Origin of the sequence: Alteromonas sp. CI.11.F.A3 (assembly GCF_032925565.1) — a bacterium.
GTDB lineage: Bacteria > Pseudomonadota > Gammaproteobacteria > Enterobacterales > Alteromonadaceae > Alteromonas.
Map to the genome: position 1 here is coordinate 2,593,145 of NZ_CP136708.1, position 57,671 is coordinate 2,650,815.

54 protein-coding genes (2 of these 54 running past the window's edge) are annotated in these 57,671 nt (G+C 42.6%); 17 read left to right on the plus strand and 37 right to left on the minus strand.

Features of this window, described 5'->3' with window-relative positions:
* The 9 genes from lapB to gyrA form a co-directional block, all read right to left on the minus strand.
* A protein-coding gene (gene lapB, locus R1T43_RS11180) for a lipopolysaccharide assembly protein LapB (protein ID WP_211072148.1) crosses the window boundary here: on the minus strand, window positions 1–261 show its 5' end (the start). The gene continues 909 nt to the left of window position 1, outside the view; the window shows 261 of its 1,170 coding nt (coding positions 1–261); the start codon lies at window positions 259–261; its stop codon lies off the left edge, out of view.
* Window position 262: 1 nt separating this feature from the next.
* A complete protein-coding gene (locus R1T43_RS11185; protein ID WP_057791948.1) occupies window positions 263–520 on the minus strand; it encodes a LapA family protein in 258 nt (85 codons plus the stop codon).
* Window positions 521–615: 95 nt separating this feature from the next.
* The gene (locus R1T43_RS11190; protein WP_317348888.1) at window positions 616–2,955 is read right to left on the minus strand and encodes a PilZ domain-containing protein; all 2,340 of its coding nucleotides are present in this window, start codon (window positions 2,953–2,955) and stop codon (window positions 616–618) included.
* A gap of 153 nt (window positions 2,956–3,108) precedes the next feature.
* Complete coding sequence (ihfB, locus tag R1T43_RS11195) at window positions 3,109–3,396, minus strand: integration host factor subunit beta (RefSeq protein WP_013784167.1); 288 nt, start codon at window positions 3,394–3,396, stop codon at window positions 3,109–3,111.
* 76 nt (window positions 3,397–3,472) lie between these two features.
* Window positions 3,473–5,143: a 30S ribosomal protein S1 gene (rpsA, locus tag R1T43_RS11200; RefSeq protein WP_013784168.1), complete on the minus strand. Its 1,671-nt coding sequence runs from the start codon at window positions 5,141–5,143 to the stop codon at window positions 3,473–3,475.
* Window positions 5,144–5,264: 121 nt separating this feature from the next.
* Window positions 5,265–5,936 carry a (d)CMP kinase gene (cmk, locus tag R1T43_RS11205; RefSeq protein WP_057791952.1) on the minus strand — a complete coding sequence of 224 codons (672 nt, stop codon included), beginning with the start codon at window positions 5,934–5,936 and terminating at the stop codon, window positions 5,265–5,267.
* Between the two features lie 157 nt (window positions 5,937–6,093).
* Window positions 6,094–7,374, minus strand: a complete 1,281-nt coding sequence (gene aroA / locus R1T43_RS11210; RefSeq protein WP_317348891.1) for a 3-phosphoshikimate 1-carboxyvinyltransferase — start codon at window positions 7,372–7,374, stop codon at window positions 6,094–6,096.
* A gap of 2 nt (window positions 7,375–7,376) precedes the next feature.
* Window positions 7,377–8,462, minus strand: a complete 1,086-nt coding sequence (serC, locus tag R1T43_RS11215) for a 3-phosphoserine/phosphohydroxythreonine transaminase (RefSeq protein ID WP_317348892.1) — start codon at window positions 8,460–8,462, stop codon at window positions 7,377–7,379.
* A gap of 96 nt (window positions 8,463–8,558) precedes the next feature.
* Complete coding sequence (gene gyrA, locus R1T43_RS11220) at window positions 8,559–11,255, minus strand: DNA topoisomerase (ATP-hydrolyzing) subunit A (RefSeq protein WP_317348893.1); 2,697 nt, start codon at window positions 11,253–11,255, stop codon at window positions 8,559–8,561.
* A 424-nt stretch (window positions 11,256–11,679) separates the two neighbouring features.
* Here gyrA and ubiG point away from each other — a divergent pair, with 424 nt between their 5' ends.
* The 4 genes from ubiG (at window position 11,680) to yfaE (ending at window position 16,774) form a co-directional block, all read left to right on the plus strand.
* Entirely contained in the window at window positions 11,680–12,384 is a 705-nt protein-coding gene (ubiG, locus tag R1T43_RS11225) for a bifunctional 2-polyprenyl-6-hydroxyphenol methylase/3-demethylubiquinol 3-O-methyltransferase UbiG (RefSeq protein WP_317348894.1), read from the plus strand.
* Between the two features lie 554 nt (window positions 12,385–12,938).
* On the plus strand, window positions 12,939–15,260 hold the full coding sequence (gene nrdA / locus R1T43_RS11230; RefSeq protein ID WP_211072153.1) for a class 1a ribonucleoside-diphosphate reductase subunit alpha: 2,322 nt from the start codon (window positions 12,939–12,941) through the stop codon (window positions 15,258–15,260).
* Between the two features lie 86 nt (window positions 15,261–15,346).
* Window positions 15,347–16,477, plus strand: a complete 1,131-nt coding sequence (gene nrdB, locus R1T43_RS11235; RefSeq protein WP_317348897.1) for a class Ia ribonucleoside-diphosphate reductase subunit beta — start codon at window positions 15,347–15,349, stop codon at window positions 16,475–16,477.
* Window positions 16,478–16,501: 24 nt separating this feature from the next.
* Window positions 16,502–16,774, plus strand: a complete 273-nt coding sequence (gene yfaE, locus R1T43_RS11240) for a class I ribonucleotide reductase maintenance protein YfaE (RefSeq protein WP_211072154.1) — start codon at window positions 16,502–16,504, stop codon at window positions 16,772–16,774.
* Between the two features lie 117 nt (window positions 16,775–16,891).
* Here yfaE and R1T43_RS11245 read toward each other — a convergent pair whose 3' ends face one another.
* The 4 genes from R1T43_RS11245 to R1T43_RS11260 form a co-directional block, all read right to left on the minus strand.
* Window positions 16,892–18,379 carry a HAMP domain-containing sensor histidine kinase gene (locus R1T43_RS11245; protein WP_317355784.1) on the minus strand — a complete coding sequence of 496 codons (1,488 nt, stop codon included), beginning with the start codon at window positions 18,377–18,379 and terminating at the stop codon, window positions 16,892–16,894.
* A gap of 40 nt (window positions 18,380–18,419) precedes the next feature.
* Complete coding sequence (locus R1T43_RS11250; RefSeq protein WP_256772191.1) at window positions 18,420–19,133, minus strand: response regulator transcription factor; 714 nt, start codon at window positions 19,131–19,133, stop codon at window positions 18,420–18,422.
* Window positions 19,134–19,263: 130 nt separating this feature from the next.
* Window positions 19,264–19,986: a spondin domain-containing protein gene (locus tag R1T43_RS11255; RefSeq protein WP_317348904.1), complete on the minus strand. Its 723-nt coding sequence runs from the start codon at window positions 19,984–19,986 to the stop codon at window positions 19,264–19,266.
* A gap of 10 nt (window positions 19,987–19,996) precedes the next feature.
* Window positions 19,997–20,701 (minus strand): spondin domain-containing protein, encoded by a 705-nt coding sequence (locus R1T43_RS11260; protein ID WP_317348907.1) that lies wholly within the window; start codon window positions 20,699–20,701, stop codon window positions 19,997–19,999.
* Between the two features lie 285 nt (window positions 20,702–20,986).
* Between R1T43_RS11260 and R1T43_RS11265 the strand changes: the two genes are divergently transcribed.
* A complete protein-coding gene (locus R1T43_RS11265; protein WP_317348909.1) occupies window positions 20,987–22,960 on the plus strand; it encodes a hypothetical protein in 1,974 nt (657 codons plus the stop codon).
* A 233-nt stretch (window positions 22,961–23,193) separates the two neighbouring features.
* Here the strand turns inward: R1T43_RS11265 and R1T43_RS11270 are convergent, their stop codons facing one another.
* The 9 genes from R1T43_RS11270 to R1T43_RS20075 form a co-directional block, all read right to left on the minus strand.
* Complete coding sequence (locus R1T43_RS11270; protein WP_317348912.1) at window positions 23,194–23,733, minus strand: hypothetical protein; 540 nt, start codon at window positions 23,731–23,733, stop codon at window positions 23,194–23,196.
* On the minus strand, window positions 23,730–25,484 hold the full coding sequence (locus R1T43_RS11275; protein WP_317348914.1) for a YHYH protein: 1,755 nt from the start codon (window positions 25,482–25,484) through the stop codon (window positions 23,730–23,732). Before R1T43_RS11275 ends, R1T43_RS11270 begins: the two co-directional genes overlap by 4 nt.
* Before the next feature lie 100 nt (window positions 25,485–25,584).
* Entirely contained in the window at window positions 25,585–26,571 is a 987-nt protein-coding gene (locus R1T43_RS11280) for an NAD-dependent epimerase/dehydratase family protein (protein WP_317348916.1), read from the minus strand.
* A gap of 72 nt (window positions 26,572–26,643) precedes the next feature.
* The gene (locus R1T43_RS11285) at window positions 26,644–27,015 is read right to left on the minus strand and encodes a MerR family transcriptional regulator (protein WP_317348918.1); all 372 of its coding nucleotides are present in this window, start codon (window positions 27,013–27,015) and stop codon (window positions 26,644–26,646) included.
* Between the two features lie 115 nt (window positions 27,016–27,130).
* Window positions 27,131–27,820 carry a hypothetical protein gene (locus tag R1T43_RS11290; RefSeq protein ID WP_317348919.1) on the minus strand — a complete coding sequence of 230 codons (690 nt, stop codon included), beginning with the start codon at window positions 27,818–27,820 and terminating at the stop codon, window positions 27,131–27,133.
* Window positions 27,821–27,900: 80 nt separating this feature from the next.
* Complete coding sequence (locus R1T43_RS11295; protein ID WP_317348920.1) at window positions 27,901–28,455, minus strand: GNAT family N-acetyltransferase; 555 nt, start codon at window positions 28,453–28,455, stop codon at window positions 27,901–27,903.
* A gap of 239 nt (window positions 28,456–28,694) precedes the next feature.
* Window positions 28,695–29,186 carry a hypothetical protein gene (locus R1T43_RS11300; protein ID WP_317348921.1) on the minus strand — a complete coding sequence of 164 codons (492 nt, stop codon included), beginning with the start codon at window positions 29,184–29,186 and terminating at the stop codon, window positions 28,695–28,697.
* Between the two features lie 285 nt (window positions 29,187–29,471).
* Window positions 29,472–30,053, minus strand: a complete 582-nt coding sequence (locus R1T43_RS11305; protein ID WP_317348923.1) for a hypothetical protein — start codon at window positions 30,051–30,053, stop codon at window positions 29,472–29,474.
* A gap of 473 nt (window positions 30,054–30,526) precedes the next feature.
* Window positions 30,527–30,694 carry an IS3 family transposase gene (locus R1T43_RS20075; protein ID WP_410548971.1) on the minus strand — a complete coding sequence of 56 codons (168 nt, stop codon included), beginning with the start codon at window positions 30,692–30,694 and terminating at the stop codon, window positions 30,527–30,529.
* Between the two features lie 125 nt (window positions 30,695–30,819).
* Between R1T43_RS20075 and R1T43_RS11310 the strand changes: the two genes are divergently transcribed.
* On the plus strand, window positions 30,820–31,797 hold the full coding sequence (locus R1T43_RS11310; protein WP_317348926.1) for a transposase: 978 nt from the start codon (window positions 30,820–30,822) through the stop codon (window positions 31,795–31,797).
* Between the two features lie 542 nt (window positions 31,798–32,339).
* Entirely contained in the window at window positions 32,340–32,621 is a 282-nt protein-coding gene (locus R1T43_RS11315) for a hypothetical protein (RefSeq protein WP_317348928.1), read from the plus strand.
* Window positions 32,622–33,055: 434 nt separating this feature from the next.
* Here R1T43_RS11315 and R1T43_RS11320 read toward each other — a convergent pair whose 3' ends face one another.
* From R1T43_RS11320 to R1T43_RS11335, 4 genes are all read right to left on the minus strand, one after another.
* Entirely contained in the window at window positions 33,056–34,786 is a 1,731-nt protein-coding gene (locus tag R1T43_RS11320) for an ATP-binding protein (RefSeq protein ID WP_317348930.1), read from the minus strand.
* Window positions 34,787–34,794: 8 nt separating this feature from the next.
* Window positions 34,795–35,814 carry an SIR2 family protein gene (locus R1T43_RS11325; RefSeq protein WP_317348932.1) on the minus strand — a complete coding sequence of 340 codons (1,020 nt, stop codon included), beginning with the start codon at window positions 35,812–35,814 and terminating at the stop codon, window positions 34,795–34,797.
* A gap of 136 nt (window positions 35,815–35,950) precedes the next feature.
* Window positions 35,951–36,442 (minus strand): hypothetical protein, encoded by a 492-nt coding sequence (locus R1T43_RS11330; protein ID WP_317348935.1) that lies wholly within the window; start codon window positions 36,440–36,442, stop codon window positions 35,951–35,953.
* Between the two features lie 114 nt (window positions 36,443–36,556).
* Window positions 36,557–36,832: a putative quinol monooxygenase gene (locus R1T43_RS11335; RefSeq protein ID WP_317348937.1), complete on the minus strand. Its 276-nt coding sequence runs from the start codon at window positions 36,830–36,832 to the stop codon at window positions 36,557–36,559.
* A gap of 142 nt (window positions 36,833–36,974) precedes the next feature.
* On the opposite strand from R1T43_RS11335, the gene R1T43_RS11340 reads away from it, so the two are divergent.
* Complete coding sequence (locus R1T43_RS11340) at window positions 36,975–38,129, plus strand: IS110 family transposase (protein WP_317348940.1); 1,155 nt, start codon at window positions 36,975–36,977, stop codon at window positions 38,127–38,129.
* A gap of 63 nt (window positions 38,130–38,192) precedes the next feature.
* On the opposite strand, the gene R1T43_RS11345 is transcribed toward R1T43_RS11340, so the two are convergent.
* The 4 genes from R1T43_RS11345 to R1T43_RS11360 all read right to left on the minus strand — a co-directional run bounded on the left by R1T43_RS11345 (window position 38,193) and on the right by R1T43_RS11360 (window position 41,234).
* The gene (locus R1T43_RS11345) at window positions 38,193–38,360 is read right to left on the minus strand and encodes a hypothetical protein (protein ID WP_317348697.1); all 168 of its coding nucleotides are present in this window, start codon (window positions 38,358–38,360) and stop codon (window positions 38,193–38,195) included.
* A gap of 217 nt (window positions 38,361–38,577) precedes the next feature.
* Window positions 38,578–38,892, minus strand: a complete 315-nt coding sequence (locus R1T43_RS11350; RefSeq protein ID WP_317348942.1) for a hypothetical protein — start codon at window positions 38,890–38,892, stop codon at window positions 38,578–38,580.
* Window positions 38,893–39,408: 516 nt separating this feature from the next.
* Complete coding sequence (locus R1T43_RS11355) at window positions 39,409–39,801, minus strand: hypothetical protein (protein WP_317348946.1); 393 nt, start codon at window positions 39,799–39,801, stop codon at window positions 39,409–39,411.
* 242 nt (window positions 39,802–40,043) lie between these two features.
* Window positions 40,044–41,234 carry a glutathione S-transferase gene (locus tag R1T43_RS11360; RefSeq protein WP_317348949.1) on the minus strand — a complete coding sequence of 397 codons (1,191 nt, stop codon included), beginning with the start codon at window positions 41,232–41,234 and terminating at the stop codon, window positions 40,044–40,046.
* 305 nt (window positions 41,235–41,539) lie between these two features.
* Here R1T43_RS11360 and R1T43_RS11365 point away from each other — a divergent pair, with 305 nt between their 5' ends.
* From R1T43_RS11365 to R1T43_RS11380, 4 genes are read left to right on the plus strand one after another with little or no spacing between them, the layout of a single operon-like run.
* On the plus strand, window positions 41,540–42,259 hold the full coding sequence (locus R1T43_RS11365) for an ABC transporter ATP-binding protein (RefSeq protein WP_211070873.1): 720 nt from the start codon (window positions 41,540–41,542) through the stop codon (window positions 42,257–42,259).
* The gene (locus R1T43_RS11370) at window positions 42,259–43,701 is read left to right on the plus strand and encodes an ABC transporter permease (RefSeq protein WP_317348951.1); all 1,443 of its coding nucleotides are present in this window, start codon (window positions 42,259–42,261) and stop codon (window positions 43,699–43,701) included. Before R1T43_RS11365 ends, R1T43_RS11370 begins: the two co-directional genes overlap by 1 nt.
* Window positions 43,698–45,026 (plus strand): DUF3526 domain-containing protein, encoded by a 1,329-nt coding sequence (locus R1T43_RS11375; RefSeq protein WP_317348953.1) that lies wholly within the window; start codon window positions 43,698–43,700, stop codon window positions 45,024–45,026. The genes R1T43_RS11370 and R1T43_RS11375 overlap by 4 nt, the downstream gene beginning before the upstream one ends.
* On the plus strand, window positions 45,016–47,226 hold the full coding sequence (locus R1T43_RS11380; protein ID WP_317348954.1) for a TonB-dependent receptor: 2,211 nt from the start codon (window positions 45,016–45,018) through the stop codon (window positions 47,224–47,226). The genes R1T43_RS11375 and R1T43_RS11380 overlap by 11 nt, the downstream gene beginning before the upstream one ends.
* 150 nt (window positions 47,227–47,376) lie before the next feature.
* Here the strand turns inward: R1T43_RS11380 and R1T43_RS11385 are convergent, their stop codons facing one another.
* From R1T43_RS11385 to dapA, 5 genes are all read right to left on the minus strand, one after another.
* Window positions 47,377–47,700: a hypothetical protein gene (locus R1T43_RS11385; RefSeq protein WP_317348955.1), complete on the minus strand. Its 324-nt coding sequence runs from the start codon at window positions 47,698–47,700 to the stop codon at window positions 47,377–47,379.
* Between the two features lie 133 nt (window positions 47,701–47,833).
* Entirely contained in the window at window positions 47,834–48,760 is a 927-nt protein-coding gene (locus R1T43_RS11390) for a DMT family transporter (protein ID WP_317348957.1), read from the minus strand.
* Between the two features lie 197 nt (window positions 48,761–48,957).
* Window positions 48,958–49,671, minus strand: a complete 714-nt coding sequence (purC, locus tag R1T43_RS11395) for a phosphoribosylaminoimidazolesuccinocarboxamide synthase (protein WP_013784230.1) — start codon at window positions 49,669–49,671, stop codon at window positions 48,958–48,960.
* Between the two features lie 12 nt (window positions 49,672–49,683).
* On the minus strand, window positions 49,684–50,787 hold the full coding sequence (gene bamC / locus R1T43_RS11400) for an outer membrane protein assembly factor BamC (protein WP_211070868.1): 1,104 nt from the start codon (window positions 50,785–50,787) through the stop codon (window positions 49,684–49,686).
* A gap of 12 nt (window positions 50,788–50,799) precedes the next feature.
* Entirely contained in the window at window positions 50,800–51,684 is an 885-nt protein-coding gene (dapA, locus tag R1T43_RS11405) for a 4-hydroxy-tetrahydrodipicolinate synthase (protein WP_317348962.1), read from the minus strand.
* A 180-nt stretch (window positions 51,685–51,864) separates the two neighbouring features.
* Between dapA and R1T43_RS11410 the strand changes: the two genes are divergently transcribed.
* Together R1T43_RS11410 and bcp are read left to right on the plus strand one after the other, a co-directional pair.
* Window positions 51,865–52,428 carry a glycine cleavage system protein R gene (locus R1T43_RS11410; RefSeq protein ID WP_317348964.1) on the plus strand — a complete coding sequence of 188 codons (564 nt, stop codon included), beginning with the start codon at window positions 51,865–51,867 and terminating at the stop codon, window positions 52,426–52,428.
* Window positions 52,406–52,876 carry a thioredoxin-dependent thiol peroxidase gene (bcp, locus tag R1T43_RS11415; protein ID WP_211070866.1) on the plus strand — a complete coding sequence of 157 codons (471 nt, stop codon included), beginning with the start codon at window positions 52,406–52,408 and terminating at the stop codon, window positions 52,874–52,876. Before R1T43_RS11410 ends, bcp begins: the two co-directional genes overlap by 23 nt.
* Before the next feature lie 106 nt (window positions 52,877–52,982).
* Here bcp and R1T43_RS11420 read toward each other — a convergent pair whose 3' ends face one another.
* Entirely contained in the window at window positions 52,983–54,059 is a 1,077-nt protein-coding gene (locus R1T43_RS11420; RefSeq protein WP_211070865.1) for an AI-2E family transporter, read from the minus strand.
* A 280-nt stretch (window positions 54,060–54,339) separates the two neighbouring features.
* On the opposite strand from R1T43_RS11420, the gene R1T43_RS11425 reads away from it, so the two are divergent.
* Window positions 54,340–55,809, plus strand: a complete 1,470-nt coding sequence (locus tag R1T43_RS11425) for a M48 family metalloprotease (protein WP_211070864.1) — start codon at window positions 54,340–54,342, stop codon at window positions 55,807–55,809.
* Here R1T43_RS11425 and R1T43_RS11430 read toward each other — a convergent pair.
* Window positions 55,804–56,295 carry a TlpA disulfide reductase family protein gene (locus tag R1T43_RS11430; RefSeq protein WP_317348970.1) on the minus strand — a complete coding sequence of 164 codons (492 nt, stop codon included), beginning with the start codon at window positions 56,293–56,295 and terminating at the stop codon, window positions 55,804–55,806. The genes R1T43_RS11425 and R1T43_RS11430 overlap by 6 nt on opposite strands.
* 383 nt (window positions 56,296–56,678) lie before the next feature.
* On the opposite strand from R1T43_RS11430, the gene arsC reads away from it, so the two are divergent.
* Window positions 56,679–57,032, plus strand: coding sequence for an arsenate reductase (glutaredoxin) (arsC, locus tag R1T43_RS11435; RefSeq protein ID WP_317348973.1), 354 nt, complete (start codon window positions 56,679–56,681; stop codon window positions 57,030–57,032).
* Window positions 57,032–57,671: the 5' portion of an NAD(P)H-dependent oxidoreductase gene (locus R1T43_RS11440; RefSeq protein ID WP_317348975.1), read on the plus strand. Its footprint extends 83 nt past the window's final position; only the first 640 of its 723 coding nucleotides appear in the window; its start codon is at window positions 57,032–57,034; its stop codon lies off the right edge, out of view. The genes arsC and R1T43_RS11440 overlap by 1 nt, the downstream gene beginning before the upstream one ends.

Genomic DNA, 57,671 nt, shown 5'->3' on the forward strand with positions numbered 1-57,671 from the left:
TCTGTCTATTTCGCCCCGGTGACGAAAAAAGCTGCCCATCGCAATATGAGTTTCAACCGTGTCGCTGTTCACATTAATCATTTTAATTAACGTGTCTACCGCTTTATCGGGTTGATCGGAAAGGAGGAAGTTTAAGCCTTTATAGTAATGCTTAGAAAGAATACTAGACTGTTTACGTTGTGCTTGGCGAACACTGTTACGGCCCATAATCCATCCGTAACCTGCTGCAACAGGCAAAAGTAAAAACAGCAGTTCGAGCATATTAGTGTTCTTTTTTCAGGCTATTGATTTTTGAATTCGCCGACAACAACTGAACGCGTAAACGTAACCAGCTTGCTGACATAATAAGTATCCCTACTAACACCCCCAAAGAAAGCGCAATCGCAATAAGGGTGGAAACCCGCATGTTAGCTTGAGCAATAAGATAGTTAACGGTGATATAGGCTTCGTTTTGTGTGCCAATGACAAAAGCAAATGTCAGTAATATCAAAATGGCGAGTATTGTGAGGATCCCTTTCAAGACCAAACCCTTCTTGTACGTAATTAATAAAGAATAGCAAAATGCAGCAAGAGATAACACCAAAACCCAAGGTTTTAGTTGAGCTTACGTTAGCGTTACGCGGTGGCTTCATCTTCAGATAAAGGGCGCTCTTGCTTTGCAATTAATTTGGCCATAACCAAGTCGTGATGCAATGCAGTCATATTAGTCACAAAAATACAGTGTGTATAGCCAGCTTGCATGGTTTCTAATTTATCGTACATTGCCTTATCAAGTTTAGACAGCTGTGCTAAACGTTTCTTCGTCAGCGGTGTGGTGGCGCCATAACAGCGTATAGCTGTGACATTAGTGGCACTCACCTGCACTTTCTCTTCTTCTAACTGATTTTGAATTTGCGTGCGCAATTTCGAATAAAGAAAATCGCTTTCTTTAATGTATACCAAGCGATTGTCGCTTTTACGTACACAATGCACTACAAGGTTGTTTTCAACATCGCCTTTAAACATGGCTTCAAGCATCATCGATTTAGGCTTGGCCACTGCTTTATCGGCAAAAAAACCATGCAATGGAATAATGTTGGCGGTACGAGAAAAAGGGTATAAATCGTCAGATGAATCACTTTGATAAACGGTTTTGAGCCTATCCAGAATATGCCTATTCATTACGCACAGCACAGCAAGCGAAGGCATATGCCGTACGGCTAATTCCCAAATGAATCGGTGAGTTGAGCGTTGAATACGGGCTATGTCTCTAATTTTGAAATACGCGGTATTTTCTTCAACCATGGCATCAACACTTGCCCCTGCCTTAGATTTTTTCACATCTTCTAAGCATAAGCGCACAACGCCCGACGTGGCGTCGTAGTGAACAACTTTGTATTTCTCGTTTTTGATTTTAAGGTCGGGGACCGATACCCGCACTTCGCTTTGCAGTTCAGTGCCTGGGGCAACCATTAACTTCATGCCACTGGCAGACAAATCGGCAACGCGAACATCAATTGAAGATAGCAGCCCTACTTTTATCATCGCTGCCTTATCGATGATATAACGGGTTTCAGAGCGCCTATCAAGGTCATCTTCCATCACGAAATCAATAGACCAATTATCGCCAGAAGCACGTAGTGTTTTCGATAAGGGCTTAAAATCACACTTCTCGCTAAGGGTTAAGTTAGTAAGGTACATAGAAATATCACGGCAGTACATTACATGGCTTAACGCAGCTAGGTGCTCAAACTCTTTGCTAGGAATATCATGAATAGCGAAGGCTTTTACTTTGTCTTCACGGCTCACATCTTCTAAGCGGCACTGCGTGCAAGTGAACTCGCCGCTTTTAACCAGTAGATATATTATGGCATTGAGTTGTCCAAGTTCTACTAATTGGCGATGCGTTGCCGTGATGGTAATTGCACCGCTTTTGGTTTTAATGACTCCGTGAAAAATAAACGCTTCATTGTACTTATTTAGTTCTTGAACCAGATTTTCAAAATGCGCTTTGTCTTGCAGGCTGGCCAGTAATTTTTCTGAATTATTATTATCCACATTCGCTTTAGTAAATAGCGCAATAATGGGTTTGAGTGATTTTTGATGGGCTGAAAGAAACACCGGCAACCATGGGCTGTTTTCTAAAATACGGTCTCGCTCAAGGTCTTGCATTGCCCTTTCAATTTCTAAGTCTCGCTGCAAGGGCTGTTTATACGAGGTGCCTTTAATGTAGCGCTTTAAATTATTAAGCAGGCTAAGATCGGTTTCAGATGAAATCGTAAAAAATGACTCGTACTTACCTAAGTGCTTATTATATTTAATGGCATCGAGTTCGTAGGTAATTTCTGTAGGTTCAGTAGTTAACCCCATCACCTCAGGGATAACGAAGGTAACAATATCACCGGTGGTTACGTTAGGCGGTCGTTTTGTTTCTACAGCAATACCCGTAAACGAAAGCGAGCTAACCGTGCAATGCCTGCCCTTTTCAAAATCTACAGAAGATACCGTGAAGTTGGGCCGAACGGCGATGTCGTCACCAAAATCGATATCGGTAAATGATTGGCTTTCAACATTGAATGCTTCAACAATTTTTTTAAATTGATCGCGCTTGATTTGTGTTTGATAAAAGTCGGAGTTCATTACCGATTCAAACACGCCTACCGTATATCGCTCTTGATATAAGGCAGTTTCATTTTGAAGGATTTTAGCGCCCACTTTGTCTAAGCGCATGGGAATACCAAAATGCTTAAACTTCATAACAGGGAATTTGGCGAATGCAGAATTATCCGCAGATGCATCAGTTAGAGACGTAAGCCTTACAACTTCTTCTTTAATGATTTTGCGGATATTGCCTGGGAGCCGTTTTGAAAATTTATTAATACCTTCCAATAAGCGGTTTTGTTGCTCATAAGGGATCAAGGCACGAATAAGCGGCTGATATTGCTTTATAATTTGTTGTTCTTCGCCGGCCGACATTGGTACACCATGCACCGTATTTAATTAACTACAATCTATTCAGATTTGAAAATAAAACCTGCATCCAGATATTAATTTAAACTTAAGTTACGAATATACCAAATTTTTTTTCAATAGATATAAAAAAACCGCAACAAGTGCGGTTTTTTTTATTTAAGCTATGGAGGCGTCTACTCTTTCTCGAAGCTCTTTACCTGGCTTAAAGTGAGGGACATATTTGCCATCTAACTCTACTGTTTCGCCAGTTTTCGGGTTACGTCCCACGCGCGGAGCGCGGTAATGTAATGAAAAGCTACCGAATCCTCGAATTTCAATCCTATCCCCTTTTTGAAGGGTCTGGGCCATCTGTTCGAGAAGTTCTTTAATTGCCAGTTCAAGATCTTTCGCAGGAATTTGACGCGCTTGATCCGCGAGCCGTTCAATTAATTCAGACTTGGTCATACAAACCTCGTTTCAATATTATAGTTAAACAGCTACTGCGAACAAGGGAGTGCTGGACACTCCCACATATAGCTTATTATTCGCCTTTAGCAGCTTTAAATGCTTCTGCCATTGCGCTAGCAAAACCAGCATCTTCTTGCTGATTAACCTTGTCGATAGCTTCTTTTTCGTCAGCCTGATCTTTTGCTTTCACAGATAGGTTAACGGTGCGGTTTTTACGGTCAACGCCCATAAATTTCGCTTCGATGCTGTCGCCAACGTTAGCAGCTTCAGTTGCGTCTTCAATACGGTCAACAGATAAATCTGCAACGCGGATGTAGCCATCAACTTCTTCAGAAAGGTTAACTGTAACACCTTTAGCGTCAACTTCAGTAACCGTACCTACAACGATAGCACCTTTCTTGTTATCTGTCAGATACTTGTTGAAAGGGTCTTCTTCGATTTGCTTAACGCCAAGAGAGATACGCTCACGCTCTGGGTCAACTTGAAGAACAACAGCTGAGATTTCGTCGCCTTTCTTATAGTCACGAACAGCGTCTTCACCAGACTTGTTCCAGCTAATGTCAGAAAGGTGAACTAGACCGTCGATGCCGCCGTCAAGGCCGATGAAGATACCGAAGTCAGTGATTGACTTGATCTTACCAGACACTTTGTCACCTTTTTCGTGTGACTTAGCGAAAGTTTCCCAAGGGTTGTCGATGCACTGTTTAAGGCCTAGAGAAATACGACGACGTTCTTCGTCGATTTCAAGAACCATAACGTCAACTGTGTCACCTAGGTTAACAACCTTAGATGGGTGGATGTTCTTGTTAGTCCAATCCATTTCAGAAACGTGTACAAGACCTTCAACGCCGTCTTCGATTTCAACGAAGCAGCCGTAATCGGTAAGATTCGTAACCTGACCAGAGATCTTAGTACCTTCTGGGTAACGTGAAGCAATTTCTTGCCATGGATCGTTGCCCATTTGCTTCATGCCAAGAGAAACACGTTGCTTCTCTTTATCGAACTTAAGTACTTTAACGTTGATTTCGTCACCAACATTTACGATTTCACTTGGGTGCTTAACGCGCTTCCAAGCCATATCTGTAATGTGTAGTAGACCGTCTACGCCACCAAGGTCAACGAATGCTCCGTAATCAGTAAGGTTCTTAACGATACCTTTGATTTCGTGGCCTTCTTCAAGGTTAGCAAGAAGAGATTCGCGCTCTGCGCTGCTTTCTGCTTCAATAACGGCACGACGTGAAACAACAACGTTGTTACGCTTAGCGTCAAGTTTGATAACTTTAAATTCTAGCTCTTTGCCTTCAAGGTGAGTTGTGTCACGTACTGGACGTACATCAACCAATGAACCAGGAAGGAACGCGCGCACTGTGTTAACTTCAACAGTGAAACCGCCTTTAACTTTACCGTTGATAATACCTTTAATGGTAACTTTATCATCGTAAGCTTTTTCCAGCTCAACCCACGCTTCGTGACGCTTCGCTTTTTCGCGAGAAAGAATAGTTTCACCGAAACCATCTTCTACTGCGTCAAGAGCTACATCTACTTCGTCACCGATAGCGATTTCAAGCTCGCCTTCAGCGTTTTTAAATTGGTCAGCTGGGATAGCACTTTCTGATTTCAAGCCTGCATCAACAAGAACGATGTCTTTGTCGATAGAAACTACAGTACCTTTTACAATTGAACCTGGACGTGTTTCTAGTTCTTGTAAGCTTTCTTCAAAAAGTTGTGCAAAATTTTCAGTCATAAGGTTTAAATTAACTTTAAGTTGATATCCACGCTTCAAATCCGGATAACGTGGGGTTATTAGTAAAAGCCGCCACTCCCTGTGGTAGCACTGCTTTGAATACCTTAAAAACTCACCTTACTTAAAGGCGCGAATTGATGATATCCATCGCTTTTTCAAAGACTTGGTCAATATCCAAATCAGTTGAGTCTATAATTACCGCATCTTGTGCCGGTACCAATGGAGCGACTGAACGTTGTGTATCTCGCTCATCTCTCGCCTTGATATCGGTTAAAAGGCGCGCAATATTAACATCCATACCTTTAGCTTTCAACTGGCTATAGCGACGTTCGGCACGGGCTTCAGCGCTAGCAGTAAGAAATAACTTCACCTGTGCGTCTGGAAAAACGACCGTACCCATGTCTCGACCATCGGCAACAAGGCCTGGATCTTGTTGAAAAGCTCGCTGGCGTCGAAGCAATGCTTCTCGAACGCGAGGTAACGCAGCAACCTTCGATGCAACACTACCTACATCTTCAGTACGAATGTCGTCAGTAACGTCTTCGCCTTCCAAAATAACGCGTGTGGTGTCTTTATCTGTCTCAAAACTTACGTCGAGACCGGTTGCTAACGGAACAACACATTCTTCATCGTCGCACGGCAAGTCGTGGTGAAGCGCAGCGACAGCAAGCACACGATAAATCGCGCCGCTATCTAAAAAGTGCCAACCAAGCTTCTTTGCGAGTAAGCTACTTAACGTTCCCTTACCTGCACCGCTGGGACCGTCAACCGTGACTACGGGTGTAGAATGCATACCTGCTCCAGAATTTATAAAATACGTAAAAATCGCGCGCAATTATACGCGTTAAGTAGAGATAAGCAATGCCATCGAACGTTGATGGCATTGTACATAAGGCTAAATTTCGTTTTAAAAATAATACGCTATAAACGAAATGGGGTCTTTTTGCAGACTAAGAATAGAGTGTGGCAAACCGCGTGAAGTAGTCAGGGAAGGTTTTGCGGGTACAACCTGGGTCGTTAATGGTTACCGGCGTATCACTGAGCGCCACTAACGAAAAACACATAGCAATGCGATGATCGTTATAGGTATCAATGGCAGCATGCTTTAACGAATCCGTTGGCCATACTTTAATATAGTCATGCCCTTCTTCTACTTCTGCACCCAACTTTCTAAGTTCAGTGGCCATGGCGTTTAAACGGTCAGTTTCCTTTACTCGCCAGTTATAGATGTTAGTAATACTGGTTGGCCCTTCGGCAAACAGCGCAGTAGTAGCAATAGTCATGGCCGCATCAGGAATATGGTTCATATCCATGTCTACACCCTTAAGTGGCGCCCCTGTTACTTCCACATATTCATCATGCCACGCGATTTTTGCGCCCATCGCTTCAAGCACATCTGCAAAGCGAATATCACCTTGGATGCTATTTTGGCCAATTCCGGTTACGCGTACCGTTCCACCTTTAATGGCGCCGGCTGCAAGGAAGTAAGAAGCCGATGAAGCATCACCTTCCACCATAAATTTATCCGGCGAACGATATGATTGTCCTGCCGTTATGGTGAATGTTTGATAGTTATCGTTATTTACTTCAACACCAAACTTCGCCATGGTATCTAAGGTAATATCGATGTACGGTTTTGACACTAATTCGCCTTTAATGCGAATGGTAACGTCACCTGTAAACAAGGGTGCAGACATTAAAAGTGCAGTCAAAAACTGACTAGATACACTACCGTCTACTTCCATTTCACCGCCGGACAAAGTCTTACCCTTAATTTGTAGCGGTGGAAAACCATCGTTTTTAAGGTATTCAATTTCTGCATTGCCTTCTCGTAATGCATCAACCAAATCGCCTATAGGGCGCTCTTCCATGCGCGGCTCACCGGTAAGGACTACTTGTACATTACTGGCTGCTAATGCTGCGCATAGTGGGCGCATTGCTGTGCCCGCGTTACCTAAGAAAAGCTCTAATGGCTCAGCAACTGAAAATGCCCCGCCATTACCCACCACTTTACAGCGGGTTTTGTCTTCACTAAGTGAATACGTTACGCCAAGTTTAGTTAGCGCATTTAGCATATGCTCAATATCTTCACTATCAAGCAAGTTTGTTAGTTCGGTTTCACCTTCAGCTAGTGCAGCAAGCAATAACGCTCGGTTCGACAGGCTTTTAGACCCAGGAACATTTACTATCCCTGATACTTTGCTAATAGGTTCTAATGTTAACTGTTCCATGACTACCCGTTTACTCGTTCAAATTCACGCATAAATTCTACTAACGCCATTACCCCTTCAACAGGCATAGCGTTATAGATGCTGGCACGCATTCCGCCTACAGAGCGGTGGCCTTTTAATGCCATTAAGCCAGCGTCTTGTGCTTGGCTTAAAAATAGCGCGTCTAATTCAGGGTTAACCAACTGAAACGGCACGTTCATTTTAGAACGGTTGTCTGGGTGTACTTGGCTAGCATAAAAATCTGAGCTGTCGATAGCAGAATACAACAGTGACGCTTTTTCGCTGTTGCGTTTTGCCATAGCATCAACGCCGCCCATCTCTTTAAGCCATTCAAACACTAACCCCGCCAAATACCACGAGAACGTAGGTGGCGTGTTGTACATCGAATCAGCTTTCGCTGCTAATGCGTAGTCGAAAATTGACGGTGTTTCTTTGCGAGCTTTACCCACCAAGTCTTCACGGACAATCACGACCGATAAACCGCTTGGGCCAATATTTTTCTGCGCACCGGCGTAAATAAGACCGTGTTTAGCAACATCAATAGGCTGAGACAATATGGTAGACGACATATCAGAAACCAGCGGCACATCGCCAGACTCTGGTAACCAATCGTACGCGATACCGTCAACGGTTTCGTTTGGACAGAAATGATAATACGCTGCTGATTGGTCTACATTGGCGAGCGATGGTTGAGGCATGTAATGCAACCCATCTTTTTTAGAAAGCTCACCAACTACCACAGCGTTGTTGTATTTTGCTGCTTCGCTTACTGCACCATCAGACCAAGATCCACTCACTAAGTGAAGGCTGGTGTCTGACGCAGACGATAAATTAAGGGGAACAGCTGCAAATTGACCACGTCCACCGCCATGGGTGAAAAGAACATGGTAATTTTTAGGAACCGAGAGTAAGTCGCGCAAATCTTGTTCAGCTTTGGCTGCTATCTCGATGAAATCTTTTCCACGGTGGCTGACTTCCATTACCGAGCAACCTGAGTCGCGCCAGTTAGTAAATTCAGCTTGTGCTTTTTGCATTACGGCTTCAGGCAACTTTGCCGGGCCAGCGCTAAAATTGAAAACCTCTTTCATTGCGTTTTTCAACACCTATAAAATAACAAGCGGCCTAAGCCGCTTGTAATAAAGAACACCGATAACTGCCCGCTTTTAAATTAAGCGGGCAATACCCTACTCTTCTGTCGTTGAGCTGTCGCCGTCTTGTGCAGCGTTTTCTTCTTGCTCAATAGGTTCTTCTATAGCGATTGGATTGCCATCTTCATCTAGCTCTAGCAATTCTTCAACTACTTCTTCTATACGTTGTAAGCCAACAACATGCTCGTTTTCAACAGTACGGATTAAGCGAACACCTTGGGTATTCCTTCCTACTACTGACACTTCGCCAACGCGGGTACGTACTAGGGTACCTTGGTCAGAAATAAGCATAATTTCATTGGATTCATCAACTTGAACCGCGCCAACCACTTTACCATTACGCTCAGAAACCTTAATGGATACTACACCTTGTGTAGCACGGCTCTTCGCTGGGTAATCTTCAAGTGGCGTACGTTTACCAAAACCGTTCTCTGTGGCAGTCAGGATAGGACCATCACCACGAGGTACAATTAGGGAAACAACGCGTTGGTCGTCTTGTAATCTGATACCACGAACACCAGTAGCAGTTCGGCCCATTGGACGTAGTGCTAATAGTTCTTCGCCAGTTTCAGGATCTAACTTAACGTTACCTGTTTCGCTATCACGAAGTTTTTCGTTAAAGCGAACCACTTTACCTGCGTCTGAGAACAACATAATGTCGTCGTCACCATGGGTAATGTCAACACCAATAAGTTCGTCACCTTCGTTCAAGTTAACGGCAATAATACCGCTTGAACGTGGACGTGAATAAAGGCTTAAATCTGTTTTCTTCACGGTACCGTTAGCCGTAGCCATTAATACAAACTTACCTTCTTCAAATTCTTTGATAGGTAAGATTGCAGTAATACGCTCGTTATCTTCTAAAGGAAGAATGTTCACAATTGGACGACCACGGGCATTACGGCTCGCAAACGGCAATTGATAAACTTTCAGCCAGTACAAACGGCCTCGGGTTGAGAAACAAAGAATGTGGTCATGGGTATTGGCCACTAATAGTTTCTCAATGAAGTCTTCATTTTTCATCTTAGTTGCCGATTTACCACGGCCACCACGACGCTGCGCTTCATAATCGTTTAGTTTTTGATACTTCACATAGCCTTCACGAGACAAGGTAACAACAACGTCTTCTTGTTCAATCAGGTCTTCAATATCAATATCGTGACTAGCAGCAGTAATTTCAGTACGGCGCTCGTCACCAAATTCGTCACGAATTTTCTCAAGCTCTTCTTCAATCACTTCCATTAATCGCTCTGGGCTATTAAGGATGTGAAGTAGTTCAGCAATAACGTCTAGAAGCTGTTTATATTCTTCAAGAATTTTTTCGTGCTCAAGACCAGTAAGTCTATGCAGACGAAGGTCTAGAATAGCTTGTGCTTGTTGTTCAGTAAGGAAGTATTGTCCATCACGAATACCAAACTCAGGCATTAACCAATCTGGACGTGCAGCATCATCACCGGCACGTTCAAGCATTTGCGATACATCGCCTAAATCCCAACCTTGCGCAACTAATGCTTTTTTCGCATCAGCAGGGCCAGGAGAGGCTTTAATTAGCTCAATGATTGGGTCGATGTTGGCTAGCGCAATGGCTAAACCTTCAAGGATGTGTGCACGGTCGCGGGCTTTACGTAGTTCAAATACGGTTCTACGTGTTACTACTTCACGGCGATGTAGAATAAAGGCTTCTAAGGTCTCTTTTAAGTTAAAGACTTTAGGTTGGCCGTTATCTAACGCAACCATATTAATACCGAATACTGTTTGTAACTGAGTATTGGCATATAAATGGTTAAGTAGTACTTCCGCTGATTCGTTACGTTTTACTTCAACAACTATACGCATTCCGTCTTTATCAGACTCGTCACGTAGTGCAGAAATACCTTCGATACGTTTTTCTTTAACTAGCTCAGCAATTTTTTCAATTAAGCGAGCTTTGTTAACCTGGTACGGAATTTCGTTGATGATAATGGTTTCTTTACCGTTATCTTCCGTTTCAATTTCCGCTTTGGCGCGCATGTATATTTTGCCGCGACCAGTACGGTAAGCGTCATCAATACCTTTACGACCACTAATTATAGCGGCAGTTGGGAAATCAGGACCAGGGATATGAAGCATTAAGTCATCAATCGTAATTGATGGGTCTTTAATAAGGGCAATACAGCCGTTAATAACTTCAGTTAAGTTATGTGGCGGAATGTTAGTTGCCATACCTACCGCGATACCAGAAGAACCGTTTACCAGTAAGTTAGGAACCTTAGTAGGTAACACTTCTGGAATGTGTTCAGTACCATCGTAGTTAGGTACGAAGTCGACGGTTTCTTTATCGAGGTCGGCAAGAAGTTCGTGGGCAATTTTTGCCATACGTATTTCGGTATAACGCATCGCGGCGGCTGAATCGCCATCTACCGAACCAAAGTTACCTTGGCCGTCTACCAACATGTAGCGAAGCGAGAATGGCTGGGCCATACGTACAATAGTATCGTATACCGCTGAATCACCATGTGGGTGATACTTACCAATTACATCACCTACCACACGGGCAGATTTCTTGTATGGTTTATTGAAGTCGTTTTTCAGTTCGTTCATTGCGAACAGCACACGGCGGTGTACAGGCTTCAAACCATCTCTTACGTCAGGCAATGCTCGCCCGACAATAACGCTCATCGCGTAATCGAGATAGGAGTTCTTTAACTCTTCCTCAATATTAACGGGGAGGATTTCGTTAGCGTTATCAGACATAAACTGCTTAATCCCTTTATTTCGGTTTGTTCTGCATTATCAATCTAGCTCAATCTACACAATATAGAGAAGCAAACGATAGATTTGCATTGTTATTATGGGGTCATAATCTTGCTTCGAGTGTAACACTTGATGACACATTTATGTAGCGCTTAATTGCCCTTCCTTACGTACTCATCAACAAGCGATTACTTTTCGTTCAAGCAGACAGCTGAAACCGCATTCGAGTTCCAAAAACGATGCCTTAGCGCTGGTTTTGCGTTATGTTATTGCTCTTATAAAGGCAGTGTTTAATTAATCGCAGGTATCTTCTATCTGTTGAGCAGAATCAATCATGCGCGTTCTTTTGCAAAATTGGTGTGCAAAACCGATTCTATAAATTGGTGCAAAAAATACAAGTAGGCGCAGAAAGGAAAAATGTTAAATGACAAACGTTGATGAACAGGAAATTGATAAGTTTTCAGAGTTAGCCTCACGGTGGTGGGATCCTGAAGGTGAGTTCAAGCCTCTACATTTAATTAACCCACTTCGTTTAGATTTTATTAACCAACACAGTAACGGCTTGTTTAACAAAAAAGTCGTGGATATTGGTTGTGGTGGCGGCATATTGGCTGAGTCGATGGCGAAAGCCGGTGCTGAAGTGGTGGGCCTCGATATGGCCAGTGCGTCATTAGAAATTGCCAAGCTTCATGGTTTGGAGTCGGGTATTAGTGTTGAGTATCACTGCGTGACCGCTGAATCATTCGCAGACAGTCATACTGGCCAGTTCGATGTTGTTACCTGTATGGAAATGCTAGAGCACGTACCAGACCCTGCTTCGGTCGTGCGGGCTTGCGCTAAATTGGTTAAGCCTGGCGGGCATGTTTTCTTCTCTACATTAAATAGAAATATAAAGTCGTATTTAATGGGGATCGTTGGCGCTGAGTATTTACTTAAGCTTGTGCCAAAAGGCACGCACGATCATTCTCGATTCATTAAGCCATCTGAACTGATGCAAATGACAGATGATGCGGGTTTACTACCAAAAGATATGACCGGTTTACATATGGACCCTGTTTCGCAGGGATTTTATCTGTCTGATCGGAACGTAGATGTAAACTACCTACTCTATACGGTGTCGCAAGATTAATTAGCACTACATATTGGGGCTTGTTGATAATTTCAACACCACATATCGTGTTTAGGTGTTAAGTACGATATTAAGTTAAATTATTTTAAGCCTCGATCATTTTTTCGAATAGTACTTGCAATCAGTATATTTAAGGCTTGTAGAAAGCTAAAAAGTTAGTCACTACTAACCTAAAATCCGTGCCAGTTTAAGTGGTCGTTTAAGCACCAGATATTGGGTTGCATTGTGAGGCAAACCTCACTATCTTGTGTTTAATCCAACGCGGGATCCCAAAGCGAATTTTTGGGAAATATTGAGATCGATAACGATCCTTTCACTGCGTTTTTTTCGGATGATCAGACAAAACATACTATTAATGAAAAGAATTCAGCGGCTCCTCTCAAACTTATGCGCTAATAAGTTTAGGGTTGGTCGTGGTTAGTTGTGTAAATCGCGCAAATGGTCTTACGCAGATGTATTACTTCGCAGCGAAACAACTAACCTAAAAAGAATACACATTATAACAGGGTGATATACCCACGCCTCGCGCGCTAACAGACAACGGCCAGAGTAACATGAATAATAGTTTATCCGTCACCAAGCGAAATGGTGAACAAGAATCCATCGACCTAGAAAAAATTCATAAGGTGGTGACATGGGCTGCAAAGGGACTTGAAAACGTTTCAGTTTCTCAAGTTGAAATTAAAGCTCAAATTCAGTTTTTCGACGGTATTAATACCAGCGAAATCCATGAAACCCTTATTAAATCAGCGGCAGACTTAATTTCTACCGACGCACCTGATTACCAATACTTGGCAGCTCGCCTTGCTATTTTCCACCTTCGCAAGAAAGCCTACGGTCAGTTCGAGCCCCCTGCACTCTTTACCCATGTAACTAACATGGTAGAGATGGGCAAATACGATAAGCATTTAATTGAAGATTATACTGCTGAAGAATTTGCCGAGATGGATACCTATATCGATCATTGGCGCGACATGAACTTCAGCTACGCCGCCGTTAAGCAGCTTGAAGGTAAATACCTGGTTCAAAACCGTGTAACCGGTGAAATTTACGAAAGTGCTCAGTTCCTTTATATCTTGGTAGCAGCGTGTCTGTTCGCTAACTACCCGAAAGATACTCGTATGAGCTATATTCGTCGTTTCTACGATGCAGCTTCTACGTTTAAATTATCGCTTCCTACGCCAATTATGTCTGGCGTACGTACCCCTACTCGTCAATTTAGCTCGTGTGTATTAATTGAAACGGGCGACAGCCTTGATTCAATCAATGCCACGGCTAGCGCTATCGTTAAATACGTAAGCCAACGAGCAGGTATCGGTGTGAATGCTGGCCGTATTCGCGCACTAGGTAGCCCTATCCGTGGTGGTGAAGCTTTCCACACGGGTTGTATCCCTTTCTATAAATACTTCCAAACAGCAGTAAAAAGCTGTTCTCAGGGCGGTGTGCGTGGTGGCGCGGCTACCTTGTTCTACCCGCTATGGCATATGGAAGTTGAATCGCTATTAGTACTTAAGAATAACCGTGGTGTAGAAGAAAACCGCGTTCGTCATCTAGACTACGGCGTACAGTTCAACAAACTCATGTATCAACGCATGATGAAAGATGACTATATTTCATTGTTTAGTCCATCTGACGTACCTGGCCTTTACGATGCGTTCTTTGCTGATCAAGCAAAATTCGAGCGTTTGTATGTTCAGTACGAAAACGACGACAACATTCGCAAAAAGCGCATTAAAGCCATGGAGCTTTTCAGCTTGTTCATGCAAGAGCGTGCAAGCACAGGTCGTATTTACCTTCAGAACGTTGACCACTGTAATACTCACAGTCCGTTCAACCCTGAAGTGGCTCCTGTACGTCAAAGTAACCTTTGTCTTGAGATTGCACTGCCTACTAAGCCGTTGCAGCACGTTAACGACGAAGAAGGTGAAATTGCCCTTTGTACGCTGTCTGCCTTCAACTTAGGTGCCATCAAGTCGTTAGACGAATTTGAAGAGTTATCAGACCTTGCAGTACGTGCGCTTGATAATCTACTCGATTACCAAGACTACCCAGTTCCAGCGGCATACAATGCCACTATGGGACGCAGAACCTTAGGTGTGGGTGTTATCAACTTCGCTTACTACTTAGCGAAAAATGGTGTGAAATATTCAGACCATAGCGCTAATGGTCTTGTTCACCGCACGTTTGAAGCAATGCAGTATTACCTACTGAAAGCATCGAACAATCTTGCGAAAGAAAAAGGCGCGTGTCCTAAGTTTAACGAAACCACTTATTCGCAAGGCATTATGCCTATCGATAGCTACAAGAAAGATCTTGATGGCGTATGTAACGAGCCACTTCATTACGATTGGGATGCCCTTCGTGAAGAAATCAAGACTCACGGTTTACGTAACTCTACCTTGTCTGCGTTGATGCCTTCTGAGACATCTTCTCAGATTTCAAACGCAACCAACGGTATTGAGCCGCCACGTGGCTTTATTAGTATTAAATCAAGTAAAGACGGCGTACTTAAGCAAGTAGTACCAGAGTACGAGCGCTTAAGAGATCAGTACGAACTATTGTGGGATATCCCTTCGAACGATGGTTACTTACAGCTAGTAGGTATTATGCAGAAGTTTATCGACCAAACTATCTCTGCTAACACCAACTACGATCCTAGCCGTTATGACGGTAACAAGGTTCCTATGAAGCTGTTACTGAAAGACCTATTAACGACGTACAAACTGGGTGTGAAGACCCTGTATTACCACAACACACGCGATGGTGCGACAGACGCTTCAGCATTAGATGTTAAAGCCAATGAGCCGTTACCTCGTCAAGAAGAAGTGGTTATAGAAGAAGACGATGATTGTGCAGGCGGTGCGTGCAAAATATAGCGCGCACACGCTTTTGCGAAATCGGTATCGCAGCAAGAACATAATAAATAAAACGCGTTTATCATTAAGTTTTTAGTTAGGCACTCATGAAATATACTACGTTTAATCAGCAAAGTACCAACCCATTGGTTGAACCTATGTTCTTCGGTAATCCGGTGAATGTAGCCCGTTACGACCAACAAAAGCATGCCATTTTCGAAAAGCTTATTGAAAAGCAAATTAGCTTTTTCTGGCGCCCTGAGGAAGTAGATGTATCTCGCGATCGTGTTGATTTTCAAAAATTAACCGACCCTGAAAAGCACATCTTTATTTCAAACTTGAAATACCAAACCCTATTAGACTCGGTACAAGGCCGCAGCCCTAATATTGCCTTTCTACCTATCATCTCATTGCCTGAGCTTGAGACGTGGGTTGAAACATGGTCTTTCTTTGAAACCATTCACTCTCGTTCTTACACGCACATTTTGCGCAACCTGTTTTCAGATCCTAGCGACATTTTTGAAGACATTGTGGTTAACGATGAAATTAAGCGCCGTGCCGCCGACATTTCGAAGTACTACGACGACCTTATTTTTGCCACTCAATTATGGCAAACCCAAGGAGAAGGTGTGCACACAGTTGATGGCGTGCCACATACCATCAACATGTATGAGCTCAAGAAGAAACTGTATTTGTGCATGAACTCAGTGAATGCCTTAGAAGCAATTCGTTTCTATGTGTCGTTTGCTTGTACGTTTGCCTTTGCGGAACGCAAGTTGATGGAAGGTAATTCAAAAATTATCCGCTTGATTGCCCGCGATGAAAACCTGCATTTGTCTTCTACCCAACATATTTTAAATTTGTGGGCACGAAGCAAAGACGATCCTGAAATGGCGCAAATTGCACAAGACTGCAAAGAAGAAGCGCGCGCTATTTTCATGAATGCGGTTGAACAAGAAAAAGAATGGGCTGATTACCTATTCAAAACCGGCTCTATGATTGGCCTTAACAAAGAAATCCTTTGTTCTTACGTTGAATATATTGCTAATCAACGTATGACGGCGATTGGCCTAGACGCGCCATTTGAAATCAGCAGTAACCCTCTGCCGTGGATGAACAACTATCTTAACTCTGACAACGTTCAGGTAGCACCACAAGAGTCTGAAATTAGTTCTTACTTGGTAGGTCAAATTGACTCTGCTGTTAGTGAAGACGATTTTGCTGATTTCGAGCTATAGCGCTGAAAATTAGCACCGAAAAAAATGAGCACAACTGATAAAGCACTCCGCATCGACGTTGTTGATGTGGGGTGTATTTCTTCCCCTCCTGATCTTACGCTTCTTACCGCCCTTGAAGCCGCTAACATCAATATTCACTACCATTGCCGTGAAGGCTTTTGTGGTGCGTGTAGAACTAAGCTGATTGAAGGCGAAGTAGAATACACTACCGATCCCCTCGCCTTTATTGATGATGATGAAATTCTTCCGTGTTGCTGCGTTGCCTTATGCCCGCTTAAAATTAAAGTACCGCTTTAATCTGTCTTTACGCTGTTATCTGTTCAGCTACCTTTTTGGCTCTGTAAGTTTTCGTAGTTACAAGGCTCCGTTAATAAACGGGTATTATTTTACGAAGTGCTTATTAGCAACTACTCGCTATTGGCTTTTCGCGAGAGTAAGCTCAAAACTAAAACAGGTGCCCTTCCCTAATTGACTCTCTACTCGTAAATCTGAATTAAGTAGCATCATTAACTTTTTACAAATGGCCAAGCCCAAACCCGCATGACTACAGGTGTCTTTTTCTGTGTTGCTGGCTTGATACCTAGCATCAAAGATATACGCAATTTCTTTATCGCTTATACCAACACCGGTATCTCTAATGTCCACTCTTAACTTGTCATTATGCAGCACCACGGCAAGATCTATTTTGCCATTAACAGGTGTATGACGAATGGCATTGGCAATAAGGTTCGTTAACACGCGCTCCAGTTTACCAATATCGGCAAACACGTAATATTCAAAGTGGTCAGGAATAACTTGAATGCCAATGTTTTTCTGTTTTGCTTCAAGCTCAAATTTTGCGGCTACATCATGTAGCAATTCACCTAACGGGAAAGACTCTTGATGCAAAGTAACCTGGCCGCCTTCTAAATACGCTAGTTCAAATATTTGGTCGATAAGGTGCTTTAAGTTTTTCGCATTTTTTAAAGAGATATCTACAAAGTGCCTTCTATCTTCTTTAGACAAGCTATCTTCATTTAGCGCCAGCGTTTCAATGTAGCCTTGAAGGCTAGCCAAAGGAGTGCGAAGGTCGTGAGATAAGTCGGCTAACAATACTCTACGCTGGCTATCAATTTTATTAAGCTGGTCGAACTGATTGTCTATATGCGTAAGCATATCGGTAAACGCACAGCCTAGGCGGTCAACCTCGTTCGCGCTGTGTCTGTTCCATACAGACAAGTTAGGGGGTAACTTTTCGCGATGAAAATCCGCTTCTCGCACGCTGTCCATATCATCACTTAAGCGCCTTAACGGTGTGGTGAAGTACTTGAACAACACAAGAAGCGCCAACAATAATAAGAACAAACCTACAAACATGAACAACGCCACTTCACGCATGCTTTGGCTGTTCTTTAAATTTGCGATAATTGAATCATAACGCTCACCACCAATAATTACATACAAATAGCCTTGCAGCTGTTCATTATTATAAACCGGTGCGGCCGAAAATATTTTTTGCAGGCCAATATTTCTAGGATCATCGCCTTCAATAGGAAAACCGCGATCGGTATTAATCAGTTGCTTTATCGGCGCGATATCCACCGACGTGGCTTTCACTTTTCCAGGTTCAGCTGAATAGGTAAGTATGGTACCCTTAGGGTCTAAATAATAAAACTCGAAACTAGGCCCTAGTATCATTAGCGTATGGAAAAGATTTCCAAGAGCTTCGTAATCGTACACCCCTTCTTTGAGCAGTGGATTATCGCTAACCAAGTGTTCCGCCAACCCGATATGCAGTTTTTGTTCAGCTTCTTGTTGGGTACGTTTTTGCAATAGATTTGTGGAGTAAAAACAGGCAATCATCACCACCATAAATACGCCAACCAAGCACACAGCGAGGCGAGGATAAAAGCCAAATTTCATGGGGCTATTTATGGGGTTAATCATGTGGCCATTCATTGGGTTAGACTCCTTGAGGATTAAATTTATACCCTACACCCCAAACGGTTTGTACGATTTGTGGTGCGGTGGCATCGTTTTCTAATTTAGAACGCAGCCGGTTAATGTGTGAGTTCACCGTGTGCTCGTAACCACTATGGTGATAACCCCACACCGACTCTAATAACTGACTACGACTAAATACTTGCCCTGGGTGGCTAGCCAAATGATGAAGCAATTCAAATTCTGTGGCGGTTAGTACCAATTCTTCTTCAGATAAAAACACCTGATGGTTTCGCTGATCGATAGTCAATCGGCCTAGTGTTAACGGTGTATCTGCTTGTGGTTGAGTCGCTTGAGTTTGTTGCACCACATGATATTTTCGAAGCTGAGAACGCACCCTTGCTTGCAGTTCTCTTACGCTGAAAGGTTTTGTCATGTAATCATCAGCGCCAAGCTCTAACCCTAATACTCTGTCGGTTTCAGAGGTTTTCGAGGTAAGCATAATAATGCTCTGCATAGGTAAGGCATCGCGTACCTTTCGGCATATATCTAAGCCGCTCATGCTAGGTAGCATTACATCTAAAATCACAATGGCGTATTCATCAGATAACGCGCATTCCAGTGCTATTTTTCCGTCAGTTTGATGTTCTATTTCAACACCTAGTTCTAACAGATTAACCCGCATCAAATTGGCGATATCTTGGTCGTCTTCAACGATTAATATTTTGTCGGTCATTTTTGGGAAAGCCACAGTTCAAAAACTAATAGAACGATGGAAAAGCGTTAATCTTTCACAAGATTAACGCTTTTTATTTACTTACCCGTTAAATTAGACTTTTGTCTAATACGAGGGGCATAACTGCTCATTACTCTGTTCGCGTAATTTGAATACGAATAACCGGGTTATCGAACTTGTGTTCAACCGTTAGCGCAGAGCTTGAAAGGCCATCGTCAGCGCTAACCACACCTGGGTGCATTGAGATAAACCCTGTGTCGTCACGACTAGGGCTAAAGCCTTCTCCGTTCGCGGCTGGCCCTGGTACTGTCGCTGCACTTTCAGTGTTTGCTTCTGTACCTGCGTCATAAGCTGGACGCGTGGTGGTATAGGTAGCGCCAACTTCAAGGTTCGCTAGGCTGTAACTATTAATACCGGTAAAGGCATCGTTGGTATTTCCCAACATAGCGGCAATCGTTAGGTTAGCGTCGGTAATATCATTAATCGATACACTGATAGTTTGCTGATCGCCCGGTGTTATTGGCCCTACGCCTCCAGCACTTGCATCACCTAGAGTTAAAAAGTCGGCTGAATCGCCTACTTCGGCAATACGCTCTAACTCTACCGATGCTACTGCACCTACTTCCCACAACGTACCTTCGCTATGCAGCACTACCGCAGGCGGTGATACTGGCTGACCATTGGTTAAATTGGTTACGGTGACATCGTAAGATACCGGTACGGGATCTGGAATTTCAGCTGGCACTTCAACTTCTACTATCACTTCACGGGTATCGTCATCACCACACGCCGCAAGCAAAAAGGGTAAAGTAAGTACCAATGCTTTTTTATAATGTTTGGCTAAATATTGCATAACAGCCTCCTTATCGTACGGTTACTGTTACTTTAGCTACTGGGTTCAACCAACGATGAACGGCATTGTCTACATCACTGGCACCCTCAGTTAACGAGTCGTCACCAATGTTTCCGCGGTGAATATGTACGGTAGCGTTAGTATCTGCGCCCGCTACACCGGTTCCACCTGTACCTAACATAGGGTCTAGTGGTGGTGGTACTGGCATACCCGCCATGCCTAGTGCACCACTTCCACGAAGTTCGTCATTCGCTTCTGTTCCCGCATCGTAGGCATTTACGTAAACCGTATATGTGCCAGCTTCCGTTGGAATTGCCCAGTTATCTAATCCAATGAAGCCATCGTTAGAAGGCAAAATCATAGCAACCACAGACAACACAACATTGTCATCTGCTGTCATTAAATCGGCTGACGTAGACATGGTTGGCGCTAAAAGCCCGCCTGCTGGATTTGCAATAACGTCTGCGCCAATAGCAGTACCAATGGTAGCAATACCGTCTAAGCTTCCGCCTTCGGCCATCATTTGTAATTCAGTGCTGGCAGCTTCACCCACTTCAAACAAACTTGCATCGGCAGTGTGCGCTACAGCAGCAATAGGTGTGAAGTACAACCCATGAGTTAAGTTCTGAATTTCTACTGTTATATCAGCAGCGAAGCTTTGTTGGCTTGCAAACGCAAGCAATGCCGCTGCAGAAATTTTATTAAATCGCTTCATGATGTTTCCTTAGTAATAAATAGGTTTGTGTTAACGCCCTATAAATACTGAAAGAAAGATGTCACGAAAGTATCCAGAAAATGGGACAAAAATGTTCTGATGACATAACAGGTTTGTAAAAAGTGGTACGTATAGGTTGCAGACTTTTGATGAAAAATAGCACCTGAAGCGTTTGGGCTATAGGTATATTTTTTAACTTGCCATCCTGTTAACAATATCTAAAATGCATCTTTACTAATATTTACAAAACGGTTAAAAAACCGTAAATCAGAAAAGGAAGTCTACGTGAAGTACGCCCCCATTAATTATAAAACACCCCTATTGTCGTTATTAACCGTTTCGCTTATCAGTGCCTGTGGTGGCGGAGGTGGTGGTGCAGACCCAGTTACCCCTCCGGTTCAAGTTACGCCCCCTGTTACTCTTGCTGACTATGCCGATGTAGCGAGTGGTATCAGCTTGTCTTCAGTAGATAGCTTGTTGCAAATTAGCTTTTTAGCTCATAACACGTTGTTTACCACAGCGCACATTAGCGTCAACAGAGAAGGAAGTTGTTTTAATGGAGGTGTTTACGAACAAACGCTCACCGATAACGATGATAACTCTGTGATTTCGGCCGGTGACCAAGTAACGGTAACCTACAGAGAATGTTACTCTGACAATTTAAATAGTGTTGCCAACGGCACTGTTCGTTATGACGTAAGTGCATTAAATGAACAATCGGATTACGACATTACCATTGATGCCAGTTCATTAACGGTAGATGAAAGCATAAACCTGGTAGGTTCGCTACGTGTGAACTATCAGCGTGAAGACACTCAGTCTGTTATGACCGTAACGACATCTACTGAAATTGATGTTGACATAAACGGTGACACAATCATTACGCTTAGTAATATGGAAATTGTGAAGCGCGAAGACTTTGCAGAAGCGCAATATAGCGTGAGTGTAGATGGTGATATTAGGGATGAAGCCTTAAACGGGACATACTCACTGAGTCAAGTTACCCCGTTTTCTGGTTATTTTGACGAGTTCCCTAATGAAGGTGAAATAACTATATCAACAAGCGGTACTGAAAGTATAACAGTGACGGCCAACTTTGTTGAAGACTCAGCGTTATACGATGTTCAATACAAAGACGACTCTTTTTCGTTGTCTTGGGACAGTACAATTGATGGCGCGATAACCGGGTTAAATGGTCAGCGTAGCTCATATATATACGAGTTTCGTTCAGATAACTTTGATCTAGTATCAATTCTAAACACAAGTACGCTAACAAATTATGGTCTTAATGACAGCTACCAGTTGGTATTTTCAAGACCTGTCGAGTCATTTGTAGCGTCTTATGGTGAAATGGCTTTTCAAGCTGAAGACTGGCCCTTCGATAAGGTACTGGCTAGCGTTGAGATTAATGGCGCTCTCGTTACCATTACCCCAGAAGAAAGCCTGATGGCCGATACGTATTACGATGTATCGAGCTTTATAGTTACAAGCTTTAACCAACATAACTATGATATGTACGTTCCGTCTGTGCGAACCCGTGACGACATTATTCCGATGGTAACCTGGCAAACTAATCTCTATAGATTTAATGACACACCTACATTAAGCGCAGAGGAAACAGGCAATAATACCAACGGTGAACTTACCTATCAGTGGCAAGAATTGAGTGATTCAGGTGTTGTATTTGAAACACCAAACGCCGCTAGCACAACATTTACAGTACCAGAAACTGCTGACAGCGAGCTTGCTATCGAAGTTGTAATTACCTCGGAATACGGATATAGCGTAAATGAAAAAGTGTTATTAACGTACGTTGCTCCGCTTCGTTCGATCCTAAGCTTCGATAGCCCAGTGGGTGATTTTGTTGGTGGCGGCGAACAGCGCTTGTTCACTGAAAATGAGGGGGTATTTACCTTTACCAACCATGAAGAAGCACCTCATTACTTATCGGTAGACTATCAAACCGACGATTGGTGGACGTTAGATCTTGCCTCTCCCACTGATGAAGTATTAGGTGTTGGGGTATATGAAGGTGCAACCAGATGGCCATTTCAATCCCCTACGGGTCCAGGCTTAGATTTCTCGGGCGCGGGCAGAGGTTGCAACGAATTAAGTGGAAGATTTGAGATACTGGAACTAAGTTATGATGAGAATGGCAATGTAGAAAGCCTAGCCGTGAACTTTGAGCAAAACTGTGAAAAAACGATGCCTACTCTAAAAGGGCTAGTTCGTCATAACAGTAGCGTGCCGTTGAATTAATAAACGTTAGATACGCTAAAATTAAGCTATATAAGCCCCTTTCATTAGGGGCTTTTTTTTGCCATCAAAGATGTCTAGCTTGCAAAAAGCTGCAATTGTGATTAGCAATCATAGTGCCGAAACAAGCCATTACTGTGACAGTTTAAATAAATGAGAACACGATAAGATAACAAGTGTTTTAGTAATACCTTTCAAATTCATAGGCATTTCGGGGGGGCTAAGTAGTACCCCCATTATTCCAATGTAATGCTACCGTAACCGCCTGCAGGTATCGTTCGATATTGAGGTCTACTAAAACTGCTGTGAATTTTCCCTAAGCTTCTAGGAAAGCTTACGCCAATATTTTCTACCTTTGAAAACGTGTGCGTAGCGTACATTATTGCAGTCATTTTTTGGCTGTTCTGGTTTTCAATTACCTTAACACCATCAATAGCTAACTCAGTGGTATTCACACTGAGTATTGTTTGTTTTTGAAGCACCGATTTAAAAAAAGAATCTTGCGCTTTAATGGATAGCCCCGTAGGCATAACGTTGTCGATATCACCGACTAAAAATGCGGCGCTATCACTTACTGCTGCTACCCAATGGGCTCTGTCGGTTTGCATCCGTATTTCTACTTGCCCATCACGCAATATAATTTGCGCCGTGGTTTCTTCAACCACATGAGCATTTGTTACAAAAGAGAATAGCAAACAAGTAAATGCAAACACCCCGTTTAGCAAGGTGCGTAAATACGATACAGAAAACAAGAATGTAATCATGCGTTTTTTCACGGCTTTTCTACTGTAACTTTGCAAATAAGCGTATTAGTAGTTTCCAAGTCGTCGCCCCAAATTAGCTTCGCACTTTCATCCCAGCTTATAAGGTTGTAGCCGTCTTTAGGGCTTACTTCTGCAGCGCTATATTCGATAGCATTGGGCCAAGCACTTACATCGAACCCTGCCTTTTTCCAACCAGAAGGTTCTGCTGTACTCGTAAACCCACATGGCGCTACGCCAACTTTAGGGTTCGATTCGGTTTCACACTGTTTATTTAACGGCGCTTCATGAAGCACCTTGCAATGCCAAGCGCTATTACTAGCGGCAACAGCTTCATTGGTTGCAACATCGGTAAGCTGCATTATAAAGCCGCCATCTCCCATTTGTTGCTTAGGTGTACCTATATATTCCAGCCCGGTATCGTTTTGCTTAAAGTCTTTAATCACTAAGTTAATGGTTAGCGGATAATCTGCCGAGAATATAACTTCTTCTGCGTTGAATGAGCGCTCGGTGGTTATAGGTACTGAATCCTCAACAATAAGTTGCTGGTTAAGATACGCAGCGAACCAGTTGTCTGCCCACGCTTCCAATTTAAAAGTATGGGTTTTGTTCACCATTGTGGTGTGTGTCGTTTTGTTAACTATTGCACTATTAGGATCGTTTTGACGAGGTGGCTTTCTATCATCCTTCGGAGGGAATTGTGGCGGCGGTGGCGAAGATTGCTCTTGTCCCCTGCCTGGTTCTCTATTCTGGCTTTGGTTTCGAGGTGGTTTTTGTTTTGAATCGGTATTGCGACAAAACGTACCTGTTTCTAGTATTCCACCGTTACTTACTGTTTTTTGCTCGAAATCAAAACAGTTCGGCTTTAACGCATTTGGTGTGTAATGAACAAAGTAATCTTGCCCCTGGTAGGTGTAGGTCATAGAACGTCTACCCGTATCAGACACAATATGCTTTAAGTTTTCAACGCCATCCCTAGGAGGCGTTAAGTTATCTCGCATAGCATTAGCTGTAGTAGCGCCATCGGTATCAATACGGCTAAGTGGCGCTACTCTGGGTAAATGACTAACATCAACTTTCCCAACCAAACACTGAACAATATAAGGCGGTGCCTCTGAAGTATGATATCGGTAACCAAATGCGTCATCAGCTTGACCGTTACAGTCATCCAGTGTGTCGTTTTTTATTTTACTACCATCTGGGTTGTTGTCTCCGTATATAGGGTACCCATCATACGCCCACCCAATAATTGGGTTGTTGTTACGATTAGCCATGGTGTTAATCATACAAGTAGGCGCCGCATGGTAGTGGTAATCATCGCCCCGCCCTGCATGGCCACCGCAATTGTCTAACTGCCCTAATTTAACGGTATCAACGTTTTCGTTGTAGTGTGATAAATCAAGTTCGCCTTGAGATGAATAGTCGTAAATGGGAACGCCATTAACGGCAACACCTAACGCGGCATCAATGCTGGTTAACGATTCAGCTTTGGTAGGGTTAAGCTTTATAGGTGCTGAATAATCTAAAGCGGGTACAGGAATTTGCTCGTTAGTACCCGTGATGCCATTCATCATATCGTGGCTAGGATAGGTGCTGGAAGATAAGTAAGCATAGTTGTCGTCACATGTTACCTGTACCGACTCATTAAAACCTGCATCTTCTACAGACGCCGAAATGATATCGCATTGTGTGGTATCTGGCTGATGGCAAGCTGTTAGTGCGCCGCCACTTAAAAGTACCACTAAAAACGCGTGTGTGTGTTTCATATGGAAAGCTCCACCGTGATTTCGCTATTTCGGGCTTGATTTGACTTATTAATCATAGTGTAACAACAGATTGTGGAGAAATTATGGAGAAGGCCATAATTTACTTTTGACGCCCGTTTAAATACTCAAATACATCGCGCAGCGCTTCTGATGGTGAGCGAGGCTCGTATCCCAGTTCACTACGAGCTTTCGTTATCTCATATTCTTGCTTTATGCCATAGAATAAAGCCACTTGGCTTCTAATAAGCTCTGCGGGTTTACCTGTCACCTTAGCTGCTACCTCTGCGCACAAGGCAATAAAATACATTACCCACTTTGGTAGGCGTGCTGGAGCTTTTAATTTAATTCCCGTTGACTCGGCAGCATTGTATATCTCAGTAAGTGACGAAGAGTTGTTATTAGCCAATATGTACCGGCTACCAGAACTGCCTTTCGTAGTAGCAGCAACTACGCCTTTTGCCACATCGCGAACATCAACGAAATTAAAGAAAAAATGAGGGTCTATTTGAAGCTTATTGGTTCTAATGGTTTCAATAAACTGCATAGTGTCTGTGAGTCGATTAGCATGAGGTCCAATCATTGCAGAAGGTAGAACGGAAACCATCCAAAGATTGTATTTTTTTGCTAGCTGCCACGCTTTTTGCTCTGATTTTATTTTAGAGTTGTAATAGGCGTTGTTAGATAACGTGTTCCAACTATTTTCGTCTAAATAGCTTCCATCATGGCCAACAGCCGCAACCGAGCTAACATATACCACTTTTTTTACCTTGGCTTCGGCCGCCGCTTTAAGGACAATTTCAGTCCCTTTCACATTCGGCTCGACGATTTCAGTAGTAGGATCTTTAGCCCAATGTTTAAAAACCGCGGCAACATGATATAAAATATCGACACCTTCCAGGGCTTTTCTCATTGCGTCTATATCTTGCATTTCGGTATAGACGACTTGGCAATTCAAGTGGAAAAAATTATCCGCATTTTGGACATCACGCATCCCTGCCCTTACCGTTTCGCCTTGCGCTATAAGCGCTCTAACTACATTTCCTCCTAAATGACCATTCGCCCCTGTTACCAAACATACATTAGACATCTTGTATTCACCTATAAAGTTATTAAGTGACAAGACTATAAACTCTCCCCCTAGGGGAACAGTCAAGGGATTTTAATTGTTTGGGTTGTTAAGCGGAAATTGATCGATCAGTTCTTGTTTTAATAACTCTAGCTCAACATCTAGCTGTTTGGCTTGTTCAATCTCGATTCTAATTTGCTGCTGCTTTTGCTCTACGGCCTCTATCGCCACCTCAACCGGAAAGCGATTTTCTTTGGCCTTTACCTCGATCATTGGCAGTAATTCCGAAAGTTTAAAACCCAGAGATTGCGCTTTTTTTATCATCGAGATTATGACGACGTGATGCTTATCGTAACTGCGGTACTTTCCTAATCGAGGCACCTTTGTCAACAACCCTAGCGCTTCGTAGTGATGAATTGCTTTTTTTGATGCGCCAGTAAGTTTCGAAACCTCTCCTATATACATGTTTTTCAAATCCTGATGGGTGTAACGCCTACGTACTAGCTACGTTGAAGCGAAGTACGTTGAAGCGAAATGACTAAGGCAACGTGTTAGTGCGGCAGCGAAATTTGGCAACCTGTTATGTTACATTGACACAAGGATAACCAATTTCTGAAATGTCTTTTTCTAGCTGTTTTAATGTTGCTTCAGAGTTTACTTCTTTAACCAATTCATCGGTTAAAGGTAAGTGATTATAAAACTTTGCAATAGTTGCAACATCTAAGTCTACCTCATAGTACTCTAGAGCAAATACCCTATATGTTTCAGGGTTACAGTCAAAGATTTCTAAAAGATACTCTGAACCATCCGGATCTTCGACATCTGCAAATTCGAAGTCCCCCTTACCCCAAAAGTTTGCCGTGTGAAGTTTCCAAACACAAAACGAAATATTGTCCATAGAGAAAGCAGGCTCTTTAGACGCAGCAATAAATTCAGATGGCAATCCTTTCAATAAACCTGGCCATGGAACTTGCCCATCAGTACTCCAAGATGACATTGCAGATTCATGATCAAAACCTTTAACAAAGCAGCCATCTTGATTGAACAGTGCAAAGAAATCATCACCGCAGCCATTTCTCATCGAACCCATTTGTTCATTTTCGCCCCAATTTGAGTTGAACGAATAAAAACGTTCATCCCATTCAGGGGATATTATTGCATCTAGCATTGCCAGCGATTGAAGCAGCTTTTTTAACGCTAATACTTCTGGCATTGAGTTTAAATTTTTAGTTGATATAGCATCCAATGCTGGAGACTCCATTTGCAACATAACGCTTCTACAAGCAGGCAAAAGCCAACTGTATTTTAGCTTTCTGAATTAACTTTTTATGTATACGGAAAAATTAAAACTTATAAAATTTTAGTGATCTCAGGCTTGATAAATAAACCTAGGACCCTTCCGAAAAGGTTTTTGTACATATACTCTATTTCTTTTTTAGTAATACCTGAACCATATATTAACATTTCAAGATTTTCGCCTGGCTCTTTAACTGCAAAACCTGAAGGTGAAAAACCATTGTTCTCATAAAATTCTTTACGTTTAACTCTTTGTTGATAATTATTTGCCTGTTTATCTATGACCTCAATGTTTAAAACTATCCTTTTACCTAAATGTTCATTTTTTAAGGATTCGAGTACTTGACTACCAAAGCCTTTTGAACGGCAAGATTCTAATATTGCAATTGATTGGATAAATACAATATCTTCATATTCTGTTATATAAATAAGACCAATCCACATATCTTCTGTATGCAAAGCACTAAAACCTAACTTTCCATTCCTCAACTGATACTTGAGAAACCATTTAGGCACTTTCCTCGCTTCTGGGAATGCTTCTTTATAAAGATCTATTACCTTAATGTAATTAGCGCTACTACTACTTATAGGTAAGAACGTGATGCTCATAGGGAGTACTCATAACACCGCTGTAAGCGGCTGATAACTAAACAAGACAGGCATAATACAAGAACACAAAACTGTGCCTTAGTACACTTTCTTTAATCTGTATGGCTATTCAAACTGGTAAACGAGTTAATCAGAGTCATTCAGCCGCGATGCCAAAAGCCCGAAAGTCGCAATTTAGTTTATTGGATTTGTATACAAAGATGCCTGTCTTGTTTAGTCGAGAGCATGTAACGCCGCATTTAGAATAAATTGGCCATTTTATCAACATGACGATTAAACGGCTTTGTCAGGAAAACGTCAGTTTCGCTAACCCCGTAGCCAATATTTACAAAATACTGCCGATACCACTGACCACTATAATAAGTAAAACGACCATTTATATGAAAGCTAGCCGTTTCACCTTTAGATAGGTTAATAAGATTACGGCGAACACCTCCCCTATTTGGCGCACCATGTTCGTGGTAACTATAGCGAAAGAATACATTTAACCTATTGTCGGACTCTGTAAACTCAAACGACCAGTATTTTTTTGGGTTTGGAATAGCCAAAGTTTCACTTTCCAGCTTAAAACCATTCTCTTCGGTTGCTTTGACCTCATGAACAAAAATGGCTGCATCATTTTCAATATGGGGCAACTCTAGCCTTCTTGGGACAGAGTTTCTCAGTTTTGAGTTTGGCATCCCTCGTGAGGCTTTAGTCCAATGTGTTTCTATTTTTTGTACGATAATCATGACTTAACGTGTAACGCTCCAATAAGACGCTGATAATGCTTGGCTAAAACTGTTTAGCGAAGCGAAACTGAGCCAAGCTTTAGCGGTCACACTTGATTGACCTGTTACCATTACGCTTTAATGTACCAACCTTTAGATTTAAGACATTAAACTAAGCAGGACAGGCATAATACGAAAACACCCAACGCATAGAGGGAATTAAATAAGGAATTAAATAAGACAGGCACAGAATGTATACCTTTGCACACAAATATGCCTGTCTTGTTTAGTTGGTTAATTGGCGACCTATTGGATTTTTTTACGTAGTAAATTAGATAGTAAATTAATTAAAAGTAATACTAAAATCCCCCATATCGCGTAATCAGAAGGGGGTAGTTTGAATTCTGCTTCCATTCGCTGCTTAACTGCTTCTTCCTTTGACATTTTTTCGCGATACAACTTTTCATAGGGTATTTTTTGTTCAACCTCAAGGCCCTTCATTTTTCTATAATAGCTTTCGTAAACTACATCAATAGCTCGTCCTGTAGGGAGGACTCTTGTTTCATACAGCTCTAATGCTTTATTAATGTTTCCGTGTAAAAAATGAGCTTGAGCAGCAGTATCTAAATGGGCAACATCATTGGATAATTCCAATGCTTCTGCTAAGTATTCATAGCCTTCAAGTTTTTCCTTCCGTTCCACATATCTCCATAAATAGCTATTTACCTTTTTTAAATCGCTTTGAGTAATATTTCTAGGGCCGGTGTCCATCGCTGACGATATACTTGCAACATCACCAAAAAAACTAAGCCATCCAGCATTAGCGCTTACAGGAATAGCTAAACATATTAAAAAAAAGATTTTTTTCATTTTTATTTTTATTTCCATACATTGTGAACTTACATTTCGGAAGCTAACGCTTCAACAATCGGCGAAGAAGCAAAAGGCAACTGTAATTGGTCCATTTTAAGTTTTTGTTAAGTACTACGGCTTGAGTTTTATATTTGTAAAGTGCCACGTTACCCCATCTTTAGTTGGTAACTTTCCTTCAACCAAGTGAAAGCGATCTACTCGAATCCTTTCAAATACCGACTTAAAAGTTAAGCCTCTCCAAGCTTAAGTTTATTTTTATTAGGAATTATGCCAACCCCCTCACTATCTAAAAGGCTATACTTGTCAGAGCTCTTTGTATCTGTAATAAATATTAGGAAGCTTGCAACAATAACTTACAATAGTAAGCGCGATAAATTCATTTGGCTTTCTCCTCGAGTAATACTGTTCTTACCCACTAAAAGTGGACATCCATGTTAAGCGTATGCCGCTTTTTATTCGTTCGGTATGTTATTCCCCAGTTTTGAATACTAGCGTATGCAAGTATAAAAAATCTCATGGTATTCGAAGATACAAGATTTAAGTCCTTGAAGCGAGTTGAATTTCTCCCCGTATATGAGTTCGACTTGCATAGGACTGAAGAATGATTCCATCACGGCATTGTCCCAGAAATTGCTTCTTCTATTCATGCTGGACATTGCACTACCCAGTTAACAAGACAGCCATAATTCGAAAAATACCAAAACTGTCCCTTAGTACACTTTCTTTAGTCTGAATGGCTATTCAAACTGGCAAAGGAATCAATCAGAGTCAGGCAGCCGCAATGCCAAAAGCCCGAAAGTCGCAAATTAGTTTATTGGATACGCCGTATTATCATTGTGTTTCCCGCTGTGTTCGTCGTGCCTTTTTGTGTGGCGAGGAAAACGGTAGAAGCTTTGAACATCGTCGCCAATGGGTGGAAGACCGTATTCATGTTTTGAGTGAGGTGTTTGCCATTGATGTATGTGCTTATGCTGTGATGAGTAATCATACGCATCTGGTGTTGCACATAGCTAAAGAAAAGGCGGACGCACTGAGTACGGAAGAAGTGATTCAACGTTGGCATAGGCTGTACAAAGGCACCTTAATCTCGCAGTGCTACCTCTCACCAGATTTACGCAAAGAGTTACATGAAGCCCAAATTAAAACGGTGGAGTTAACGGCTGAGATATGGCGTAAACGGCTATTTGATATCAGCTGGTTTATGCGTGCACTGAATGAATATATTGCCAGGGCCGCCAATAAAGAGGATGACTGCACGGGGCATTTTTGGGAAGGGCGATTTAAATCGCAAGCGCTATTAGATGAGTCGGCGCTTGCCGCCTGCATGGCTTATGTTGATTTAAACCCGGTGCGGGCAAAAATAGCAAAGACCCCCGAAACATCTAATCATACCAGCATTAAATACCGTATTAACGCGGCCAGGGTAGGCAAAACACCCAAACGACTTATGCCTTTTGCGGGCAACTCAAAGAAAGAGATGCTACAAGGTATACCTTTTACCCTACCCGACTACTTACAGCTTGTTGATATAACCAGCCGATATATTCATCCCAACAAGCGCGGCAAAGTTGAACATAGCCTGCCTACTATTTTAGAACGTCTGAATATTGGACACGAACAATGGCTAATCTTAACCACGCAGTTTGAAACCCGCTTTAAGCAGGCGGCTGGCAAAGTAATTCACCTTGAACAATACGCACACAATCAACATCAGCAAAGGGTTCAAGGGCGACAAAGTGCAATGCGGTTACTGGGGTAGCGTTTCGTCAAAATAGCAAATCTCGCTCAACTGATTGCGACTTTACGCTGGTGAAGGAATAAATACACTAAAGCGCCTGTTACTCTTACGCACACTTTTGCTTTTTCTAACCATCAACTAAAAAGAAACGTTTACCTACACAATTAGCGACGAATATAGCCTTCGTAAGAAACAGCTTTACCTTTTAAAATATGCCTGTCTTGATTAGTCCTATCTACTCTTACGCACACTTCTGCTTTTTCTAACCATCAACTAAAAAGAAACGTTTACCTACACAATTAACGACGAATATAGCCTTCGTAAAAGCAGCTTTAACTTTCCAAATATGCCTGTCTTGTTTTGTCTTTGTTTTGTCCTGCAAAAGCAGCTTTAGCTTTCTAAATATGCCTGTCTTGATTAGTCATTTTTGATGTACTAAACAAGACAGCTATAATTTGAAAAATACCAAAACTGTCCCTTAGTACACTTTCTTTAGTCTGAATAGCTATTCAAACTGGTAAACAAGTCAATCAGAGTCAGGCAGCCGCAATGCCAAACAAGAGATGCCGCAAGGTTTACCTTTTACCCTCCCCGACTACTTAAAGCTTGTAGATATAACCAGCCGATATATTCTTCACAACAAGCGCGGCAAAGTTGAACATAGCCTGCCTACTATTCTAGAACGTCTGAATATTGAACACGAACAATGGCTAATCTTAACCACCCAGTTTGAAACCCGCTTTAAGCAGGCCGCTGGCAAAGTAATTCACCTTGAACAATACGCACACAATCAACATCAGCAAAGGGTTCAAGGGCGACAAAGTGCAATGCGGTTACTGGGATAGCGTTGTAACTAAATAGCGAATATCACAAAACTGATTGCCACTTTACGCGGCGAAGGAATAAACACACTCAAGCGCCAGCTACTCTTACGCGCGCTTTTGCTTTTTATGACCATCAAATGAAAAGAAACGTTTACCTACACAATTAGCGACGAATATAGCCTTCGTAAAAGCAGCTTTAGCTTTCTAAATATGCCTGTCTTGATTAGTCACTGCGTCGACATTTAGTCACTAGAGGTTCTGCCCACATAGACTCGCCACCAATCATCCAGTGATTGGGCAAAGATACGTGAACTTTAACTAATCCTTCGTTGCTCATTTAGATGCCTAACTTTTGAATAAGGGCGCAGGCTCGTAGGGCATAATGGCGAAGCCGCCCTGCGTGTATGCGTCCCAGCGAACGAAGTGAGTGAGTTTATTGAGTTGTTAGGCGCACATTACTGAATGTTTTGCTTTCTCCAGTTGTCTATTGCTTTATTTAACCGGCCAGCTGTTACATCACCTTGCCATTCCTTCCAGAATTCGATAGTGCCACTATCTGGTTTGTTATTAGGCTCATCTATGCGTATACGGCTAGGCAATAAGCTTGCGTCTCCGACAACAAGCGCTTCACCAGTATCTAAAGTAGGTAAAATATCACTAAAACCACCAAGACTATCTGGGAGTAGTTTTTTAATGACAGATTGATCATCCGAATTAGTAAGCCTCATAGCCACAAAGTTACTGCATTGGCTAAGTATAGTCTTATTCACTTCTGATGGTCTTTGTGTGACAACCACTAAGCTAACTCCGTACTTTCTGCCTTCTTTAGCTATGCGTTCGAAAATTTGAATAGATATATCATCCGATACTCCGGACACATTTTTATTAGGAATATACAGATGGGCTTCATCACATAAGATTGCTACGGGATGGCGTTCTTCAGAAGGAGTCCACTGTTGAACAGAAAAGGCGAGGCGAGCTACTAATGAAACGATTAGCGGAAGCACATCTGACGGTACTTCTGAAAAGTTAATTATCTTAACTCCTCCATTTCCATTTTCATCGTTGCTTCCTAAAAGGGCATCAGCTAACCTATTTAACCAGTCAAACTCTAAAACATCTACTCCGCCTTGAAATAAAAATCCTAATCGACGATCTGATATTTTATTTTCTAAACGAGAAATCATTCTGCTTAGTTTACCGTTAAATTCACCAGCTTTATCGGATCCTGCTCTGGCACCTGGTATACGCTCAACATTGATGGCATTTAACTCTTGTATTAATGATGTCAAATCAAAAGGAACTGGGCTATCAACTGTAAAGTTGTCTAAAATATCCTGATAGCAACCCTCTTCTAAGTATTTTGTTTTAGCTGAATTGACTTCTCTCGCCATAAGCATTGCTTGGTTTGGTGCATTTTGGTCACTTCGATCAACAAATAATGAAACCAATGCTTCATATGATAGCAACCAGTAAGGTAGGTAAATGGCACCGTCAGCCAATGTTCGATTTGATTCTATATCACTTGGGCCTGCCACTTTAAAGTGACTAATGCCATCTCCTTTTAAGGGAGAATACTCCCCGTGAAGGTCAAAAATTATGGCATTTGAATTTTTTAGTTCAGAAACTTGCTCAATGATTCTAGCCGTAGTCCAAGATTTACCAGCCCCAGTGCTTCCTCCGATAAAAGCATGTCGCTGAAAAAACTTATTACCATTTAAGTAAGCTACCGCATTTTCATCTAAGGTATATTTACCTAATGCTAATGAATTGCCATCAGCTTCTGCATGTGAAATAACTCTCATGAATGAGGTTAACTTTTCGCCTTCCAATGCAAAACAATTCGCATCAATTTCAGGCACGCTTTCTAGTGTACGGCGAAATATATTTCTTTTTATACCGTCAGCATCAATCAAAGAACCAATCAATGCCACTTTACATAAATTCTGTTCGTCAGTTGGCTCTTCATCTTCTTCAATAGCAGAAGGTATTAGCTTTTTCCTTGTAACCTGATTGATAATTCCAATCAAGTGCTGCCCGGGCTTACTACTTTGTAATACGGCTAACCTATTAACCTGCAATCTTTTTAAAAGTTCAGCATCATAAACCTCTACAACAACAGTTGCTGTATCTACTGAAGCTACGCTTCCCAATGCTTCATCGTCATTAAAATTAAAAATAGTCATATATTCCCTTACATTATTAAATTCATGAACCCCTTGAGTGACCAGAACTCGCCTTCTACTTCTACTGGCCCTTTCAATAGGGAGCTATAAATTTTAGATTTGTTATTCGCAGATGCTTCGATAGCTAGATAATTAGCTGTATTTTCATTTCCAATAAATTCTTTCGTAGCTTCAGTCAATTCATAAGTTATGATAGTTACTGAAGCGCCATTATTTGCACACCGATTCACTAGTTTCGTTTGAATGTGATCATCATTGAAACCAAAGCCAACACATAAATAAGCCGTGGCTTTGTCCATTACATCGTCAGATTCATGGATAATTGTTTTATAGGGTTCTTTATGAGTACTACGGTACTTTTCAATACCGGGTGTTACTATTAATGGCGTTAGGTCGTTAGGGATTTTATTGATGTTGCTTAAAGATGTAATCACACCATTAGAATTAGTGAACCAACCTAGGGAACCATGTACTTTCCATATATTTACCTGCCTGGAGCAAGATAAGTAGTCTTTCTTGGCGGTATAGCCTCTATAGCCATGAGAGAAACCACTGTAATGATGTATATTTTCTTGCTCGCATGCATATTCTGCTAACCTGTCATAATTGGGCGTTATTATATTTAGCTCTTTAGCTGTACTCCTAAACATGTGTTTTAACAGCTTGCCTAAAGGAAACAGTGAGATGTTATTTAGTGATTCCTCAAATACTTTAAAATCTTCAGGTGCTAGAAGGTTCCATGTTTCAGAAACCACCCTACCAGTTAGTTCAGATGACAATGGAACATCATGTAGCGCTGTTTCTAAATCTATATCCTCTTTCAATTTTTCACAAAAATTACGCCAAGAAGTTTGTTCATTGTCGTGTAAATCATTCACCTCAACATTCGCCATCAGGTGCTGTGCTAGCTGCCACATTCCGGACATTCCAAAAGCAGCCGAAGCCCCACTTCCTAAAATAATAACAGGAGTATTTTTGTAATAATCTTGAGCTTGTTTTGATATTTTATCTAGGATTCCCTCAGGCATAACATTCCTTATATTTGCTGATGAGTATGATCTTGCCTTGTGCGCCTAACGCCCTAATTTGGTGGCACAAACGCATGGGCTATACTGCGAAGCAGAGCCCGCGTGTTTGTGTCCCCAACATTTGTTTGTTAGCACTTTACTTCACGGCCTCTTGCTCCAAGAACAATGGCAAATTATTTAGTTTATCTTTTAGGCTGGAGTATTTATTTTCAAAAAACAACTGAAAGGCTTCTTTTACCTCTAGAGAGTCTTCCGTCAAATAGATTTTTATCCAACGAATCTGTTTCTCTTTACCAAATCCGAACAGAGTCTTTTTTACTGTGGGCTCCACTATTCCGATTAGATAAGCGAATTCGTTGGGCTTTCCCACCACCGAGACAAACAAATCAACATTAGCTGATTTGTTTTTAACAGAAATAGTTGCTTCGCTTCCACCGTTACTTTGACCTACTTCTTCTTGCCACGGGAAGCTATTAAATTCACTTAAAAATAAATCGTAGGTTGCGATGCCTTTTAAGTCGTACTGATCGAAGTCATAGCCCGCATGCTGTATATCGTATGTGAATTGTGTTTCTGCCAAAGCTACATTCCATGTAAGTAAAGTGAACAAAAAAAGCAGTGATTTCATATGGGTGCTAACGCCTAACATAAAGGGCCGGAGCTGCGAAGCAGCGGAGGTCCAGCCCGTTTACGGGCGATCTTTGATGTTATTGTTATGTGATTATACTGTATAGACAACATACTAACCGTTGGTTATTTGGTAGTTACGCTTAACATTTTTGCTTACTTTACCCCAGTTTGAATTCTGTACTCTCGATTGATGAAAATCGAAATCTTCTTGAGAATTGAACTCTTCGTAAACCTCGTACCGGGTAGGTATATTCTCATCTTGAACAACGGAAAATGTAATACACCCCTTTTCTTCTTGAGTTAATTTGGTGTGAACCTCTAACTCCCTTTTTATCAGGGTAAGCTCTGATTCGGGAACATCAATAAATCCTTTTAGTGTAACTTTCATCTGACTTCCTAGTTCACATAGACACAATGACTCCCTGAGAAATGCTAGCCTCCGCATTTTCGTGGGTTAACTTTTCAGCCACCGGAGCGCCGGCCGGAGTCCATTATTAGTTTGCTTAAGACTAAATCATTTGGAGGCTAGCATGAACAAACATAGCATAGTTTTTTTAGGATTAGATACTCACAAAGAATTTCACGAAGTGGCTTATTGTGAAGAGCAGCGTGGAGTAAGTGCGGTGCACTATGGCCGCATTCCTTCTTCAAAAGTCAGCGTCAAAAAGCTTATCCGTCAGTTTGAATCTAAATATCCTGGTGCAACACTTCACGTCGTATATGAAGCTGGGCCTTGTGGATATTGGATCTACCGACTTATCACGAGTTTAGGGCATTGTTGCTATGTCGTCGCGCCTTCCCTTATTCCGAAAAAGCCTGGTGACCATATTAAGACCGATAGGCGCGATGCGTTAAAGCTGGTGAAGTTGTTAAAATCGGAAGATCTCACGCCTATTTATGTGCCGGAGCCAGAAGATGAAGCGGTAAGAGATTTATCCCGCGCTCGAGAGCTTGCGATGAAAGATTTAAAAGAAGCCAAATACCAACTCAAAGCGCTGCTGCTGAGAAACAATATTCGGTATGAAGGAACTGCTAACTGGTCGAAGAAACATCTGCGGTGGCTGACTGAACTGATATTACCTCATCCGGCGCAGCAAATCGTATTGCAGGAACAGTTGCAGACTATTGAAGAGCGGATCCGCCGCTTAGAAAGGCTGGATAATGAGTTAACCCATCATGTACACCAGTGGCGTTATTATCCTGTCGTTAAAGCGATCCAAGCCATGCGTGGTGTGAGGCTGCTAGTGGCGGTTGGGGTTGTTGCGGAACTTGGTGATTTACACCGATTCGACCACCCGAGAAAGCTTATGGCTTATTTAGGCTTGGTACCCAGCGAACATTCCTCTGGTGGAAAACGTCATTTGGGCGCTATTACGAAGTCTGGTAACGGCAGAGCTAGACGCTTGTTAATTGAGGGGGCGCACAGCTATCGATATCCAGCAAATGTATCGACTAATATTCAAATTCGCCAAGAAGGGCTACCCAAAGACATCGTCGATATTGCGTGGAAAGCACAGCTTCGTCTGTGCAAACGCTACCAGCGAATGAATAAAAAAGGTAAGCATTACAATCTCATTATCACCGCAATAGCCAGAGAGATGGCAGCCTACATATGGGCTATCGCTAAAGAAGTGGTGCTTACGCCAGTTAATCCAAAATTGAGATTGAGCAGAGTACCTGCATGATAAAAGAGTTTGAGCTAATGCATTCGGATCAGGCCGCGGAATGTGGCACAACCTACGAGGGCGTTATGACGGCAATAACTTAACGGTTATTGATCCACGAACATAGACTGATGAGAAAGGCTGAGCGGTCACCGGGACACGGCGGAGTGAGTAAGGTAGGCGCTGTTCATTGAAAGATGAATAATCCATTAATACCACTGGGGCGACACTCGCCATGACAACCGACGACATTACTGCCTCATCCGGTGCGTTAGCTCATTTAATATGAGTAAGAACACAGCTAATTATGGACCGAAAAAATGTCAGGGAGACATTCGGTTTTTATTGACAAGGGGAGTCATACCAACGCCCATATAAGGGGCAGTAATACGTGGGCTAAAACCCGAGCGAAGCGACAGAGCCCACGTGTTACTGTCCCAGGGAGCTTGCGACCGACTTAATGTGTTTGTTAAATGCCAATTACTAACCTCATAGATTCTTCCGCAGATATAAAACCTAATAGAAAGAACAGTATACGCGTAAAAGTATTAACAGCAAAACGCAATGCATCAGGGTCATACCATGGGTTTTTATCAAAATCATTCTCGGTACGAAGTTGTCGTTGAGACTCTCTAATAATTTGCTTACCAATAACTAGCAATAAAATTAAGGAGAGAAAGGTAAAACCGTAAACTCCATCTGGAAGAGAGTAAAACTCAATAACGGGTTCGCTGAGTACTAGTAATACTCCAGCTATAAATGATGTTGTTTTTGTAGCATCCATTGGCATTTAACGCTAAGCTTTGGGGCGCTAGCACGTGGGCTAAAATCCGAACGAAGTGAGTCAGCCCACGTGTTAGCGTCCCAGCGACCGGAGGGAGTGCCAACAGCGTTTTGTTAGGCGTACAACGAAGAGTACGCAGCTTTGCTGCCACCACCATCCGATTAGACCGCGAATTTAAATTATTGAATTTAAGATAAAACAACCCTGTGCGAAAAGCTAGATGTTAACGGTAATGCTGGATAAAAGAGCGAGTTAAGAAAACTAGCTGAGCTGAATGTAGGTGTTACGGTGTTTGTGAAAAACGCGTTGCTAAAGCCGTTGAAACTACCGAGAAAGTAACTCGTAAAGACAACCTAGCGAAACAGCCTTGATGCTGAAATGTCACGGTTATACCCACTTTTTTATGCTGTAAGTAAATGATGCCTAACGCCCGCCTAACAGGCGCAAGATGCTTGGCTAAAATTAGGAACGAAGTGACGCAAGCCAAGCATCTTGCGTCCTTTGTTGAGGCGTTTGTTAGTTGCCGTTTTTGCAGAGGTATTTCAGTAAATCTGCGTAATCAGCTAGTACTACATTAGCGGCTTCATCCATATTGTAAGATTCATCATCAATCATTTCAGCATCGTGATAAATTCTATACAAGTTTCCATTAACGCCATCATTTATGTTTATGAAATATGGATCACCGGAACCTAGTGAGCAACTAGCAACAGGAATGTACCCAAATTTCTTTACTGCGATTCCAGGATAAAACTCGTTAGCCTCATTTAGAATTTGATATTCATCGAGTAGCTTAAGGTTACCACCATCTAACTCTGACAAATCAGCGGATTCTGGAATTTCACAGTATTCGCCCACTAATTCATTTTTAATGATGAAATTTTTCCAATACTCCGGTATCAAAGACAATCTCCCTAGGCAACTAACAGCTTATTATATGGAAAAATTCCTTTATGTAAGATGGAATCTTTCCGTACATCATTTTCCTAATTGACAAACTTTCGCACGAAACCACACTGTTATCAAACTATTGCACTTCAGCATTCAAATAGCTCCCCCATATTCCGGAATAATTCCTTTTTATTTCCAACAACGCCTCAAAAATAATCAACTGTATGAATATACAGACCACCAACATTCCTTAATCTAACTCACTCAAACACTAATCTATTACCCTCGAAAGTAACCCGATCTTTCTCGTCTAACTGCATGTACTCTACGCCCCCTACTTCTTCCAACAGACTCATGACGTATGGATTCGGCTTTTCAATACTATTAAACACATCTAACACCCGTTGTAATTTGTATTGATGAAAGCTCGATACAAAACGTTGTTCATCTACATTCCCAGTTTCGCTCCGCCCTATTTTAAAACTGTGCTGCCCTATTGTTCTTGGTATAAAGTGCGGAGTATTTTCATTACTCGCATCCTTTTCTCGCCAATCAGTTAACGCCTCTGAAGTATTTTTCAACACCGGCCATTGCTGAGTAAACATATCTTTTAATAATGGCAGCAAGGCTGCGGGTATTTCATCGTTTGCTAAAAACGCAGGGGTACTGGCAGGATTATTGATATCGTTACTAGCAGAGGTACTTGCTTGATGTGCAGTATTAGGGTTATTCATCCGCTTCACCCACGCCGCCACATTGGGGGCTATTTTATCCATTAACCGCTTGGGTGCAGGGTCGCGGTATAAGTGGGCATACAATGGGCCTAGTAATCCGAAGTCACCTGTACAGGGTTTATCGCCCAACAAATACTTATGGGTGGCGAAATGTTCGTTTAAATAATGCAGAACGGTGTTTTCATACCAGTCTTCAATATAGGGAATGCTTTTTTCGGTAATACCTAACAGTGGCACAAACCCTTGGAATTTTTTGGCTAGTTTCTTTCCAAAATACGCTTTAATAAATTTTGGTGCTTTAGGGGTAACTACTTGCCCGAACTCTTCATATATAAACGGGAAGTTATCTTTATTCCAGCGGTAGTGCATGGCGGGAATAACCAGCCATTCATCACCCCATAAGGCGAATAGCTCACTGACAAGATGCTGTGCGGGTGTGTTGGGTACTACTGATAGATTGTTGGTGTTGGTATCTGCCTGCGTATTAGCCTGAGCCTGCGCTTCAAAGTAATCAATAATGCGGGCGGTATCTTGTAGGTATTCACCTGAAGGAGTTTTTACCACCGGAATAAAGGCAACACCGGTTTTCGGGCGAATAATTTTCTTGTATACCGAGATAGTAGATAACACCTCGGTGAAAGGCAGTTGCTTATATTTAAGGTAAGCGCGAATTTTACCTGTATACAAAGACACTTCAGAACCATACAAAATATACACTACAACACTCTCTTAAACGCTGAATAATAACCAGATTAATACGCAAGTAATGTTCACGTCTATTGAATGCCTATTTTGTTAAATGATATAGCACCATAACAACGGCTATGTGTTACCTATTGCTGGTAATTCGTTATTCCTCTGCTAATTCTCTGTCGATCCTTTGCAAGCCCCTCTATTCGCTATCAATTACTATTAGATTGCCTACCTGCTAGCCAACTACACCGAAAAAAGCAAAAAATATTTCACATCCCAATTGTTACAATATAACATATCAGCAAATTTCGACTTTATACCGCAAATCAATGACATCAAAATCTGTAATCAGCGCTAGTGAATTGTCGGTACGTATAGACCAACGTACTATTCTCGACAACCTTAATTTTGAAGTAGGCAAAGGTGAAGTGTTTGCCCTTCTTGGTGGAAACGGTGCGGGTAAATCCACCACCCTTAAAACCTTTTTAGGGCTAATGAAACCTAGTACTGGAACAGCGTCTGTTATGGGCATGTCGGTAGCAGACAATACCAACGAAGTGCAGAAGTCGGTGGCTTATTTGCCTGAATCGGTCACCCTTTATGGTCATCTTTCAGGATACGAAAATATTCGCTACTTTTTGTCGGTAGCCGGTGTCGAGAAAACTGACAATGCTATTCATGAAGCCCTTAATAAAGTGGCGTTGCAGGAAAATGCGTGGCACAACACTTTGTCGAATTACTCAAAAGGAATGAGGCAGAAAACTGCTATTGCATTAGCCATTCTACGCAATGCCCCAGTGCTGTTTTTAGATGAACCTACTTCTGGTCTCGATCCTGCCGCTATTGATGAATTTAACTCGCTAGTATCTGAGTTAGCCAACAACGGTGCCACTATATTTATGGTAACCCACGATGTGTATGGCGCTTGTCAGGTTGCTCACCGCATTGTGCTATTAAGCAACGGCAAGCTTACGGGGTCGTTCGAACGCTCGGGCGATACACCTATCGATACAGAAGCTGTTCACGCTGCATTTGCTGGGCGTAAATAATGATGAGCAATACAATAAAAACCATTTGTGCTGAGCAGTGGCGTTATTGGCTGCGAACCAAGGTTGCCACTACGGTGTTAATTTTGGGCAGTGTACTTACCCTAACAGCGCTTGTGGTAAATGCCTTTCATATTGAAGAAGCGGCGCACGCCAGAGAACACCTTCAACATGAAGCTGAAGAACGCTTTTTATCGCAACCAGATAAACATCCCCATCGCATGGTGCATTACGGGCACTATGTGTTTCGTACACCTACCCCGCTTAGCGTAATAGAACCTGGTGTAGACACTTACACAGGTAACGCTATTTTCTTAGAAGGTCACAGGCAAAACAGTGCCATGTTTGCCGAGCAGCGCCAGTCTGCAGGGCTTACTCGCTTTAGTAGCTTAACGCCAAGCTTTTTAGCATTAGTGTTAGCACCGCTGTTTATTATTTTGATTGGCTACGGCAGCGTGTCACGAGAACGTGAAGCAGGCACACTAACTTTATTACTTACCCAAGGTGCTAGCCGCTGGCAGTTGGTATTAGGAAAGTTAGTGGCATTAATGCTGGCTAGCAGTATTTTCTTACTGCCATTGCTATTGGCCTGCTTGTATGTCGCTTTTTCCAATGAAAGCGCGTTAGTGGTAACGCTTTTCTGCTTAGGTTACGCACTTTATTTCTTGTTATGGGCTGTGGTGGTTACCGCCTGCTCTACGTTGTTTGAAAAAAGCAGCGCTAGCTTTACCGTGCTTATTGTTATTTGGATGAGTGCTTGCATATTGCTACCTAGAATGGGCAGCAGTGTGGCTACCAGTGTCGAGCCTTCTATCGGTAAGTTAGAAGCCGACTTTAAAGTAGAAGAAAAACTTCGAAGCTTAGGCGATGGTCACGATGTTAACGATCCTGCTTTTGTTAAGCTAAAACAAGACCTACTCGATAAGTACAACGTCGATTCTGTAGACGACCTACCCGTGAACTTCAGAGGCATAGTGGCGCAATATTCTGAACAGCGCCAAGCTGTTGTGATTAATGAATTTGCTGAAAGCCGCATGCAAGAAGAACTAGCACAAGCGCGAATTGCTAGGCAGTTTGGTTGGCTTTCGCCTACTGTTGCACTGCGTTCATTCTCTACGTTGCTTGCAGGCACCAGTATTGAAACCCATCACCGCTTTTTACGTGAAGCTGAAATCCTACGTATGCAGTTTGTACAAGGCTTAAATAAGGTGCATGTAGAAAAGCTAGATTACAAACTGGATATGAACCGCAATTCAAGCGAAGAAGCCGCAGACAAAGCGGTAGTTGAAGCCAGTAACTGGGCAGTATTGTCTGAATTTAATTTTCAGCCAGAAGCACCCATGGCGCGCTTAAGCAGTGCTGCCGTGTATTGTTTACAACTTCTTCTTTGGGTGGGCGTTGCTTTACTACTTCTTAAGCTTGCAGTAAGGAGGCTAAACCCATGATGCGGTTTAACGATATTAAGCGCGAAGCAAAGTTTGTGTTTGCCCATCGCCAATTTAAATTAACCTTATTGGTGGTATTTCTACTCAGCACAGTAGCCTTGTGGTCGGGTCATGCAGAAATGCAAGCACAACAAGCCACAATTGAACGCTTATTAGAAAAAGACCAAGTAGAGCGTGAAGCGGTACTTAATCATCAGTCTAGCTACGGCATGGTGGCCTATTACGCATTCCACCTAACGTATGCGCCGCCTTCGCCTCTTACCTTTGCGGTTGTTGGCGAACGTGATGTGTTCCCGTGGAAACATCGCATACGCATGCTAGCCCTTGAAGGCCAAATTTATGAAAGCGATACCGACAATCCAGAATTAGCGTTTTTAGGGCGTTTCGATTTTGCCTTTGTGGTAAGCGTACTGCTACCGCTATTTATTATTTTGTTACTGTACGACCTAAAAGCCAAAGAGCGTGAAGCCAGACGCTTCGACTTACTTAACGTTACGGCGCGTAATAGCCATGCGGTATGGACATCTCGTACCCTAGTTACGCTGGTTCCGTTAGCGTTAGTTACGCTGGTTCCTTTTGTGGCCTTTGCCATTGTGAATGGCGCTTCTGTAAGTTCTATCTTGTTAGCATGCGTTATTGTGCTGGGTACTATAAGCGTGTGGTCTGCCATTGTATTAGCCATTGGAGCAGCACAGCGTTTTGCTAAATACAGTGCCACCCACCTTGCTTCGTTAATGTTAGGCGTATGGCTTATTACTACCGTAATTGTGCCGGTTACCGGTCATACCGTTATTAATGCCGTGGTTGAAACACCTGAAGGTGGCGACATTGTGCTTACACAGCGTGAAGCCGTAAACGGTGCATGGGACAAACCCGTTGAGGAAACGTGGGAGAAGTTTATTGAAACTCACCCACAATGGGCTGATTACACGGCTTACGATCCTAAGCGAGATGGCTCTTTTAACTGGAAGTGGTACTTCGCTTTTCAACAAGTTGGCGATGATAGTGCAAGCGAACTTTCAAACGCGTATCAGCAAGCCACTATTCGAAAAAATCAGCTGGCGGGCTATGTGTCTTTACTGTCGCCTTCGTTGCTAACCCAGCGTTTGTTATCGAACACCGCAAGCACCAACGTGCAATCTATGATTGATTATGAAAATAAGGTGCGCGCTTTTCACGCGTCGTTACGCGAGTTTTACTACCAACAACTTTTTGCTGCGCCTGAGTTTTCAAAATCAAGCCTTAAGCGCTTACCGAAATTCACTACATCTTCACAATTTACTAGTACACCAATGAACACACAGGAAAACACCAATGAAAAATAACTGGGTGAAATCGACACTCGCCATCAGTATTGCTGCCTTTTTCAATGCACCGACTTTTGCTCAAGCAAATGCTCAAAGTGCAAATCAAAAAAACGAAGAAGCAAAAGTAGAAAAAATTACGGTACATGGCATGCATCGCGCTTATCAAGGTGCGTTTGAATACAAAGAAGTGCCTGCCGCAGCGCAAGACATCGACTTGGGCTTAATTGGTGATGCGGGTGCCATTAATTTAAATGATGCGTTAGATCTTTCTGCTTCGGTAGCAAGGCAGAATAACTTTGGTGGGCTGTGGAATAGTTTTGCCATTCGTGGTTTTTCTGGTGATGAAAACTTACCAAGTGGTTTCTTGGTAAACGGTTTTAATGCTGGCCGTGGCTTTGGTGGCCCGCGTGATTTGGCCGGTATCGACCATGTGGAAGTTTTGAAAGGCCCTAAAGCGGCGTTGTTTGGCCGCGGCGAACCTGGCGGCGCAGTAAACTTAGTGACTAAGCGCCCACAATTTTTCACCGGTGGCGAAGTGAAAGCCACTTATGGTAGTTGGGAACAAGTACGCGTGGAAGCTGATGTACAAACCGTTGCGGGCGATAATGACAGCATTGGTGTACGCGTAGTGGGTTTTTACGAAGACGCTGAAAGCTTTCGCGATACCGTAGAAACTGAAAAAGTAGGCTTCTACCCTTCTGTTACGTGGGAATTTTCAGCAGATACCCGTATTACCTACGAGCTTGAATATACCAAGCAAGAAATTCCCTTCGACCGTGGGGTAATAGCGGTAGACGGTAAGTTAGGTATTCAGCCTATTGAAACTTTCGTGGGCGATCCAAATGGCGATAGAATTGCTACCGACGTAGTTGGGCACCAGCTAGAAATTTCTCATGAGCTTAACGACGACTGGAACCTATTGGTAGGTGCTGGCCTGCGTGACACCACGTTTGAAGGTAATGCGCTTGAAACTAACTTTGGCGGCCGCCAAACGTTGTTTATCGACCCAGATCAAACGTTACTGTCTCGCTTTAAGCGCTATCGCGATTTTGAAACCGATTATGTGGTACTGCGCGGCGAAATTGCTGGTGAATTTGATACAGGCTCAGTTAGCCATCGCGTTATTATTGGTGGTGATTACGATAAGTTTGAAAACGATCAAGTTATCTTGCGTTACCGCCCACCGTTTTTCTCAGACGACACCAACATTAACGATTTGGATTTAAGCCAATATCTTGTGGTAGATATTCTTAACCCAGATTACTCGCCTTTGGCTGATGTTGAGTTGTCAGATAATTTAGACCGCTTAGAAACCCAAGAAGCTTGGGGTATGTACATTCAAGACCAAGTTAACATTACCGATAAGTTTCAAGTGCGCTTTGGTGGCCGAATTGACAAATTCGAACAAGAAATTCAGAACCGCTTAAGCGATCCGGTTTCTACTACATCGCAAGATGATACCCAATTTTCACCTCAGTTAGGTGCAGTGTACTTGCTTGATGACAGCATTAGTTTTTACGCAACGTACGGTGAAGGCTTCCGTCAGCTAACGGGTTCTGATTATGCGGGTAACCCGTTTGAACCAAACCAATCTGAATCAACTGAAGTAGGTGTTAAAACCGATTTAACGTCATTCTTTGATGATGTACGCGGCGATATTACCTTATCTGTCTTCAACATTGAGCAAAGCAATATTTTAGTGTTCGATAGCAGTGATGAAGCATCTGACGGTTTCTTTTTAACTCCTGGTGGTGAAGCGCGTAGCCGTGGCGTTGAGTTAGATGTTAACGCTGAATTTAGCAACGGCATTAGCTTATGGGTGTCTTATGCTTATATTGACGCTGAAAGTACCAACGATGCAGCAGACGCTAACTTTGTAGCTGCTATTGAAGCCGGCGATCCGCTTATTAACGTTCCTGAAAATCAGCTTAGCGTTCAAATAGGCAAAAGCCTTACGGTTTCAGATATGCCGGTACGCCTAGGCACAGGCTTGTTGTATGTAGATGAGAGATTAGGACAAACCGCAACAGAATTCTATTTGCCTAGCTACACAACCGTTCGTGCGTTCGCGCAAATTGAACCGGTTGAAAACTTAGTGGTACGTGCAGAAGTAGATAACCTTTTCGACAAAGAGCATTACACCAACTCTTTTGCCGACGTGTGGGTTGAACCAGGTGCACCGCGCCGCTTTAGAGTTTCAGCGTCTTACCGTTTCTAAGCTTTGTATTAAAAGGCTTTATAACAGCTCCATCGGTTTATAAATGACGTAGATAAGCTTTGTTTCCCTTATGCTTGTCTACGTCATTTTTTTATGTGTTCAAAGCCTAGGTTATCGACTTAGGTTATCAATTTAAATTATCAACTGAGGTTATCGACTAGGTGTAGATTGCACTTCTAAGTTGAAGTCTTTACCAATGCCTTCGATAATTCTGGTTAAACCTACTATTTCGCCCTCGTCGTCATTATTCCAATTGCAAGTAAGGGTACTGGTTCCTTTTCGAAGTTTACCCTGCCAACTGTCACGACTTACATCTAAGTCGCCAGGGGCATCGGTTAACTCCCACCCTTCGTCTTTAAACTGAAAAACAATGGTTGCGAACCTTTCTGTAGGGATAGCCCCAATAATCTTCAAGTCTTTACGCTGAAATTTAGACACAACGAGTGCCCGTCGAATGTTAGAAAATAAGCCCACGTTAGTCCCCTACCGTAATAGTCGTAGTCGCTATGCTATTTATAGCTACATTTAACTACTTTTTAACATATATTACCAATCTCTCATATGTGGGTTCTACGGTAATGAAAAAACAGCGTCCACTATTGTTCAATTAACGGGTACGTTTTTGAATGACTAACCAAATTCCGCCTAGGGTCATTAAAGAGGCAACCATTATCTGAACACTTATCGTTTCGGCAAGAAATGCCCACCCCATTAGTGTGGCTATTACCGGCACACTCAACTGAACGGTAGCGGCCGTTGTCGACTGAATTAAGGGTAGTGCTTTATACCAAATGGCATAACCGCAACCCGATGCCACTATGCCAGACGCTAGCGCATACATCACGCCATCATTGCTCCACTGCCACGTGCCTGTTACCCATAGCCAAATAATTAAAGGTATGGTGAAAAGCGTGGCGTATGAAAAATTACCGGCGGTAAGCAACAAAGGCGCATTACTCTTTTTACCTAACAACGAATAAAAGCCCCACGCAATACCGGCACTTATCATTAATAGCGCTGAAAACAGTGGCGGCGCGCTGGCACCGGGTAGCAACAAGATAACTAAGCCTGCAAAAGCCAGTAAAAAGCCCAACCACTGAAATGCAGCAAAGCGTTCGCCTTTTAGCAAACCTACTGAAATCATAGTGAGCTGCACTGCGCCAAACAAAAGCAGCGCACCTGTGCCTGTCGACATAGAGATATACGCGTAAGAAAACCCAATAGCGTAAACGAATAAGCATAGCGCCCCTGCTATTGATGCCTGTTGTTTAATGGCCGCTATTGGGCTGGTGTTTATATTAGCCGCAGCGCTTTCTGTTCCAGAAGCGCTTTGCTCACTTTTGTTATTGGCTAACGCTGCGCGGCGGGCAGTAAAAGCGACCAAAAGGGTTAAACACAATGCCCCACTGGCTAAGCGTATTGTGGTGAAAAGGCCTGGATCGATATCGGTATTGGCCAGTGCCATACGGCACAACAACGAATTGGCCGCAAACGCCAGCATGGCAATACACACTAATCCGTACGGGTTACCCATTCATTTTCTCCATCAGCGTATTCATAAAAGCCCTTTTATAAGGTTGATAACTTTACCAGGTTATTTCGTGCACATAGCCACATGTAAAAATACACAAAGCTCTTTTTAATCAAGGCTTTGTAAACTACCTTTTTACAGGCAAAAGAAAAGGACCGCAATGGGTCCTTTTTTCTTTCAATCGTTACACTAACATGCCGTTACAGTGAAACACCTAAGCGTTCTGCAACTTCAATGTAAGTTTCAACCACTGAGCCTAGGCCTTGTCTGAAACGGTCTTTGTCCATCTTCTTGCGGGTTTCTTTGTCCCACAAGCGGCAACCGTCAGGCGTAAATTCATCACCTAAAACAATGTTGCCATCAGGATCAACACCGAATTCAAGTTTGTAATCTACTAGCAACATGCCTGCTTCATCAAACAGCGATTTAAGCACAGCATTTACTTTAAACGTTAACGACTTCATTTCAGCAATTTGTGCTTCTGTCGCCCATCCAAATGACACAATGTGATAATCGTTAATCATAGGATCGTGCAATGCGTCATTTTTAAGGAAGAATTCAAACACAGGCGGCGCCAACGTTTGCCCTTCTTCTACACCAAGACGACGAACCAAAGAGCCTGCCGCTAGGTTACGAACAACACATTCCACTGGGATCATGTCTAGCTTTTTAACTAAAGATTCAGTGTCAGAAAGCAAAGCTTCTACTTGCGTAGCAATACCCGCTTCTTCAAGTTTAGTCATAATAAAATGGTTAAACTTGTTATTCACTTCGCCTTTACGGTCTAGCTGTTCAATTTTTTCACCATCAAAAGCTGATGTGTCGTTTCTGAAATGCAGAATTAACTTATCGCTATCATCAGTAAAATACACAGTTTTTGCTTTACCGCGGTAAAGCTCGTCACGTTTTTCCATTCTCAGTCTCAATTATATATCAAGGTTATCTTCTGACATGACCTCGGCAAATGCGCCGTAAAGGTCTGAAACCTGATTGGCTTCAAAAGGTTCGCTTTCATTATTCATGAAAGTCACTGAACTGCGTTTCTCACCGGCACGTGAAACTTTTAAACGGTAGTCACCTTTTTCAAGTAACTCATTGTCGCTGGAGAACAAACCGCCCCACCAACCCGTGTCACTACCATTATAGGAAACAAACAGTAGGCCGTTAGATTTATCTAAATCTTTAACGTCGAAACCAAGTTTACGCAATACCAATAACATACGTGGCCATACCACATCGTATTGTGCATCAACCATGAATGCTGGGTTGCCGTCATCGTTAAAGCCCATTTCGGTATTTAGGCCTTGGCGAATACGTGCAATGCGACGAGTTTCTTGTAATTGAATCTGGTATTCGTAATGACCAATCACTTGGTTAAGTACGTCTACTTCCTCGCGGCGCTCTTGCATGCTTGAAATTTCTGCAACAACATCGTCACCCGTGGTGGCCATGTAGTCTTTTAAATCAACAGAAAGTGCTGCGGTTCTACCGTGAGGTTTTACATCTAGAGTGAATTCAAAGCGGCGACCCACTTCACTTTCAGTGCTGGTCCAGCTGTACCATGGGCTATCCACTTCTTTTTTGATAATCATCCAATCAGTGTTTAGCACTTGCTGTTCAGGATCGAAGAAATCGACGCCAATACCTTGTTCGTCTAGGAAGCTTAACAATGAATTCCAAACTGCTTGGCTTAACGGCTGGCTATCATCAACTTGGTCGAACCAAATTGTTGCTGTGCTTTTGCCTTCTTCTACGTGCGAACCCGTAACCAGTGGCAATACCAATGCAGGAGACTGCACAAGCAATTTCTTGCCAACAAGACTTTCATCTACGCTGTCGTCTAATTCAGGTACTGCAAACTCTCTAGAAAAAGTTGGCGCATCTAAGTCGGCTGGAACTTGTACTTGCTTTTGTTCTTTCGTTTCTAAGTATTTGTACGTACCTGAAGCCGTCTTTCTGTCTGTTTGGCTTGAACAACCTGCAAGTGCGATTACTACCATCGAACTCACTATAGCCAGCGTTCTATTCATCTGTGTTCCTTATTAACCCGAAATCAATGCGTATTTTTGTAATAGTTCTTCGATATGTTTTTGGCTTACAAGTTCCGGTAAAACCATAGGTAATCGCATTTGTGCACTTTCCATCATGCCCATTTTGTATAAAGCCCACTTAGGAATAACTGGATTAGGCTCGATAAATAGCGCGGTGTGAAGCAATTCGATGCTTTCATCTATAGTGCGACATTTATCAAAATCTTTTGCTAAAGCGGCTTCGCACATTTGTGCAATGGCCTTTGGAACCACGTTTGCTGTCACAGAAATAACGCCATGACCGCCTTCACACATGAATTCACAACTTGTGCCGTCATCGCCACTTAATAAAACGAAGTCTGAAGGGACAAGTGCTTGCGTTTCTTTAAGACGAGCAATATCACCGGTTGCGTCTTTTAATCCAACAATGTTTTTGTGAGATGAAAGTTCTGCAACGGTTGCAGGCAGCATATCAGCAACAGTTCTACCTGGTACGTTGTATAACAACACAGGTAAATCGCTTGCATCAGCAATGGCGTTGAAGTGTGCCACCATGCCTGCTTGTTGAGGCTTGTTGTAGTAAGGGACTACGCTTAAGAAGCCGTCGATACCGGCCGCACCCAATTGTTGAGTAAGAAAAATCGCTTCAGCAGTTGAGTTTGCGCCACTACCTGCAATAACAGGAATAGCGCCAGACACCATAGCAACGGTCTCTTTAACGACGTTTACGTGTTCATCAAACGGTAAGGTGGCCGACTCGCCAGTGGTGCCAACAGACACAATACCATGTGTGCCTTGTTCAACATGAAAGCGCACTAGCTTCTCAAGTGACTTGTAATCGATGTCGCCGTATTCAAACATCGGCGTGACGAGTGCTACGTAACTACCAGTAAACATAATCTCTCCGCAAAATATGAGCGCACATGGTAAATATGTCGGTAGCTAAACACAAGCTATCTCACGCCTAAATGACAAGAATTTGACAATAATCTGCATCAATACTACAAAAAGCCGCTGGTACTAAAAAAAAACTCTATGCTACCATCACCCAATACGTTTCCTGTGATGTAGGTTTTAATGTCTCAGCACCAACTGATTGTTACCATTTTAGGTACAGATAAAACGGGTATATTAAGCGAAATTGCGACCACGGTATCAGAAGCCCAGTGCAACATTTTAGATAGCCGCCAAGCTGTTTATGGTCAAGAGTTCTCGCTTACTATGATCATTGAAGGCTCGCAGTCTGCCATTACCCGCGCTGAGTGTACCGTGCCCCCTCTTTGTCAGCGTCTCGATCTGCTTTCCATGATGAAACGTACCAGTCACCACGAAAAGCAAAATCTCGATCACTTATTTCACGTTGAGTTCAGCGGCGAAGATACCGCTGGGCTAATAGAAGCAGTAACAGGCTTTTTCGCAAAACGTAACGCGTCAATTAGTGCATTTAGGCAAGCCACTTATAAAGCGGCCGAGTGTAAAAACGAATGTATGCGCTGCAAATTCGTTGTGAATATGCCTGCATCTGAAGATTTTGCTGCCCTAGAATCAGAGCTAACCGCGTTATTTGAAGAGCTCAACGTAACCGGAAAAGTTGTAGATAAACATATTAAGGAATCTAATGAACACGCTTCAAGCTGGTGATAAAGCACCACAGTTTTCACTTCAAAACCAAAATGATGAAACCATTACGTTATCAGATTACCTAGGCAAGAAAGTACTGGTTTACTTTTACCCTAAGGCGATGACCCCAGGCTGTACCGTTCAAGCGCAAGGCTTACGCGACAGTAAAGAGGCATTAGACGGCTTGAACGTAGAAGTAATGGGCATCAGCCCTGATGCGGTTAAACGCTTGCCAAAATTCGCTGAAAAAGAAAGCCTAAACTTTACTTTGTTGTCTGACGAAGACCACGCGGTTGCAGACGCTTTTGGCGTATGGGGCTTGAAAAAGTTCATGGGTAAAGAGTATGACGGTATTCACCGCTTGAGCTTTTTAGTAGACGAAAACGGTGTTATCGAACACGTTTTCAATAAGTTTAAAACCAAAGAACATCACACAGTAGTGTTAGATTACTTGGCTGATAATAAGTAATTCACGTCACGCGTATTGGTTGGAAACAAAAAGGGCGGTAGTTCACACTACCGCCCTTTTTTCGTTTTGCTGGTTATTAATTTTATTCTTTGTTTAGCCTAATGCGCTATTTGCTTTCAGCCACAGTTAATCCCTCAGGATTACTCGACCACGCTGTTATTACTGCTTTTACCAATGTTGCCAACGGTATAGCAAAGAAAACGCCCCAAAAACCCCATAAGCCGCCAAATACCAGCACTGCAATAATGATATACAGTGGGTGCAAGCTTACTGCTTCAGAGAAAAGCAATGGCACCAATAAGTTTCCATCTAGTGCCTGAATGATTGAATAGGCAATAAACAGATACCAGAAATCAGGCGTTAAACCCCATTGAAATAGCGCGACTATGGCAACGGGAATGGTGACTACCGCAGCGCCTATGTAAGGAATCAGCACAGAAATGCCCACCAATACGCCAAGCAATATAGCGTATCGCAAATCCATAAAGGCGAAGGTTACGCATGACACTAAGCTAACAATCACAATTTCTATCACTTTGCCGCGAATGTAATTGGCAATTTGTGAATTCATTTCATGGCCAACTTGCGTAATTAACCGGCGCTCTTTGGGTAACAAGTTAGAAATGCTTTCTAAGAAATACATCTTGTCTTTCAGCATGAAAAACACCATTAAAGGCACAAGCACCGCATAAACTAATAGCGCAGCCACATTGGCAATGTTACTAAAAGACGCTGATATTAATGTTTCGCCTACACCAACAAGTTTGTCGTTTAGCCCTTCCATCATTTGATGAATTTGGTAAACCTGCACATAGTCAGGGTATTTTTCCGGCAAGGTTAAGATCCAATCTTGTGCCTTCTGCCATATTAAAGGGGTTTCTTGAATAAGATTAATGCTTTGGCGAGTCACAATGGGCACTAAACCAATTAGCATGAAAATGACCAGGGTAATAAACCCCATTAATACAATGCCGCAAGCAATAGCGCGGCTTACGCCAAATCTAACAAGGTGGGTAACTGGCCAGTCCAGTAAGTAAGCCACAATCGCTGCCACTAAAACAGGCATTATAAGCTCGCCCCACAAAAGCAGCGCGGCGGTGGTAATAAGTATTAGAATAAGCAGCATGGCTGCATCAGGATCGGAAAATTTGCGTCGGTACCAGCGACCAAACACACTGATCATAAAAGCTTCCTGAGAAATTTTAAGAATAGGATACGCATCATAGTGTAAAGACTTAGCATCGGGCAATACACTTTCTATTTAAATCAATCTGGTAAGACGATTTAATAAGCAATATTCGAATCAAACGCCACGCTAATTGATAATGACAGATTTGCACTAAAACTGGCATAAACGTACTTATCTAGGCAGAATGATAAAATTCATAATAAATAATTGAAACTGAAACGGTACTTTGGTGCTCTAATACGTATTCCAGTATTGTTCAGTAAATCACAGGTACATGAAGAAAAGGTTATCTCAAAAACTCTTGGTGCTGTCTTTCCTTATTACAGCTAGCTTGTCGAGTATTGCGCAAAGCGTGAGTTACACGAATAAAAATGCGCTACCTGAAATTGGCGTAGTGGCGTCTGACGCCATTTCTTTAGACAAAGAAATGATTGTTGGCGATGCCGTTATGCGTCAAATGCGTGGGCAAAGCCCGCTAATAGCCGATCCTGTTTTAGATGAATACCTACAAGATTTAGGCAACCGCTTAGTCATTCATGCCGAAAACGCCAAATTCCCATTCCGTTTTTTCTGGGTAGATAACGATGCGATTAACGCCTTCGCTTTCTTTGGTGGGCATATAGGCGTTCATACTGGCCTTATGCGCAGAGCAAACACTGAAAGTGAATTGGCCTCGGTTCTTGCTCACGAAATTTCTCACGTTACACAACGGCATATTGCGCGAAGCATGCAAGCGCAACAACGTTCGTCGCCCTTAGCCATTGCTTCACTTATTGGTGGCGTATTAATTGCCATGGCAAACCCGCAAGCGGGTATGGCGGCCATGCAAGCTGGCCAAGCGGCTTCTGTACAAATGCAAATTGACTACACCCGTTCTAACGAGCAAGAGGCCGACCGCATCGGTATTGCCATGTTGTCTCGCGCTGGGTTTGATGCCAACGGCGCCGCCGACTTCTTTTCAATTATGGCTGAAGAGTATCGAAACGTTTCTCGCCCGCCAGCACGTTTATTAACTCACCCATTAACTGAGTCTCGTATTGCCGATGCCCGTTCTCGTGCAGACGACTACCCTTCTCGCTTTGTTCCGGTAAGTAAACAATTCGAACTGGCTAAAGCCCGCATCATGGCTAGGTACTCATTTGAACCGGATTACGCGGTAGAGTATTTTACCGCTCAGTTAGATAAAGAAGTTTACCGCGTTAAAGAAGCATCGCTTTATGCGTTGGCATTGGCGTATATGAGAACTGAAGAGTACGACAAAGCCCAAGACATCGTTATGGGTGAGTTGTTACGTAAAGATAGCGGCAACCTGTTTTACTTAGATGCCGCAACCGATATTTACATTGCCAAGGGCGAGCCTTTAAAGGCAGTAGAAATGCTGTCACCGTTTGTAGAGAACAGCCCGCGCAATCAAGTATTGGCGCTGAATCAAGCAAATGCCATGATTAGTGCTAGCCGTTATGATGATGCTATTAGTTTGCTAAAAGACTTTTTACTAGTAAACGACGAATATCAAATTGCGCATCAGTTGATGTCTGAAGCGTACCAAAAAGCGAAGCGCTTTTCGCAAATGCATCAAAGTAAGGCAGAAGTGTACGCCTTGTATGGCGCCTATACTCGCGCCGTGGATGAACTACAGTATGCTTATAACTTTGCGAAAGACGACGATCATCTTCAAAAGCAACGCATTAGGGCAAGAATAAAGCAATTTAGAGATCAAGAAGAGCGGTTGCAGCGCTTATAACGCCTGCTCCTGCAACTTTGCTATTTTGTCTTTTAAAATATCAGCAGTTACCTCACCTAAAATCTCGGCTTGAACCTGTCCTTGCGGGCCCACAATGTAAGTCGCCGGTAAATACGGCGGCTTAGTAATGGGAAGCTGGGTTTCTTCATTGGCCACAATCAAATTCAGCGTGATGTCGAATTTCTCTGCCATGGCCTGTAAATCGGCTACCGGTAGTACGTCGTAGTTAATGGCGAATAACGATGTGTTTGGCGGTAGGTTGTCGTTTAAATGGTGTAACTCAGGCATTTCTCTTAAACAAGGGGCACACCAGGGCGCAAAGTAATTGATGATCACCCAATCACCTTCTAAATCTCGCCACTTATATTGTTCGCCCTGGAGGGTTTCAAAGTCGGTTTGATGGTAATGATAAAACCACACTCCAGCGGTTGCTGAAAGTAACATCACCAATATAATCAACACCCCTTGCTTCACAGCGTTCGTCATTTTTAGCGTACCTTTTTTTCCGTACTTTTTTGCCATACTTCTTTTATATAAGAAAAGCGTTGTTATTTATAATAAACAATAACGGTGTGAAAACATGCCTTGCTGCGTATTTAATAGCAAGTATTTTCCAGTGTTTTCAAATGGGCTTGCCTTTCTACCGGCTCAATTTCAAAAGCATCATTTTTAGCGCGCAGTTTGCACAAGCAAGGTTAATTGCTTAGCATCAGCGTTAATTGCTTAGCAACAGCGTTAATTTATAACCCCTAAACACCAATATTAATGCGCTTTTATCATTAATAAGGGCTTAGCACCTTGAAAAACACCTTCAAACAAGCAATAGTCAGCGCCAAAATTTGGCCATGATTAAACGATGAGGCGACAATATGTCTTCGGTTACTATTTTACATAACCCGCGCTGCTCTAAAAGCCGCCAAACCTTAGCACTACTTGAAGAAAAAGGTAGATCGCCTACCGTAGTAGAATACTTAAAAACGCCACTGAGCATCGATGAACTTAAAACTCTGTTTGGGCAACTTAACGTTGAAAATGTACGCGACATGATGCGCACGAAAGAAGATGCCTATAAAGCTGCAGCATTAGGTAGTGCAGATATTACCGATGAGCAGCTTTTCGCTGCCATGGTAGAACACCCTAAGTTAATTGAGCGCCCAGTTGTTATTAATAACAATACTGCGCGTATTGGAAGACCGCCAGAGGCCGTATTGGAAATCGTATAATGGGCCCTATTTTAATTCTTTATTACAGCCGCCATGGCAGTACCAAACGGTTAGCTGATGCTATCGCCCAAGGGGCAATGGCTCAACTATCAAGCTTTGAAGCGAACGCGTCATCACCTTCTACTGGTACATCATTTGTGCGACCAGAAGTTATTGTGCGCAGCGTGGCAAGCCTAAACGCTAATTCGAATGGCGCTAGTTCGAATTTAAATGAGCAAGGCTCTGAAGAAGAGAGCACCAACGTCAGTGTGGAAGAATCAAACCCTAACGCAGCCCCCACGGTTACCTTACAAGAACTCGAGCAATGTAGTGCCCTTGCCTTAGGAAGCCCTACGCGATTTGGTAATATGGCAGCGCCAGTAAAGCACTTTTTAGACAGCACCAGTAGCCAGTGGCTAAAAGGGTCGCTAATTAATAAGCCTGCGTGTGTGTTTACATCAAGTTCTTCCATGCATGGCGGTCAAGAATCGACACTGCTTTCCATGATGATCCCATTATTCCACCACGGCATGGTGATGTGCGGCCTGCCCTACAGCGAGCCAGCGCTTCATGAAACTCGCAGCGGTGGCAGCCCTTACGGTGTGAGCCATGTCGCCCTCGACAACGCAGTCACACTCACTGAAGATGAAAAATCTTTAT

Excerpts from the sequence above, each read along its gene's own strand:
- arsC (WP_317348973.1), top strand. The coding sequence starts at position 56,679 with ATGTCTTCGGTTACTATTTTACATAACCCGCGCTGCTCTAAAAGCCGC.
- R1T43_RS11430 (WP_317348970.1), bottom strand. The coding sequence starts at position 56,295 with ATGACGAACGCTGTGAAGCAAGGGGTGTTGATTATATTGGTGATGTTA.
- purC (WP_013784230.1), bottom strand. The coding sequence starts at position 49,671 with ATGGAAAAACGTGACGAGCTTTACCGCGGTAAAGCAAAAACTGTGTAT.
- ihfB (WP_013784167.1), bottom strand. The coding sequence starts at position 3,396 with ATGACCAAGTCTGAATTAATTGAACGGCTCGCGGATCAAGCGCGTCAA.
- R1T43_RS11310 (WP_317348926.1), top strand. The coding sequence starts at position 30,820 with ATGCCAAAAGCCCGAAAGTCGCAAATTAGTTTATTGGATACGCCGTAT.
- ubiG (WP_317348894.1), top strand. The coding sequence starts at position 11,680 with ATGACAAACGTTGATGAACAGGAAATTGATAAGTTTTCAGAGTTAGCC.
- R1T43_RS11315 (WP_317348928.1), top strand. The coding sequence starts at position 32,340 with ATGCCGCAAGGTTTACCTTTTACCCTCCCCGACTACTTAAAGCTTGTA.
- aroA (WP_317348891.1), bottom strand. The coding sequence starts at position 7,374 with ATGGAACAGTTAACATTAGAACCTATTAGCAAAGTATCAGGGATAGTA.
- R1T43_RS11420 (WP_211070865.1), bottom strand. The coding sequence starts at position 54,059 with ATGATCAGTGTGTTTGGTCGCTGGTACCGACGCAAATTTTCCGATCCT.
- nrdA (WP_211072153.1), top strand. The coding sequence starts at position 12,939 with ATGAATAATAGTTTATCCGTCACCAAGCGAAATGGTGAACAAGAATCC.
- R1T43_RS11245 (WP_317355784.1), bottom strand. The coding sequence starts at position 18,379 with ATGAAATTTGGCTTTTATCCTCGCCTCGCTGTGTGCTTGGTTGGCGTA.
- R1T43_RS11390 (WP_317348957.1), bottom strand. The coding sequence starts at position 48,760 with ATGGGTAACCCGTACGGATTAGTGTGTATTGCCATGCTGGCGTTTGCG.
- R1T43_RS11250 (WP_256772191.1), bottom strand. The coding sequence starts at position 19,133 with ATGACCGACAAAATATTAATCGTTGAAGACGACCAAGATATCGCCAAT.
- cmk (WP_057791952.1), bottom strand. The coding sequence starts at position 5,936 with ATGCATTCTACACCCGTAGTCACGGTTGACGGTCCCAGCGGTGCAGGT.
- R1T43_RS11365 (WP_211070873.1), top strand. The coding sequence starts at position 41,540 with ATGACATCAAAATCTGTAATCAGCGCTAGTGAATTGTCGGTACGTATA.
- R1T43_RS11380 (WP_317348954.1), top strand. The coding sequence starts at position 45,016 with ATGAAAAATAACTGGGTGAAATCGACACTCGCCATCAGTATTGCTGCC.
- R1T43_RS11340 (WP_317348940.1), top strand. The coding sequence starts at position 36,975 with ATGAACAAACATAGCATAGTTTTTTTAGGATTAGATACTCACAAAGAA.
- R1T43_RS11330 (WP_317348935.1), bottom strand. The coding sequence starts at position 36,442 with ATGAAATCACTGCTTTTTTTGTTCACTTTACTTACATGGAATGTAGCT.
- R1T43_RS11325 (WP_317348932.1), bottom strand. The coding sequence starts at position 35,814 with ATGCCTGAGGGAATCCTAGATAAAATATCAAAACAAGCTCAAGATTAT.
- R1T43_RS11190 (WP_317348888.1), bottom strand. The coding sequence starts at position 2,955 with ATGTCGGCCGGCGAAGAACAACAAATTATAAAGCAATATCAGCCGCTT.
- R1T43_RS11370 (WP_317348951.1), top strand. The coding sequence starts at position 42,259 with ATGATGAGCAATACAATAAAAACCATTTGTGCTGAGCAGTGGCGTTAT.
- R1T43_RS11285 (WP_317348918.1), bottom strand. The coding sequence starts at position 27,015 with ATGTATATAGGAGAGGTTTCGAAACTTACTGGCGCATCAAAAAAAGCA.
- R1T43_RS11350 (WP_317348942.1), bottom strand. The coding sequence starts at position 38,892 with ATGGATGCTACAAAAACAACATCATTTATAGCTGGAGTATTACTAGTA.
- rpsA (WP_013784168.1), bottom strand. The coding sequence starts at position 5,143 with ATGACTGAAAATTTTGCACAACTTTTTGAAGAAAGCTTACAAGAACTA.
- R1T43_RS11290 (WP_317348919.1), bottom strand. The coding sequence starts at position 27,820 with ATGTTGCAAATGGAGTCTCCAGCATTGGATGCTATATCAACTAAAAAT.
- R1T43_RS11335 (WP_317348937.1), bottom strand. The coding sequence starts at position 36,832 with ATGAAAGTTACACTAAAAGGATTTATTGATGTTCCCGAATCAGAGCTT.
- R1T43_RS11255 (WP_317348904.1), bottom strand. The coding sequence starts at position 19,986 with ATGCAATATTTAGCCAAACATTATAAAAAAGCATTGGTACTTACTTTA.
- R1T43_RS11375 (WP_317348953.1), top strand. The coding sequence starts at position 43,698 with ATGATGCGGTTTAACGATATTAAGCGCGAAGCAAAGTTTGTGTTTGCC.
- R1T43_RS11410 (WP_317348964.1), top strand. The coding sequence starts at position 51,865 with ATGTCTCAGCACCAACTGATTGTTACCATTTTAGGTACAGATAAAACG.
- yfaE (WP_211072154.1), top strand. The coding sequence starts at position 16,502 with ATGAGCACAACTGATAAAGCACTCCGCATCGACGTTGTTGATGTGGGG.
- R1T43_RS11260 (WP_317348907.1), bottom strand. The coding sequence starts at position 20,701 with ATGAAGCGATTTAATAAAATTTCTGCAGCGGCATTGCTTGCGTTTGCA.
- R1T43_RS11345 (WP_317348697.1), bottom strand. The coding sequence starts at position 38,360 with ATGTCGTCGGTTGTCATGGCGAGTGTCGCCCCAGTGGTATTAATGGAT.
- dapA (WP_317348962.1), bottom strand. The coding sequence starts at position 51,684 with ATGTTTACTGGTAGTTACGTAGCACTCGTCACGCCGATGTTTGAATAC.
- R1T43_RS11320 (WP_317348930.1), bottom strand. The coding sequence starts at position 34,786 with ATGACTATTTTTAATTTTAATGACGATGAAGCATTGGGAAGCGTAGCT.
- R1T43_RS11295 (WP_317348920.1), bottom strand. The coding sequence starts at position 28,455 with ATGAGCATCACGTTCTTACCTATAAGTAGTAGTAGCGCTAATTACATT.
- R1T43_RS20075 (WP_410548971.1), bottom strand. The coding sequence starts at position 30,694 with ATGTCCAGCATGAATAGAAGAAGCAATTTCTGGGACAATGCCGTGATG.
- R1T43_RS11275 (WP_317348914.1), bottom strand. The coding sequence starts at position 25,484 with ATGAAACACACACACGCGTTTTTAGTGGTACTTTTAAGTGGCGGCGCA.
- nrdB (WP_317348897.1), top strand. The coding sequence starts at position 15,347 with ATGAAATATACTACGTTTAATCAGCAAAGTACCAACCCATTGGTTGAA.
- bamC (WP_211070868.1), bottom strand. The coding sequence starts at position 50,787 with ATGAATAGAACGCTGGCTATAGTGAGTTCGATGGTAGTAATCGCACTT.
- gyrA (WP_317348893.1), bottom strand. The coding sequence starts at position 11,255 with ATGTCTGATAACGCTAACGAAATCCTCCCCGTTAATATTGAGGAAGAG.
- R1T43_RS11300 (WP_317348921.1), bottom strand. The coding sequence starts at position 29,186 with ATGATTATCGTACAAAAAATAGAAACACATTGGACTAAAGCCTCACGA.
- R1T43_RS11305 (WP_317348923.1), bottom strand. The coding sequence starts at position 30,053 with ATGGAAATAAAAATAAAAATGAAAAAAATCTTTTTTTTAATATGTTTA.
- R1T43_RS11425 (WP_211070864.1), top strand. The coding sequence starts at position 54,340 with ATGAAGAAAAGGTTATCTCAAAAACTCTTGGTGCTGTCTTTCCTTATT.
- bcp (WP_211070866.1), top strand. The coding sequence starts at position 52,406 with ATGAACACGCTTCAAGCTGGTGATAAAGCACCACAGTTTTCACTTCAA.
- serC (WP_317348892.1), bottom strand. The coding sequence starts at position 8,462 with ATGAAAGAGGTTTTCAATTTTAGCGCTGGCCCGGCAAAGTTGCCTGAA.
- R1T43_RS11280 (WP_317348916.1), bottom strand. The coding sequence starts at position 26,571 with ATGTCTAATGTATGTTTGGTAACAGGGGCGAATGGTCATTTAGGAGGA.